This window comes from Dysgonomonas sp. Shenzhen-Wh21 (assembly GCF_043392705.1).
Lineage (GTDB): Bacteria > Bacteroidota > Bacteroidia > Bacteroidales > Dysgonomonadaceae > Dysgonomonas.
The window spans coordinates 1-57,671 of the sequence record NZ_JAIXHZ010000077.1 but is presented as its reverse complement, the minus strand read 5'-3'; the positions used below and the strand labels follow the sequence as shown (position 1 = coordinate 57,671).

Sequence of the window (57,671 nt, the reverse complement as noted above, 5' to 3'; positions counted from 1 at the left end):
TGAGGCTGTGCAACATTGCTTGAGTGCGGGTGTCGGGGTAAAAATTGTTACAGGCGACACGTATGGTACGGCTAAAGAAATAGGGCGTCAGATTGGTATTTGGAAGGATGATGAGGATACCGATCTGAATATTATTGGTGGTGTTGATTTCGAAAAGCTTTCCGATGAGGAAGCACTCGATAGAGTACAAGGTTTAAAGATAATGTGTCGTGCTCGTCCGACAGACAAGCAGCGGCTTGTGCATCTCCTGAAACAGAAAGGGGAGATCGTTGCTGTTACCGGTGACGGGACAAACGATGCTCCTGCTCTCAATTATGCGGATGTAGGTTTGTCGATGGGCTCGGGGACATCGGTCGCTAAAGAAGCGAGTGATATTACTCTGCTTGACGATTCGTTCAGTAGTATTGCTACTGCTGTGATGTGGGGGCGTTCGCTCTATAAGAATATACAGCGCTTTATGTTGTTTCAGTTGACTATCAACGTGGCTGCACTTTTGATCGTATTTTTGGGTTCTGTGTTTGGGCAACAATTGCCGTTAACCGTAACGCAAATGCTTTGGGTAAACCTGATTATGGATACTTTTGCGGCCGGAGCATTAGCTTCATTACCTCCTGACCCGAATGTGATGAAAACTAAGCCGAGGAAAAACAGTGATTTTATTGTGACGCCTTCCATTGCTAAACATATTCTTTTTACAGGCGTAATGTTTGTTATATTACTTCTCGGAATGATGTATTATTTTTCAGATCCTGTTCACTTGAATTCATTCTTTAGCTATGTCGCCGAAGGAGATAGAGAGCGTTACTTCTTGTCGTATTTCTTTACAGTCTTCGTTCTACTACAATTCTGGAATATGTTTAATGCCAAAGCCTATGCAACAGGTAAATCCGCTTTTGCCGGATTAAATAAAAGCGCAGGCTTTGAGTTGGTAGCCTTAATAATTCTTGTAGGACAGATATTGATTGTTACTTTTGGTGGCGATGTATTTCGTACTATGCCGCTAACCATTCAAGACTGGGGCATTATTATAGGCGGCACATCTGTTGTTCTCTGGATTGGCGAATTGATTAGACTGATAAGAAAAAAATGATTTGATAAATAAAAATATATTTTCCTGACAATCTTTTCAGGTTATATTAAATAGGCTTATCTAATGTGGAAGTTAGATAAGCCTATTTCAATATTGAAACAGGCTCTTAAGTTAAAAAAGTATTATTTTTTGAAAGTTTGTTGCTTATAATTCATCAAAAATATGTATATTTGCGCGCAATAAATTTCAAAAGCTCTTTAATATATGTCGTTTATTGCAGATAAAGTTGTAATGGATGGATTGACATTCGATGATGTATTGTTGATCCCCGCTTATTCAGAAGTTCTCCCCCGCGAAGTCGATTTGTCGACAAATTTCTCACGCAATATCAAATTAAATATTCCGTTTGTTTCGGCTGCAATGGATACTGTTACCGAGGCTAAGCTTGCTATCGCAATAGCTCGTGAAGGTGGTATAGGCGTTATACACAAGAATATGTCTATAGAAGCTCAAGCGCAGCAGGTTCGATTTGTTAAACGTGCAGAAAACGGAATGATCTCAAATCCTGTAAGTATTCTTCGCGACAAAACAGTTGGTCATGCCTTGGCAATGATGGCTGAATACAAAATCGGGGGGATTCCTGTTGTGGACACAAACAACCGTTTGGTTGGTATTGTGACCAATCGTGACCTGCGCTTCAGACGTGATATGAATGAGTTGATCGATGATGTGATGACAAAAGAAAATATCATTACAACACGCCAGACTACAGACCTTGAAGCGGCAGCAGATATTCTTCAACAACACAAGATTGAAAAACTACCTGTAGTTGATGCCGATAATAAACTAATCGGACTAATCACATATAAAGATATTACAAAGGCAAAAGATAAACCGTTTGCGTGCAAAGATGAAAACGGACGTTTGCGTGTTGCTGCCGGTGTGGGTGTAACTTATGATACGCTGGAGCGTGTTGATGCTCTTGTTCAGGCCGGAGTAGATGCAATTGTTATTGATACAGCACATGGACACTCAAGAGGAGTGGTTGAAATGCTGAAAAAAGTAAAAGCTACTTATTCAAACATTGATATTGTTGTGGGTAATATAGCAACAGGCGATGCAGCAAAATATCTAGTTGATGCCGGAGCAGATGCCGTAAAGGTGGGAATCGGTCCGGGTTCGATCTGTACTACACGTGTAGTTGCAGGTATCGGAGTGCCTCAGTTATCGGCTATCTATGATGTTGCTAAAGCGCTGAAAGGAACAAATGTTCCGTTGATTGCGGATGGAGGTTTGCGCTATTCGGGAGATATTGTGAAAGCTCTTGCTGCAGGAGGTTACTCTGTTATGATGGGGTCGTTGCTTGCCGGAGTAGAAGAGTCTCCGGGCGAAACAATCATTTTCAATGGACGTAAGTTTAAGTCATATCGTGGTATGGGTTCTTTGGAAGCAATGGAAAAAGGCTCAAAAGACCGTTACTTCCAAGATATGGAAGCTGATATTAAAAAGCTTGTGCCGGAAGGTATTGCTGCCCGTGTTCCTTTCAAAGGATCGTTGTTTGAAGTCGTTTATCAGATGACCGGCGGTCTTCGTGCCGGAATGGGGTATTGCGGAGCAAAGAATATTGACGAACTGCACAATGCTAAGTTTACTCGTATCACGAATGCTGGTGTTGCAGAAAGTCATCCTCACGATGTTGCTATTACAAGCGAAGCTCCAAATTACAGCAGAGGAGAATAAAATTTGATTGGACAGAATTTATTATAATACGAATGGTTGCCAATCGGCAGCCATTCGTTTTTGTTAATATCTATCGGCTCGTTTGATGGTGTTACTTCTGCTAACTAATCTTCCCTCATATTAAAAAACTATTGGTATTCCTTTATTTTAGAATATTTTAAAACATTACAAGCCTTTATTTCTTGTATCTTTGCTTTTTATACAGTTTATCAGCTTGATATATGAATAAAAGACGACTTGTATTCTTTCTTATCACACTACATGCTACTTTCTATCTGCATGCACAGCAGGTAGACCCTGTCGCTATTCAGATTAATGGAAAACCTGTATTGAAATCAGAGTTGGAGAAAGCTTACAGAGAAAGTAATGTCTCAAGGTCTGATGGTGAAAAAGAATCTCTAGCTGACTTTGTTCAATCTTACATAGATTTTAGGTTGAATATTGCAGAGGCTAAAGCTCAGCGAGTGGATACAACCGGAAATTATATAAGAGATTTGTCTGCAGCAAGAGTTGGCATGTCTCGTAAATATATGCAAGATACGATTTACGAAAATGATTATTTGTTGAAGATATATAATAGGATGCAGCAAAACGTGGAAATAAATCACGTACTTGTTCCATTCGAAGAAAAAATAATATATCCTGCCGATACAGTTGTTCTATACCAAAAAGCGATAGACTTGCAAGGGAGATTATCTAAAAATGGGTTCGCAGCCGAAGGGTATAGTAAAGTATTGTCGTCTTCTACTGTTTTGGATTATAATCGACAAAACGGCTATATTGGCTGGGTTGCTCCTTTTATGTTTAATGCTAAAGTAGAGGAGGTGATTTACTCTCTTCCTGTTAACGAGGTCAGTATGCCGATAAGATGTTCGGATGGATATCATATTATACAGGTCTTAAATAAACGCCCAGCTGTAGGTTCGGTAGATATCGAGCAAGTGTTATTTAATTTTTCCCGTATTCCTGCCGGTCTCAATCAAATAGACAGCGTGGGGAAGGTTGCTTGGAGAGAATATCGGAATATCCGTACAGCTTCAGATTATCAATCGTTGTGTGATGAGTTTACTCGTGTAATGCAAATGGGTGAAAAAGGGTGCCATTTTGGAGTTCTAAATTTGGAATCTCGTTTGTCTCCAACGTTTATAGAAGCAGCTTTTAATCTCAAAAAAGAAGGAGATGTGAGCGAACCTGTACAATCTGAATATGGATTTCATATTATCCGGCTGCTGAAAAAAATTCCGGTTCTGTCTTATGCTGATATGAAGAGTTCGCTGAAAGCTCGCATACTGGAAAGTGACAAGTCGGAAGAAATGGCTATTGAGAAACGAAAAAGTATGTCACAAGAATTAGGTTTTAACTTGAATCGTGTGGCTTATGACAGACTGAATGAAATAGCAAATAAGATATCTCCTAAAGATTCTTCTTTTTTGAAAAAAGTTGATAATAGTAATGATATTTTATTTTCGTTTGGAGATAAGAAGATATATACTGTTGCTAACTTTGTTGAATATATTCGATTGAGGCAAAACTTGATGGATAATAAGCCGACCGATGCTCCTGAAACGGTAGTATACACAGAGGCTATCAATAATTCGTTATCCACAGATGTGCTGAAAGAATATTTTAATGCATATTATTCACGTTGCCTGACTGATTATTATTACTTATCTCTACCAGATAGAGAACCTGAATATAAGAAGCAATTAGATGAAGTCTCTAATGGACTTTTATCTTTTGGCGTAATGAATAAGAATATATGGGAACGTGCTGCTACCGACGAAAAAGGCTTGTCGGAATATTTCAAGAAAAATAAAAATAAATATTCCCTTGGCGGAACAAAGTATAGAGGACTGATTGTTTATGCAAAAGATGAAAAAGCACTAACTGTTGCTGCATCATTAGCTAAGAGTGAGAAGAACAGAGATATTCTTATTGAAAAAATAAGACATGCTCTGAATAAAGATTCTCTCAGGGTGCTGATGGAACCCGGAATATGGGCTAAGGGTGAAAACCCGTATGTAGATAATAAGGTCTTTGAGGGAAAAGAAGCGAAAGCAAAAATGGGCTATCCGTACTTTATCGTCTTGGGTGACTTTGTATCAAAGCCAATAGACTATAATGATGTGAGATATGCTGTTGAGTCTGATTATCAAACTCAGCTCGAACAACAATGGAAGGCTGATTTACGCAAGAAATATAAAGTGGAGATAAATAATTCTGTATTGAATACAATAAAATGAGAATCTATAATATTATTATAATATCTGCATCAATTTTGATATCTATGCTGTCATGCAGTAAAGGAAGTACTGATGCGCCTGATCTGAGCCAAGTTCCTGTAGTCACTGTCGGGGACAAAACCTTGTATATGGATGAGCTCAACAATACGGTTCCCCGTACACTGTCTGCGCAAGATAGTACTGCTGCGGCAGATACCTACATAAAAATGTGGATAAATGATCAGCTGTTGTATGACAAGGCGAAAAAAAATATAGTAAATAAAGAGGAGATAGAACGATTGATAGAAAACTATCGAAAAACTCTTATCTCGAATCTATATCAAGAGCAATTGTTGACGGAGCATCTGTCAAAATCCGTCTCCGATGCCGAATTGCAATCTTTTTACGAACAGAATAAAGATAAGTTGAAGCTTAAAGAAAATATAATAAAGGGACTATATCTGAAAGTTCCGATTGACTCAAAAGAACTCAATAATTTTCTGAAGTGGTATAAACAACCGACAGATGCAGCTGTAGAAAATATAGAGAAGAATACATTGAAGAATGCAGTTGGGTACGAATATTTCTACAATAGGTGGGTAAGCTTGAACGAGATTATAGATAATATGCCACTATCCGTGGATAACGGGGCGGACTTCTTGAAGATCAACAAAAATATAGAAGCCCGGGATTCTTCATTCGTATATCTTTTGAATGTGAAAGAGTACAGGACTGTGGGAAGTGAGGCTCCTTATGAGTATATAAAAAATCAATTGATGGAAATTTATACAGAACAGAGGAAAAGCGATTACCTCAATAAGGTGCAACAGGACTTGTATAATAAGGCCATTTCGGATAATGAAATTAAGTTTTATAATAAGTAGACTATAACTTCTTTTTTTACGTTAAGAAAAAGTGATACATTATCACTATATTTACGCCACTTTTTAATAAACAGACAAAAATGATGCAAAAGGCAAGAAAATTAATTTTATTAATAATACTATTGGGGTCGGGTATTTTATCCTATGCTCAGAATAATGTTATAGATGAAATAATATGGGTAGTAGGGGATGAAGCTATCCTGAAATCGGATGTTGAAAAAGTTCGCTTGGGGATGTTGTCTCGCGGAGAACGCATCGAGGGAGACCCTTATTGTTTGATTCCGGAGCAACTTGCTGTTCAAAAGCTGTTCCTCGATCAGGCAAAGATAGATAGTATAGAAGTGCCGGCATCAGCAGTTAACAGCCAGCTATCGAGATACGAGAATAATGTTATTGCCAATCTGGGTTCAAAAGAGAAAGCCGAAGAATACTTAGGCTCTACTATGTCACAGCTCAGGGACGAATGGCGCGAACAAATTCGTAATGAATATCTGGTTTCAGAAGTAAAGAAGAGCTTGGTGGGTAAAAAGACCAATCTGACACCTTCCGAAGTTCGAAAATATTATGCTCAGCTACCAAAAGATAGTTTGCCTTATATCCCGACAATGGTTGAAGTGCAGATTATTACGAATGAACCTGTGATTCCATTAAAAGATATTGATCAGGTAAAAGATCGGCTGAGAGATTATACAAACAGGATAAACTCCGGAACTGCCGACTTTGCTACTTTAGCAATCATGTATTCTGAAGATCCGGGTTCGGCACCCAATGGTGGTGAACTGGGTTTTATGGGACGTGCCGAGTTATTGCCGGAATTCTCAAGTGTAGGATTTTCTTTGTCTGATCCTAAAAAAGTATCAAATATTGTAGAGACTGAATACGGCTTCCATATCATTCAATTGATAGAAAGAAGAGGTGATAGGGCTAACTTCCGCCACATACTGCTTCGTCCGAAGGTATCGACAGAAGATATGAATAAAGCAAAATTCAGACTAGACTCTATTGCAAACGATATTAGGGCAAATAAGTTTACATTCGAAGATGCTACAGTATTATCTTTCGATAAAAATACAAGGAAGAATAACGGGCTGATGGTAAACTACAAAGAGAGTACAAACTACGGCACTCCTCGCTTTACAATGGAAGAACTACCTACCGAAATAGGTAAGATAGTAAACAATATGAAAGTAGGAGATATATCGCCTGCATTCACAATGAAGCAGAATAGCGGTAAAGAAGTTGTTGCTATTATAAAATTGAAAAGCAAGACTGAAGGACATGTCGCAAATGTTTCTGACGACTATCAGACATTGAAGGCGATTGTAGAAAACAAGAAGCATGAAGAGGTTCTGAAAAAGTGGCTCCAAACAAAAATAAAGAGTACTTATGTAAGAATAGATAAGGATTGGGAAAACTGTGATTTCCAATATCCCGACTGGATTAAAAAAGATCAGGCTAGCAAGTAAATATAACAGGTGTTTAAGAAATTTATTACATACATAACGCAAAGGCATAGAATATCTGCAATCAGTGTTTTATGCCTGATTGCTATTTATGCATCGGCACAGATGATGATTTCTCCGCATATGGATGTGGATATCCTTCAGGTGCCTCAAAAGCCTCAGAGTCAGCAAAAACCTCAACAGGCAAAAGGAAAACAGAAAGTAATAGACATTGTATTTAGTAAGGAACTGTTTACCCGAGCGGGTTCAGATGTTAAGATATTGAAAGATAGTGTTATATTCTTTCACGATGGGGCGTATCTGTATTGCGACAGTGCCTACTATGACGAAAAGATGAACTCTTTTAATGCATTCAGTAACGTACGGATGGAACAGGGCGATACCCTATTTCTCTACGGCAATTATATGCATTATGATGGAAATACAAGGGTTGTAATGTTCAGAGAGAACGTACGCCTCGAACATGGTAGCGGAACACTGTTTACCGACAGCTTAAATTATGACCGTATGATGAATATCGGTTATTACTTTGATGGTGGTATGCTCGTCGATTCGTTGAATGAGCTTACGTCCTACTGGGGGCAATATGAGCCTGCACTCAAGCTGGCAACATTCAAGGATAGTGTGATTCTTGTAAACAATAAGTTTAAGTTATATTCCGATCGTCTTAAATATAATACGGATACTAAGATTGCAACAATCTATACTCCTACCAAAATTGTTTCCGACAGTGGCATTATTTATTCCAGCAAAGGCTGGTACAATACTGCAACCGAGGAGTCCCTCTTGTTGGATCAATCTACAATTGTAAACAAGCAGGGTAATCGTATATTGAGAGGAGATTCCATATCGTACCATAAGGCAAAAGGATATGGAGAGGTATTTGGCAATATGTTTTTGCAAGATACGACTAAAAAAGTTATCCTAAGAGGACATTATGGTTTCTATAATGAGCTTACAGATTATGCGCTGGCTACCGATTCGGCTTACTGTGTTGAATATTCGCAAGGCGATACACTATATATCCATGCCGATACTCTTAAGCTGATTGCAATAGTAGATAGTATCAAACCCACCAATCAGAAGATACAAAAGCATACTAAAGTAGCTGCGGATTCCTTACATAGCGATTCTATAGGTAAGCTTCATTCCGATTCCTTACATACTCAGCCGGTAAATATATCTTCTTCGCTCGAACCTTTGCCATCGGCATTACCTCCCGGGAAAAAGGAAGAGCCTAAAGTGACTACTTTCAGAGAGATAAAGGCATATTACGGAGTCCGTTTCTATCGCTCCGACATGCAGGGTATTTGTGACTCTTTACAGTTCAACTCAAGAGATTCTATACTCCATATGTATAAAGACCCTATACTGTGGAATACAAACAGGCAGCTATATGGCGATACGATAGACATTTATATGAATGATAGCACAATCGATCATATGCATGTCAAACGATATAGTTTCTCGATAGAGCAGAAAGACTCGTTACATTACAATCAATTGAAATCGCGTTCTATGAAGCTTTTCTTCCAGAACAAACAGCTTGAAAGAGTATTAGCAGAAGGTAATGTGGAGACAATATCGTATCCCGAAGAGAAAAATAAGGAACTGTCAGGTATTCTCAATTGGCTTGAAAGCAGTTATCTACAGATATTCATGAAGGATGGTGCATTCGAGAAGCTTGTTACCTGGCCCAAATCTGTAGGGAAAACAACACCTTTCGACCTGATTACTCCAGAACAATTGCGTTTAACAGATTTCTATTGGTACGATTATTTACGACCTTTAGATAAAGATGATATATTCAGGAAAGTTTCTCGTAAAGCATCAGATGTAAAACCTCAACGGAGTAAAACCTCTGTCTTTAATCGGGAAGAATAACCATAGAATAATAATGAGTGATATAATACATCTTTTACCCGATTCTATAGCCAATCAAATCGCGGCAGGAGAGGTTATTCAACGGCCTTCGTCAGTGGTGAAGGAATTGGTTGAAAATGCCATCGATGCCGGAGCAGACAGTATACAGCTTATCATTAAGGATGCCGGGCGTACACTGATTCAGGTGATAGATAACGGAAAAGGAATGTCGGCAACAGATGCCCGCATGGCCTTTGAACGGCATGCTACATCTAAGATAAGAAAGGCGGATGATTTGTTTGATCTTCACACCATGGGGTTCAGGGGTGAGGCTTTGCCCTCTATTGCTGCTATTTCGCATGTGGAAGTTAAAACAAGAAGAGCTGAAGACGAACTGGGTACTTTGCTGCAAATAGCAGGGTCGAGAGTCGAAAACCAGGAGCCTGTGGCTTGCCCTGTAGGCAGTAATTTTTCTGTAAAGAATATATTCTATAATGTTCCTGCCCGTCGTAAATTCTTAAAATCGAACGATACCGAACGTAGAAATATTCTTACCGAACTGGAGCGTATTGTTCTGGTAAATCCTTCTATCGAATTTACTTTTATAGATAATGATGTAGAAGTATTGAGGTTCCCGGCCGGAGGTTTGCGGCAGCGTATCGTAAATGTTGTAGGTAAGAACTTCAATCAGCAGCTTATCTCTATTGATATAGATACTTCTCTGGCTAAGATAACCGGCTTTATAGGTAAGCCCGAATCGGCACGAAAAGCCAGAGCCCAGCAGTTCTTTTTTGTGAATAACAGGTATATGCGTCATGCATATTTTAATAAGGCTGTACAGTCTGCATTCGACCCTTTGATTCTGAACGGCGAGTATCCAAACTATTTTATTTATTTTCAAGTTGATCCTTCTACTATCGATGTAAATATACATCCGACAAAGACAGAGATAAAGTTTGAGAATGAACAGCCTATCTGGCAAATTCTTACCGCAGCCATCAAGGAGGCATTGGGTAAGTTTAATGAAGTACCTACAATCGATTTTGATACCGAAGGAGCTATAGATATACCGATACACGATCCTTCAAAAAATATATCCCAGCCTCGTGTAAATGTAGATCCGTCATATAATCCATTCAAGTCGCCTGCAAGGACAAACTATCAGCGTCCAAAGTTCGATTTGGATCAGTTATACAAAGGATTTGAAAGTGATAAAAGTACTGTTGATTTTTCTACTGAGCTTGCCCCCGATGTTGATATTTTTAGTCAGCAACAAACAGGCGATTCTGAAAAGATAGTTCCCGAAATGGTGGTACATTATCAATACAAGAACCGCTATATCCTTACCTCCGTTAAATCGGGACTAATGCTTATCGATCAGCATCGTGCCCATATTCGTATATTGTTCGATCAGTTTTTATCTCAGATAGAGCATAAAAGAGGCATCTCACAACGTGCACTATTCCCAGAGATTATCGAGCTGTCTCCATCAGAGGCTGCTATGATGCCTTATCTGACAGACGATCTTGAGGCCGTAGGCTTCGATTTGAGCCATTTAGGAAATAATTCTTATGCTATAAATGGTACGCCTGCCGAAATAACAAATATAGACTCTGTACAGCTTGTGCACAATATGATAAATAAGAGTATAGAGAGCGGCAGCGATGTAAAAGAGGAAATACGCGAAGCACTAGCACTTTCGATGGCTTATGCTGCATCAATCCCTTATGGGCATACTTTGTCTACAGAGGAGATGAATAAGATTGTCGATCAGCTTTTTGCTTCCTCTGCATATAAACATACTCCTGACGGAAAAACAATTATCTCTATGCTCGAAGATGATGCAATAGAGAAAATGTTCAAGTAAATCTTAAACTATTTATCTATGAGAAAGGCGAAAATTATCTCTCTCATCTTTACTATCTTTTTTATTTTAGGGCTATGTGCCTACTACTTTTATCCATCAACGACGGTCTCTACCGATAAGGCTAAAGCTACTCGGGAAGAACAGATAGAGGATGGCGATATAATCTTTCAGACTTCACTCTCGGCTCAGAGTGAGGCTATTCAGCAAGCTACAAACTCAAAGTACTCTCACTGTGGCATTATTTATAAGAATAATGGTAGATTCTATGTCTATGAGGCTGCTGAAACTGTAAAGCTGACTCCTTTAGATGAGTGGGTAGCAAAGGGAAAGGATGGTCATTATGTAATCAAACGGCTAAGGATTGCAAATCAGATATTAACCTTTAACACGCTGAAGAAAATGAAAGAGGAGGGGGCTAAACTCTTAGGAAAAAGTTATGACTCTGCATTTGACTGGTCGGACGAGAAAATATACTGTTCTGAGCTTGTCTGGAAAATTTATAAGCGAGGCGCAGAAGTTGAAGTTGGCAAGCTGCAGTACTTGAGAGACTTTGACTTGACAGGGGAAGAAGTCCAACAGAAACTAAAAGAACGATACGGAGATAAAATACCAAAAGATGAGATCGTAGTTTCTCCTGCATCTATTTTTAATAGTAGTATGCTGGAGACGGTCATTTCTCATACTCTATAAGATACAAAAAGCAGAATATTCGAATATTCTGCTTTTTGTATTTATAATAAAATTATACCAGTGTTATTTATTCAACAGCTTTTTTACTGTTTCAGAAATAGCTTTTCCGGCAGCAATACCTGCAAGAGCTTTTGTCGCTACACCCATCACTTTACCCATATCCGCAGGAGATGAAGCTCCTACTTGAGCTATAATTTCGGTGATTCTTGCATCCAGTTCTTCTTGTGATAATTGCTTTGGCAGATACGCTTCTATAACAGCAATCTGTGCTAATTCATCTCCGGCCAGATCGTCACGCCCCTGATTTTTATATATTTCTGCGCTATCTTTACGTTGCTTCACCATCTTTTGCAAGATAAGAGTTGCTGCTTCGTCAGATAATTCATCATTAGCACCTTTCGCTGTTTTTGCTTCAAGAAACTCCTTTTTTACTCCCCGCAATGCTTCCAGTCTTATTTTGTCCTTTGCGCGCATTGCGTCTTTGATATCTTCGCTTACTTTATCAAATAAGTTCATTGTTGTATTTTTTATTATGATTTAGTCATTAAAAAGGCCACCTTGTTTCTTCATTTCCGGCTTGTATTCGCTTGGGTTGAATTTCTCATCACGTTTGAATACCGGAGTGTTTTCCAAAGCGTCAATAATCTTATCATTATCCAATTCTTCTGTAGATAGGATAATTGGCTTTTGTCCGAAAAACGAAGAACGAACAGCTACAGTTTGTACACCATCTTTTCCGTAATGTTTTTCAATCATTTCATTGATACGGCGTTTTTCTTCTTCTTCCTGTCTGATTCTTTCTTCCTCTTCTTCCTCATCAATTTCGATAAGATCACTTTCCATTCCGGGAATACTCGACATACCGAATCCTGTAGCCAGCAAGGTTATTTTTACCTGTTTGCCTAGATTCTTGTCTATAGCAGTACCCCAAATAACTTCTATCTCTGGGCCAAAGCGTTTCATAAAGTTGGCAACAGCTTCCATCTCTTCTACTATTAGCGGTTCTTCTTCGCTCGAATAGATATTGAATAGAATCTTCTTGGCATCAAATACATCATTGTTATTCAATAATGGAGAGTGAAGTGCGTTTACAATTGCATCTTCCACACGATTTTCTCCTTCGCCTCGTCCGCTACTCATAATGGCTACTCCACCATCTTTCAGAATGGTTTTCACATCGGCAAAGTCCAGATTTATATGTCCGTGTACTGTGATTATCTCCGCAATACCTTTAGCTGCTATTGTCAGCGTATCATCAGCTTTTGCAAAAGCATTGGGGATAGTCAGGTCGGCATAGATATCAATCAGTCTCTCATTGTTTATTACAAGCAGTGCATCAACGTTGCGTGCTATATTTTCTACACCTTTCAGTGCTTGTATAATCTTTTTACGGCCTTCGAATACAAATGGTATGGTAACGATACCAACTGTAAGTATTCCCATATCTTTAGCAATACGTGCTACTACAGGCGCTGCTCCTGTTCCGGTACCACCTCCCATTCCGGCAGTGATAAATACCATTTTGGTTCCGTCTCCTAATAGTTTTTCCAAATCTTCACGGCTCTCTTCTGCCGCTGCTTTTGCAACTTCAGGACGGTTTCCAGCTCCAAGTCCTTCCGTGGTTTTTCTTCCCAGTTGGACACGTGTTTCTACCGGAGATTCGCATAATGCTTGATTATCGGTATTGCACAATGCAAACGATACATCATGTATACCTTCATTAAACATGTGATTTACGGCGTTACCACCACCACCACCTACACCTATAACCTTTATGATTGTCTGAGTTTTTCTTGGGAATTGAAAATCCAGTATTTTTTCATCCATATCTTAGCGTATTTGTTTTGTTATAACTTAAGGGATTTACTTCGATTATTCTTCATCGTTGAATACTGTTCCTCCAAAGTTTTGTACTTTTTCGAAGAACCTAAAGAGCGATGTTTGCCCTTTGTTTTTATCTTTCTTTCCCTTCTTAGGCTTAGGAGCTTCTTCCTCATCCTCATCTTCCTCTATTTCGGGAGCAGGCGGGGTAGGAGTTGTTTGTTGAACCGGTACAGGTTCCGGTCTGAATGCTTCCTTTCTTTCGCAATTTTCATTTGCAAAAAGCAGTAAGCTAAGAGCCTGTGTATATACCGGATTTTGCAGTAATTCGGCTGCATTATTAATATATACACGTTTTGGTGTTGCCCGTTTTACCGGAAGTTGTGCTTTGTCTGCAAAATATTCTTCCAGCCCTGTCATTTGCGATGCTCCACCTATTATAATAATTCCGGCATCCAGTTTATCTCCAAATCCTGATTCTTTTATCTGATGAATAACGTTCAAGATAATCTCGTCCTGACGTAGTTGTATCACTTTGTTCAACTCTCTAAGGTCTATATCGGCTGAAGTATCGCTGGTTGGTCTTGCTTTTTCTTTACCTAATTTGGCATAACGTATTTTGTATGTTTCGGCAGATTCGAAAACAAAGCCTAATCCCTGAACATCTTTCGTAATCGTACGTCCTCCGAACGGAATAACTGCCATATAGCGAAGCAATCCGCCCTTATATATGGATAATGTAGTAGTGCCTGCGCCAAAATCGACCAGAGCACATCCAGCTTGTCTGTCTTGTTCTTCCAGAACGAGAGCACCTGCGGCTACAGGGCCTACAATAAATCCGGCAATTTCAATCTGAGCCTTCTCTGTACTTTTTGCAAGATTACTTTTTATATTAGGACGTCCGATAACCAAACGATAATGACCTTCAATTACAGAAGCAACCTTATCAATCGGGTCTTCTTCGTATTGTCCGTCAAGGTAATATTCGGGAGCAAGGACGCTATAGTTGGCAAAGAAATCGGGCTTGTTCAGCTTCGCTTGCTGTTCCATCCCGTCGAGTATAGCAAATGTGATAGGGGTAGTACCATCGAGCAATTTAGTCTCTTTGTGTTCTATTGCCCGAAGTGATTTTCCGGCAACAGAAACATAAGCTTTTCCTATTTTCTTACCTGTCTTGTTTTCTAACAGGTGGATAAGTCCTTTGATTTTGCCTGCGGCATCATCTATATTATATATTGTCCCATATTTTACACATGAATCGGCAGGTATACATTCCGATGCCAAGATGGAAATAACGCCTTGTTCATTCTTACGTCCCAGTACACCAACAATTTTTGATGTGCCAAGGTCAATACCTACAATAAATCCTGATTGTTCCATATATCTTCTTCTCCTTTACAGTCCAATTCGAAAGAATTGTCCAGATCTTGTTCTTTATTCAACGTTTTGTACAAACAACTTGTTTGTTAAACTTCAGATTTATGACTGAATATTTATTCCACCCGGTCTCGTTAAGCCCGTTTTGATAAAAGGTGAGCAATTTGGCAAGCTTCTCTTTACATCCGTCCACACTGCCTAGTATGACCTGATGATCACCGACACGGGGTATTAATTTAATATCCTGGTTAGGTAGTACGACTATTTGTTCAATTTGTGCATTCCAAAACTCATCATTATGCAAAAATAATGCAAATTTATATAAGTCGGTCTTTGCAAACTCTTCTTTTATTGCTCCTGTTGCTATAGGGAGGTATGCCGTAGAGCGATTAGAAAGAGGCATTTTATTGCCCGCATTATCTATATAATAGTTTCCTCCGAGGCTGCTTATAACACGTAGAATCGGCTTCCGCTCTTCAATTACGACTTTTACAGCTCTATTGTTTGTAACAAATACGTTGGCTTCTTTTATCAGCTGATTGGCCATTATGGCCTCTTCTATCTTGTTTGTATTAATGTTTTTTAATTGTTTGCCTGTAGGATCAAGTCCTTTATCTTTGATATAACTTACAATATCTTTTGTTTCGATAAACTTATTGCCCTCGGCGCTATTTTTTATTTCTACTTCAAAACTTGTGCAAAAGTCATCCTGCGGCTTTTTTTCGAAATAAAAAGCCGAGAAAATAAGATAGCCTGCAAGAAGGCATATTCCTCCGATGACTAATATTTTTTTTATCATTTCTCTTCTAAAACTTCTTTTATTGCTTCCAACAATTGATCGATATCTCCTGCTCCGACTGTTAATAGAACCTCAACATCATTTTTATTTTCCAATAAAGGTAATAATTCTTGCTTGTTACACAATGTTTTAGGACAGGTAACCTTGTCGAAAATTATTTTTGAAGTCACACCTTCTATCGGTTTTTCCCTTGCAGGATATATATCCAGTAAAATGAGTTCGTCAAGCAAAGAAAGACTCTTTGCAAACTCATCGGCAAAATCTTTTGTCCGGCTATAGAGGTGAGGCTGAAAAACGCCTGTAACCTTACGGTCAGGATATAATTCCTTTACAGATGTAATGCTCGCTGCCAGCTCTTGAGGGTGGTGTGCATAGTCGTCTATCATCACGATCTTATCTGTTTTAAGGATAAAATCGAAACGACGCTTCGCCCCCTGAAATGTAAACATAGCATGTCGCAGTTCGTCAGGTGTAGCACCATTGAGCCATGCCAGAGCCATTGCTCCGATGCTATTCTCTATATTGATTCTAACAGGAACGCCAAGCTGTATGTTGTCTATTACTTCCTTTGGAGTAACAAAGTCGAAACGAATTTCACCGTTCCCTATTTTTATATTCTTTGCATGGAAGTCTCCTTTATCTTCAGAGTAGGTATATACCTTAACATCTTCTCCAACTTTGGGCGAAAGTTTTATATTGTGTTTCATCACCAACACTCCTCCTTGTTGAATGAGGGTGGTGAATTTCTCAAAGCTTTTGAGATACTCTTCTTCCGTTCCATAGATATCCAGATGGTCTGGGTCTACAGAAGTAATAAGAGCCATATACGGATGCAACCAGTGGAAAGAGCGGTCATACTCATCAGCTTCGATAACGGTAAACTCACTCTTATCTGAAAGCATAAGATTGCTGCTATAGTTTTTCAGGATACCCCCTAAGAAAGCATTACAATCGAGGTGCGATTGTTTAAGGATGTGAGCCAGCATACTTGATGTTGTTGTCTTTCCGTGTGTTCCTGCACAACAGAGAGCTTTGCTCGATTTGGTGATAGTTCCTAAAACCTGAGCACGCTTCTGTATCGTAAAATTCTGCTCGTGGAAATATATAACTTCTTCGTTTTCGGATGGAACAGCCGGAGTATATACCACTAATGTCGTATCTTTGTCTTTGCAGTATTCGGGTATCAGGCTTACACTGTCCGAATAGTGAATTTCTGCGCCTTCTTTTACCAGTTCTTTTGTCAATGGTGTTTCGGTACGATCATAGCCTGCTACTTTTTTGCCTTTCGACATAAAGTAGCGAGCCAGATTGCTCATTCCGATGCCACCGATTCCGATGAAGTATACTGCTTTTATATTATTCATGTTTTATTTTCGCTTTATTAGTCTTATTGCTTCGTCTACAATTCGGTTTGCCGAATCATGTTGCGCCAATTTTAAAATATTTTCCGATAGAGTTTTTAATTTGTCCTTATCCTTTATTGTCTCCAAAGCTGTTTTAATCAGCAAATCATTTGCTTCAATATCCTTTATGAGGATAGCGGCATCTTTATTTACCAGTGCCATTGCATTTTTGGTTTGATGATCTTCCGATACATTTGGAGAAGGAACAAGAATAACCGGTTTGCCCAACAAGCATAGTTCGGAGATAGAGCTTGCACCTGCTCTTGAAATGACCAAATCGGCTGCTTTATATGCTAAATCCATTCGGGAAATGAATTCATGGATATGAATATTCTGCGGATTTCCTTTCGATGCCAGATCCATATTCAGTTCGAAAAAGTATAGTTTCCCACATTGCCAAATGATTTGTATGTCTGACTCAGACAAAGCTTCTATTCCGCTAAATATACTTTTGTTTATTGTTCTCGAACCAAGGCTGCCACCTACAACCAGAATTGTTTTTTTATTCGGGTCGAGGTTAAACTCTGTATAGCCATCTTCTTTCGTTATATTCGATGATAATAATTCTTCACGACAAGGGTTGCCGGTCATCACTATTTTATCTTTCGGAAAGAATCTTTCCATATTTTCGTAGGCGACACATATACTGGAAGCCTTCTTGCCTAAGAACTTGTTTGTAATTCCGGCATACGAATTCTGCTCTTGGATGAGGGTAGGGATACCTAGTTTACTTGCCTTATACAACGTTGGGCCACTGGCATATCCTCCCACGCCAATCACGATATCGGGATTAAATTCTTTTATGATTTTGCTAGCCCGATTGAGGCTTTTCTGAAATTTCCAGATTGTAGAAAATATCTTGATCGGATTTTTTCTGCTAATCCCGACTACATTTAACCCTTCTATTTTGTATCCTGCGTTTGGAACTTTTTCCATTTCCATGCGTCCTTCGGCTCCCACAAAAAGTATTTCGGAGTCAGCGTAACGTTTTTTGATGGTGTTGGCAATAGCTATTGCCGGAAATATATGACCTCCTGTTCCACCTCCGCTAATAATAACTCTCAGATTTTTCATTGTTCTTCTGTATCTTTTACATAGGGTTCAAAATCTATATTGGCAATGCTTTCGTCCACATCTTCATGATCTGAGTCATTGAGTCGGGATGAGCATGCCAGAATAATGCCAAAATAGGCACATGTGATAATGGTAGACGTTCCACCCCGGCTTACCAGAGGCAGAGGTTGTCCTGTAACAGGAATCAAATTGACGGCTACGGCCATATTAGCCAAAGCCTGTATTGTGAGTATAAGTGCAGACCCGAGTATAAGATATCTCGGGAACTTCTTTTCGCATTTTGAAGCCAGAACGCCACACCTGAACATCAGAGCGACATATAAGAGCAAGACGAATAGCCCCCCAAGCAGTCCTGTTTCTTCAAGGATGATGGCAAAGATAAAGTCGGAGTAGGCCTGTGGAAGAAAGTCTCGTTCCACACCGCTTCCTGGCAAGCCGATTATACCACCGTTGGCTATAGCAATCTTGGCATGTGATACCTGATAATTGTCGTCAGTTATTTTATAAGCAATAGTTCCGTCGGCGTTCCTCATCTCTTTATCTTCTTCCGAGTGCCTTTCTATACGGTTTTTCCATGTAGCCAAACGTCCCGGTAAATACTCTTTTGCAAAAGAGTCGGGTAGGAGCGTAAGGCTGCCTAGCAAAATAGCTACAGCAGCAAGCCCAACAAAAGCAATCAATCCTAACTTCCTGAGGCTGACCTGTCCGATAAACATAAGCATAAAGCAGACGCCAAAAAGGAGACATGCCGTAGATAAGTTTTCGGGTGCAATAAGCAAGCATAAGGCTCCGATACCAATAATGAGGGTTTTGAATATCCAACCTTCATTATCAGGCTTCATCTTACTTAAAAAGAAGGAGACAAAACCGATTGCCGAAATTTTAGCAAACTCGGAAGGTTGTATCGTAAATGCTCCGATTCCAAGCCAGCGTTGTGCCCCATTCACATCTTGCCCCATAAACATGGTGATAACAAGGAGAACAGCAGATAGCGGTATTCCCAATAGCAATACTGAAAAATATTTGCTGGGAACCCTCTGCAAAAACATCACGAGGGCAAAACCAATAAGCAGGAATGCCGCATGTCGCAGAATCGGTGCCCAGTGGCTATGTTGACGGTAGGCAATTGTACTTGTAGCACTAAATACTTCAAGCAAAGAGATAATACACAGTGCGATAAATATGCACCATATAACTTTATCTCCTTTGAATGCCCGCCCTAAAAAATTGAATTCCATTTTTGATTACAGTTTTCTGACGTATTCTTTAAACTGATCACCTCTATCCTCATAATTTTGGAAGAGGTCGAAACTGGCGCAGCAAGGCGATAGCAAAACCGTATCTCCTTCTTGAGCCAATGCGTAAGATTTTTCTACTGCATCCTTCATTGATGAGGTATCTACAATATTGTCTATTTTACCATCAAAGAATTTATGCAGCTTACTGTTGTCAACTCCGAGGAAAACCAAAGCGCGAACTTTATCTTTAACCAATTGTTCGATCTCTGTATAGTCATTTCCCTTATCTGTTCCTCCTAAAATAAGGACAACCTTCGTTTTCATGCTTTGTAAAGCATACCAGCACGAATTAACATTAGTCGCCTTGGAGTCGTTTATAAACTGTATACCTCTCACTCTGGCTACTTTTTCAAGGCGATGTTCTACTCCTTGGAAGTCACTAAGCGAGTGACGCAGGTTTTCATCGGTTATATCCAGCAACTTTGCCGTGATGCCTGATGCAAGTGAGTTATACAGGTTATGTGTTCCTTCGAGTGCTAGTAAATCTTCTTTCATAATGAAAACCGATTTAGGAGTATCTATTTTTATTTCATTGTTTTCAGGGTATGCAATAGCATTACCCACTTTGTGGTCGGCAAATGTATATTGCTTGCCTTTCGATACCAGCTTTTGTATTTCTTTGCTTACAATCGGGTCTTCTTCCCAAAATATAAAAGCATCTTCTTCTGTTTGGTTTTGTACAATACGCATTTTGGCATCAACATACTTTTGCATATCATGATCGTATCTGTCGAGATGATCGGGGGTTATATTTAAAAGAATGGCGATATCTGCTTTAAACGAGTACATGTTTTCCAGCTGGAAACTACTTAGTTCCAATACATAATAGTCGAAATTATCTTCTGCTACCTGACGTGCAAAACTTCTTCCGATGTTACCTCCAAGACCTACATTTAGTCCTGCCGATTTCAGTATATGATAGATGAGGCTGGTAGTGGTTGTCTTCCCATTACTGCCTGTAATACAGATCATTTTTGCCGATGTGTAGCGTTTGGCAAATTCCATCTCCGATAGGATAGGAATACCTTTCTCTGCTGCTTTGTGAACAAGAGGTGCATAATTAGGAATGCCCGGGCTCTTGATGATCTCGGATGCAGCCAGTATGAGGTCTTCGGTATGTCCTTTTTCCTCGTAAGGGATGCCATACTGATCGAGTTCGGCTTTGTACTGGTCTTTTAACGGCCCGCTGTCAGACAAAAAAACATCAAATCCTTTTGCTTGTGCCAGTATCGCTGAGCCTACGCCACTCTCTCCTCCTCCTAATATGATAATCTTGTTCATCATTTATTTTTATCGCATTTTTAATGTTGCCAATGTAAGTACTGCCAGAATAATTCCAATAATCCAAAAACGCACTACAATCTTCGACTCGGGTATAGGCCCTATTGGTTTTTGAAACAAGGCTTGTATTCCCGAATTTCCTGCTTTCTGAAAATGATGGTGCAAAGGAGTCATTTTGAAAACACGTCTGCCTTCTCCGTATTTTTTCTTTGTGAATTTAAAGAATGCCACTTGCATCATTACCGAAATACTCTCAACAAAGAATATTCCGCAAAGTATAGGGAGTAGCAATTCTTTGTGAATAACAACGGCAAAAACACCGATAATTCCCCCTAATGTCAGACTACCCGTATCTCCCATGAAGACCTGCGCAGGGAAGGCGTTATACCAAAGGAAACCAATCGTAGCTCCTATAAATGCAGCGGCAAATATTACGAGTTCCTGGCTACCGGGTATAAACATAATGTTGAGATAAGACGCAAACTCCATGTGCCCGGAAACATACGCGAGTATCCCGAGTGTTACCCCGATAATGGCAGAGCTTCCGGCTGCCAATCCATCGAGTCCGTCGGTAAGGTTGGCACCATTGGACACGGCAGTTACAATAAAAATAACAATGAAAACAAACAGTATCCATGCTGCCGGTTCGGCATATTCTCCCATAAAGCCAACAAGATCCTCGTAGTCGAGGTTGTTATTTTTCATAAATGGGATTGTTGTCTGAGTGGATTTTACTCCTTCAGCTACATAGCTTACACGCTCTATTACATTGTCCTGATTACGGTATTCTATATTCTCCCGGATAATTATATCGGGGCTCAGGTATATTGTCAGACCCACTATCAATCCCAGTCCGACCTGTGCCACTATTTTAAATTTACCTTGTAACCCTTCTTTATCTTTTTTGAAAACTTTTATATAGTCGTCCAGAAAGCCCAGTGCACCAAGCCATATTGTTGTGATCAACATGAGAATGATATATACATTGTCTATTCGGGCAAAAAGTAGTACAGGTGTTAGTATTGCTATAATAATGATAACACCACCCATGGTAGGGGTTCCTTTTTTACTTAGTTGTCCTTCAAGACCAAGATTACGGACTGTTTCACCGATTTGCAGCTTTTGCAATTTGTCGATGATCCGTCTTCCTATAATTGTAGAAATCAGCAAGGAGAATATCACAGCCATCGCTGCCCTGAATGAGACATAGCGAAACATCCCTGCACCAGGGAAATCTAATTTGTCTAAGTAATCGAATAAATAATATAGCATTTTGTCTTTCTGATTTTTCTAGTTATTCTCCAAAAATGTTCTTAACTATTTCTTTATCATCAAAATGATGTTTTACACCTTTCACATCTTGATAATCTTCGTGCCCTTTCCCTGCAATAAGGATTACATCTCCCGTTTTAGCCAGTGCGCATGCTGTTTTTATTGCCTGTTCACGTTCTACAATCAGAAGTGCTTTTTTCAATTGTTCGCTGTTGAGCCCGTCTGCCATATCGTTGATTATAGCTTGCGGCTCTTCGTAGCGAGGGTTGTCGGACGTGAGTATAACCTGATCGCTCAAACGAACAGCTTCGCGTGCCATGATCGGACGTTTTGTCTTATCTCTGTTTCCTCCGCAACCTACAACTGTTATTACACGACCGTTTCCTTCCAATACCTCGTGTATTGCTTCCAATACATTGGTAAGAGCATCGGGCGTATGGGCATAATCTACAATAGCTGTAAAGCCTTCAGTTGAACGGATTGTCTCGAATCGACCTGATACCGGTTTCAACGTGCTAAGTACAAGCAAGGCTTCTTCCGGACTTTGTCCTAGTAATATGGTTGCCCCGTAAACAGCAAGCAGGTTGTATACATTAAATACTCCCACAAACTGTACTTGCAGTTCTTTGCCATTGATCTCTATTGCAGTACCATCAAAGTGTTTTTCGATGATTCGTGCTTTGAAATCAGCTAAAGAATGAACAGAATAAGTACTTGTTTTAGCCTTTGTATTTTGTAACATTACCAATCCGTTTTTATCATCGATATTGGTAAGAGCGAATGCTGTTTCGGGTAGTTGGTCAAAGAAAGCTTTCTTCGCTTTTAGGTATTCGCCCATTGTTTTATGGTAGTCCAAATGGTCTTGGGTAAGGTTGGTAAATATTCCCCCTTCGAATTTTAGACCACTTATACGTTTTTGATGAATGGCGTGCGAGCTTACTTCCATAAAGGCATATTCGCACCCTGCATCTACCATGTTTTTGAGCATTTCGTTCAACGAAATAGGGTCGGGGGTAGTATGTGTGGCATGATATACTTTGCCATCTATATAATTGGCTACAGTAGATAACAAACCTACTTTATATCCCAGCTTGCGGAACATCTCATAAAGGAGTGTGGCTGTTGTTGTTTTTCCGTTTGTGCCTGTTACGCCTACTAGTTTCAGATTGTTTGACGGATCGCCATACCAATGTGTAGCTATTTTTCCGGCAGCATCGGCACTGTCTTTTACTTTTATATATGTGATTCCTTCGTTAGAAGTATCTATTTTGCTTTCGTGAAGAATAACTTTAGCTCCTAGTTCCAAAGCGTTTTTTATATATAGATGACCATCCACCTGAACGCCTTTGAGGGCAATGAAAACCGATCCGGGAGTTGCCTTGCGGGAGTCTGTAAAAACTCCGGTTACATTTATATCCTGTTCTCCCTTTATTTCTATTACATCTATGTTTTTAAGTAAATCCTGCAACTTCATATCTGTATTTGTTTTTTCGTTAATTTAATTCTATGGTTATGGTTGCTCCTTTCGTTGTTCTTGTTCCCGGAGCTATAGATTGCTGTTTCACTTTTCCTGCACCTATAAGGTTTACTTTCAGTCCTTCAAGCTCTAATAAATATATGGCATCACGTGCTCCCATTCCTATGACGTTAGGGACTAATCCTTGCTTGATAGAAGAATTGCTTTGAAGAAGAATACCATTGATCGAAGAGTCTGTATTTATCCAGTCTACTTTATCTCCCGAATAGTTGTAATCTTGTTTTAATTTTTTCAAAACAATCTCTGTATTTTTGAATGAACCGCTTTTAACGACAGGTATAAGTGAGTTTACTGTATCTTTCTGAGCAAGTATAGGAGTTGCTACAGTATTTCGTGTATATATCCCCTCGGCAATGGTTTTGAATACTGCTCCCGGCATAAGTCCCCCCGATGGAATTCCCTGTGGTCTGCGTATGCCTACAAAGCAAGTATATTTGGGATTGTCGGATGGGAAATATCCACAAAATGATACATAATATCCTTCGTATCCACCTCTGGCTGCAATCATTGCCGTTCCTGTTTTTCCTGATATAGGGAACATTTCAGATTCAATCGTTTTTCCTGTACCGTCGGTTACAACACCTCTTAGAATATCTTGCACCTCTTTGAGGGTCTTTTCTGAACATAATGAAGGATTTATAATCTCGGTTTCAAATTCTTCTTCTATTTTTCCGTCTCTCATGAAGGCTTTGGTGAGAAACGGCTTGATCATCTTCCCTTTATTTGCGATACCATTATAGAACATTAGCATGTAAATAGGTGGTACTTGTGTCTCATAACCGAATGACATCCATGGCAATGTCGTTTTAGACCATGGATTTGACTTATCATCAGGGAAGCGAATGACAGAAGTTCCTTCTTTTCCTTGTAGTGGAACATCCCATTCTATTTTTTTTGTAAGTCCCAGATCATGGATACGCTGTACATATTTTTGAGGATTATTTTCATAACCTTTTAATATCATTTTTGCGATAGCAACGTTCAGCGAAGAGTACATTCCTCTCGCTACTGTTACATAGCCTTTGTCTTGTCCTTTGCGCCAGTCATGGTCTTTTACGATGCGTCCCTTATATTCGAACAAACCGTTGCCGACAAAAATTTCTTCATCGGGGGTAACTACTCCGTCTTCAAGGGCAATCATCAGTGACACTGTCTTGAAGGTAGACCCCGGCTCGGACATGTACGAAAAAGCATTTGGATTACCTTCGGCATAAACACCGGGCGACATGCGGTCGAGATTGGTTATGGCTTTTATCTCCCCTGTAGCCACTTCCATTACAATAGCACATCCGGATTCGGCATTGGTCTCTACCAGTTTGTTGTAGAGCGCTTTCTCTGCTAAGTCTTGGACATCTACATTCAAAGTGGTTTTTATATCCCATCCATCGGTTGGCTCGTTCAATACGACGTCTATCCAACGGCCTTGCACACGTTGGCGTGTTTTCAGACCCGGAATTCCTTTTAGTATAGAGTCGTATTTTAGTTCCAGACCACTGGCTCCTCCTGCGTCAAAGTCTTTGTATATAGATCCTACGGTTCTTCCGGCAAGGCGACCAAAAGGTTTTAAACGCATTGTTTTTTCTTCTGTAAACAAGCCGCTCCTATTGCTTCTCTGGCTAAAGAATGGGTATGTGAGAACTTCTTTCAGGTCTATATAGTTTATATCAGGGCGAATAATGCGCACATAGCGGCTGCGAACCTTTACCTTTTGGTTTGAACCGCTCTCCCTATTCCTTTCTATTTGGGCGAGCTCTTTACGGCTTAAATCCCATCCGTCTAGTATTACTCTTTTGTACTGGGCTGCACTTCTGTCGGGAAACTTCTTCGCCAGTGCTTGTGACAGAGGTGTAACGTATTTCATTAATGTATCTTTCTTTATGCCATCGGCCATAAAGTCGACATATACTCCGTAGAGGGGTTCGCTTGTTGCCAATAGGCGTCCGTCGTCGGCATAAATATTACCTCTGTTGGGGCGTATTTCTCTATCTTTCTTTACGGTTTCCTGTATGCCAAGTTCGCGCCACATGGGGCCTTCTACATACTTTATATTGAATATACATATTAGAATTGCAATAAATATCAGGGACATAATAAGTGCAATCCACCCATATCGGCTGATCGCTATATTCTTTGATGTTCCTTCAGATTTTTTCGCCATCTTCTATTCTTTCTTGCTATTTATTTCTTTCTTTCCCAGTTTATATATTGGGTCTTTTGTTTGTTTCAGATCAACACCGTTTTTCTGAACCATATCTTCTACTTTCGATTCGCGGCTTACACCCATCAGCTCTGCCGATATGGTGAGAGACTCATACTTCGCATCTTTTAGTTCGCGCTGAAGAGATTCTATTTTCGCCATTTTCTCGATACAGCTATACCTGTTGCTGATGTACAGCACAATGATAACGAAGACCGTGATGATAAAACGTGCGTTTTTCCAAAAGAAATCCTCGGTGAGGACAGTCCCCCCAAGAATATACATGATCTTCTTTTTTATATCTTTTACTGTCATATCAAACTTTTTCTGCAACTCTTAGTTTAGCACTCCTTGATCGGGGGTTGCGTTCTTCTTCTTCCTTTGATGGAGTGATTACTTTATTGTTTATCAGCTTGAACGGAGTTTCGAAGTTTCCGAAGAAGTCTTTTTCTACTTTGCCTTCAAAATTTCCTGTCTTAAAGAAGTTTTTGACAATACGGTCTTCGAGCGAATGATATGTAATGACAGACAATCGCCCACCCGGTTTTAGTATGTCAAGAGCCTGCTCCAACATCTCCTTCAACACCTCCATCTCTTCATTTACTTCTATGCGAAGAGCCTGAAATGCCTGAGCCAGTATCTTTTTCTCTTTTTCTCCTCTTCCTACAAATGAATTGAGTGTTGCAAGCAAATCACTTGTTTTCTTGTAAGGTTTTTCTTTTCTTGTTTTCACAATCACGGAAGCAATCCGCCGCGATTGTTTCAGTTCACCATACAGGTAGAAAACATCTGCCAGTTTTTCCTCTGTGTATGTATTTAGTATCTGCGCAGCCGTTTTTCCTCCCTTGCGATTCATGCGCATATCCAAGTCGCTATCTTCGAAACGGAAAGAGAACCCTCTGTCTTCGGCATCGAAGTGATGCGACGAAACGCCCAAATCGGCCAGTATAGCATCTACACCGTCTACTTTATGATACTTGATGAAATTTTTAAGATATCGGAAATTGCTGCGTATGAAAGTGAACTTACTGCTAGCTTCAATGTTGTTTATCGCATCTTCATCCTGATCGAAGGCATAGAGATGCCCTTTGTCTCCGAGACGTGACAGTATTTCTCTTGAGTGTCCGCCACCGCCAAATGTAACATCGACGCAAATACTATCAGGGTGAATATTCATCCCGTCAATACTCTCGTGAAGCAAAACCGGTATGTGATATGCATCGGCCATGATTAGTCGTTTTGTGAGCTGTTATTCATTAATGCCTGAATGCGAGCACTGAATTTCTCGGCAGGTATCAGTGTTTTGTCCAGAGCATCGTTTGTCCAAATTTCGATTGTATTGTCTACTCCTAAGAATCTTACATCTGTAGTAATTCCGACCATCTGACAGTATCGTTTTGGTATAAGGATACGCCCGTTGGTGTCCATCTCGAGGCGTTCGGCGTCAACAACAAATTGACGGAACAACGCTTGCTGCTCCATATCCCACCTGTTGAGGCGTGAACGTAATTTTGCAACTTCCTCTTCCCAGACTACCAGAGGGTAGAGGACGAGACAGTTCTGAAATAGGTCTTTCCTGAGTATCAATGTGTTCTGGTCGCAAGATTGCAATATCTTACGAAAAGAAGCAGGTACAAAAAGACGTGCTTTTGCGTCTATTTTTGCTTCGATATTTCCCAAAAACTGTAACATTAATACTTTGAATTTTAACAATATACAATATTCGACGTAAAGGTATAAAATTTATACACTTTTCCCCACCTTTCCCCACTTAAAATGTATGAAAAAGTTTTCAACATGAGATGAACAGGTTATAAACACAATATTAACAATGGGAGATAGGATTATGTTTATTGATTATTAGGTGTTTATATACAAATAAGTCCTGCCTTGTTAATAACTAAGGCAGGACTTATTAATATGTCTGTTAATAAATTAGCTAAGGATGGATATGCATTCTTCGAGGGTCAATGATTTCTGTTCGCCCGATGTCATATCTTTCAGTGTGATTTTGTTTTCATTTATCTCATTTTCACCAACTATAGCTACATAAGGAATCTTATTGGAGTCGGCATACGACATTTGCTTTTTCATCTTTGCCGCTTCGGGGAATATCTCTGTAGAGATTCCTGCCTGACGCATTTTTAAGATCAGAGGCAATATGTGAGCTTCTTCTTTTTCGCCGAAGTTGACAAACAAAACCTGTGTATTCTGTATCGAATCTTTTGGGTATAAATCGAGCTGGTTTAATACATCGAATATGCGGTCTGCCCCGAAGGAAATCCCTACGCCCGATACGCCCGACAATCCGAAAATACCAGTCAGGTTATCATAGCGTCCACCTCCGGTAATACTGCCTATTTGCACATCAAGAGCTTTTACTTCGATGATAGCACCTGTGTAGTAATTCAATCCTCTGGCAAGAGTAAGGTCGAGCTCAAGTTCGCAACGGATTCCTACAATTTTTAGTTTGTTGAGTATATATTCGAGTTCGTTAACACCCTGTATTCCGGTTTCAGAATCTTTGAGAACTGTTTTCAAGGTGTTTAATTTCTCTTCGTTTGTCCCTTGTAAAAGGATAATCGGTTGAAGTTGCTCGATCGCTTTTTGTGGGATGCCCTTCGAAGCAAGTTCTTCGTTTACCTTTTCCAGACCTATTTTATCCAGTTTGTCGATAGCAACAGTAATGTCTGTAATTTTTTCGGCCTCTCCAATAATCTCAGCAATACCTGAAAGTATCTTGCGGTTGTTGAGTTTGATACTCACCCGAATGCCGAAGCGGCTGAATACTTCATCTGCTATTTGAATCAACTCTACTTCGTTGATAAGGGAATCGGAGCCAACGATGTCAGCATCGCACTGGAAGAATTCGCGGTAACGTCCTTTTTGTGGTCGGTCGGCACGCCAAACGGGTTGTATCTGATAACGTTTGAAAGGGAATGTTATTTCGTTTCGGTGCATTACAACATAGCGTGCAAATGGTACAGTGAGGTCGTAACGAAGTCCTTTCTCGCTTATTTTAGTTGCAAGGCGGGTAGAGTTTTTCTCCAACAATTCTTCATTGGATAAATCTTTCAAGTAATCGCCCGAATTGAGTATCTTGAATAGAAGCTTATCGCCCTCTTCTCCGTATTTTCCCATCAGTGTTGATAGGTTTTCCATTGCCGGAGTTTCTATCTGACGAAAGCCATAGAGTTTGAAAACTTCACGGATAGTGTCGAAAATATAGTTACGCTTCGCCATTTCTTCCGGCGAAAAATCTCTTGTTCCTTTAGGAATTGAAGGTTGTGACATTACTTATCGATTAAAAATATTCAGGATGCAAAGGTAAAAAGAAGTTGTGAGTAAAAGGTCAGGGGCATGAGATATTTAATGTCAGGGGGTAATTTTCAGCGTTATGATAATTGTCGTATTATTTATTAATGATATAATTGTCTTATACATGATAGCTCTTAGTCGTTGTTTGGTCACGATGAAAAGTGACAATATAAAAAGTGCTGAAAACTGTCACCTTTGTCACCTTTTAACAATTTGGAGTTGGATATATGAGAGAGTCTGTGTTGCTTCTTTGTGGTTGTTCTGCTAATTTTATTGATTTATTTCCCTTATTTTTGTAATCACATATTATTTTATTTATACAAATTATGAAACATATTATATTTTCAATTCTATCTATCAGTTTATTGTTAAGCGCTTGTTCCGGTAAAAAACAAGAAAGTGCAGAAGTGCAAACGCTTACGGTGGGGGTAATGTCGTCAATGGATTATCTTCCTCTTGCAGTAGCTCAGCGTGAAGGTTACTTTGCAAAACATGGTGTAGATGTAAAAATTCAAAAATTTATGTCTGCCAATGAACGAGATATGGCTTTTCAGAGTGGAACTGTAGACGGAGGAGTAACCGACTATACCAGTGCGGCATTGCTGGCTTCGGGTGGGTTTGATATGAAGCTTACTTCTAAATGTCAAGCACCTTTTTATATTGTAGCCGGTGCGCAGTCGGGGATAAATAACTTGTCGGAGCTGAAAGGCAAGAAGATAGCCGTTTCTCAAAATACAGTGATCGACTTCTGTATAGATATGGCTTTGGCTAGTGTAGGCCTTACTCCTAACGATGTAAAGAAAGTGGAAATAAATAAAATTCCGACTCGCTTCGAGATGTTGCGGAATAATAAAATAGATGCTACGGGCTTACCTAATCCGTTTGCCCTGATCGCTGCAAGCGAAGGTTGCAAGCTGCTTGTATCTATGGATAGCCTGAAATATACTGTTACAGGTATTGTCTTTTCCCAGAAGGTGATAGACACGAAGAGTGAGGCTATTAAGAAAATGTATGCCGCATACAATGATGGTGTGGCTTATCTGAACTCACATACTGTAGCAGATATAAAAGATATATTGGTAAAAGAGCTTCAGTTTCCTGAACCTGTTGCTGAGAAGGTCACTCTACCTGCCTATACCGATGCTCAGCCTGTAACTGTTGCAGACAAAGATATACAACAAGTGATAAGCTGGCTCGGAGGCAAAAATCTGCTTAAAGCTGATTTCAAAGTTGAGAATCTTATAAATGATCAACTGACTAAATGATAGAGATGCTGTCGATAGAAAACCTGGAGGTAAAATACGGAAATACTGTAGCTTTGAATGATTTCTCCCTGACTATAAAAAAAGGGGAAATATATTCGCTTATAGGCCCTTCGGGATGTGGCAAGTCTACTTTATTAAAAGTCCTTTGCGGGATTATAAGAAATTATAACGGGCAGATTGTTTTTAATGGAAAAGCGTTTACACCCAGAGAAGTATCTATAGGATATGTACCTCAACACTATGGCTTGCTGGAATGGAAAACAGTGAAAGAAAATATCTTCCTTTCTTATAAGCTCAATAGCACTAAGGTGTTGAGAGAGTCGGAAGTTTCAGAGATTATCGACTCGTTAGAGATTGATGATATTCAAAACCGCTATCCTTCGCAATTGAGTGGGGGACAGAAACAACGTGTGGCTCTGGCTCGTGCCTTCATCTCTCAACCTGATATTCTGTTGATGGACGAACCGTTTTCATCATTAGATACATTTACTTCCGAAGCATCGCAACGGCTTTTCCTCCGTCTATGGGAAAAATACAAAGTAACCACTCTGTTTATCACACACAATATACATGAGGCTGTATCTATTGGTGAGCATATTATTGTAATGAGCAAATCGCCGGGAAGGATTATTCATCAGGTAGAAAACCCCTTGTTCAACGTATCTGAGTACCAAGAGGAAAAGTTGAGGTTTGTGGCATCTATTATCAATAAAATAGGGTACTGATGACAAAACGTAGAAAACATATTTTCAATTATTTCGGTTACATAATAGGCGGCTTTATCCTGTTCAATGTTATATGGTATATTCTTGCTGCCAGTCTTAGCCTGAAGGCACTGCCTTTCCCTACAGAGGTTTATAGTGGATACTCCAAAGCTTTTGAGAATGAGATATTAGACCATACATTCGCCAGCTTGCGGCGTATAGCATATAGTATAGGTATATCTTTGGGAATAGCTTTAGTGCTAGGCGTATGGATGGGATATAGTAAGAAGGTAAATAGTCTGTTGGGTCCTATGATTTATTTTTCTTATCCTATTCCTAAATTAGCTCTTTTGCCTATCATCATGGTATTATTTGATCTGGGCGAAACTTCAAAGATTGTTATTGTTATATTGATTGTCGTTTTTCAGTTGATCATAACGATACGTGATGCTGTAAAAAATATATCGAAAGAAAATTACTATGTTCTTATTTCATTTGGGGCAACGAGCTTACAAAAAATGAGACATATTACCTTGCCTGCTATTTTGCCCGAAGTCTTTTCTTCGCTTCGTGTGGCATTGGGTATTGCAACATCGGCTTTGTTCTTTATTGAAACATTCGGAACGGATAAAGGATTGGGATTTTACATTACCGATTCACAAATGCGAGTAGATTATATCCAAATGTATTTTGGTATAATTGTTCTTTCTCTGATCGGTTTTATTTTATTTCTGATCGTCGATCTGCTCGATAATATATTGTGTAAGTGGAAGAATATATGATTGTTATCTTCTCCAGAATGCAGGCATAAATAAAGAGAGTACAGTAAATAGCTCTAAACGTCCTGTCAGCATAAGGAAGCTGAGATACCATTTCGACTCGGTTGGTACTTCCGAGAAACTACCTGTATTACCTATCTCTGCCAATCCGCCCCCCACGTTTCCGAGGCATGAAACTGCTGCTCCGAGAGCATTCTCGAATTGCATTCCCGATAAGGACAAAAGTAAACAGCTGAAAATAAGGATGGCAAGGTATAAGAAGATAAAAGCCAAGACCTTGGTTACTACGTCTATCGAAATTACATGGTTATTCAATCGGATAGGGAGTATCGCATTGGGGTGTACCTGACGTTTAAACTCATTGATTGAATTCTTAAACAAGATAATGATCCTCACTATCTTGATACCTCCGGCTGTAGATCCGGCACATGCCCCGAAGACCATAAAGATGACAACTAAGAACTGATAGAAAGAACCCCAACTTATTATATTGTCAGTAGAGAAGCAGGTGGTGGTAAGCATCGATACTACTTGAAACAATGATGTGCGGAAGGCTTTTTCTACTCCTTCTATCTTGCCCGAACTGTAAAGCCCGATGGCAATAATGACAACAAAGAGAATGATAATAGATACATACCATTTAAACTCTTCATTCTGATACAACTTTTTGGCACTACCTTTCATAAAGAAGTAGATCAGCGTAAAGTTTATTCCTCCGATGAACATAAAGAGGGTAATGACATATTCTATATAGGCTGAATTCCAATGGGCGATACTATCTTGCTTTGTCGAAAATCCGGCAGTGGATATCGTTGTAAAAGCATGGCAAACAGCGTCAAAGAGACTCATTGGGCCTATCCAAAGCAGTACGACAAGAATTCCTGTGAGGAATATATAAACCAGCCATAGCCGTTTAGCTATTTGTGATATACGGGGGCGAAAACGATCGTAGCCTATCCCTGTGACTTCGGCATCGTACATTACAGATGCATTACCTCCCATGGGTAGGATTGTGGCCACGAACAATACGATTCCTAATCCTCCCATCCATTGGGTTATACTGCGCCAGAAGAGAAGTCCCTTGGGCATACTCTCTATGTCGTTTAGGATGGTTGCACCGGTTGCGGTTAGTCCCGAGATGGTTTCGAAGTAGGCATTACTGACGCTAGGTATCGAGTTGCTCAGATAATAAGGAAGCATACCGAAGGCAGATAATACGATCCACGAAACAGCCACCATAAAGAAGCTCTCTCGTTTTCCGATCGGTTTTGGGAAATCTTCGGTTCCTACCAATCGGATAAAAGCTCCTGCAAAGAATGTTATTGTAGAGCTTATGAGCATTGCATCACCCGCCGCTTCGTGTAAGTAAAAAGAAACAATGGTAGCACTCATCATGAATAGCGATTCTATGACAAGCAAAAATCCAATTGTTTTTAGTACAAACCGGTAATTAAAATTGCTCATGAACTTTCTATCCTGTTAATGGAACATTTTCTCGGCATCACGTAGGGTGTCATCCAAGCAGAAAACGACCACATGATCGTAAGGCTCTATCAAAGTATCACCATCGATCATCATCGGTTCTCCGTTGCGTATCAATCCGCCCAGCGTAACATTCTTGGGGAGCGTTAGCTTTTTTACCTCCTTCTTGGTTACATAAGAGTTTGGTCGAGCTATAATCTCCGCTACGTCTGCATTGGCGATTGTTAATGACTTTACGTTAGATACGTCTGCACTGAGCAGAAATCTGTATATGTTGCTTACTGTTATTAGTTTCTTATTTATAATAGAGCCGATATCCAGATTCTCAGCCATCGACATATAGTCCATATTTTCTACTTCGGCTACAGTCTTGCGTACTCCAAAGCGTTTGGCTGCCATACAAGCCAGAATGTTAGCTTCCGAATTTCCGGTTACAGCCACAAATGCGTCTATATCCTTGATTCCCTCTTGCAAAAGGAACTCAGCATTACGGCCGTCATTATGAAACACGGTTACATTCTTTGGTAGCTTTTCTAAAAGTTGGTAGCTCTTCTCTTTATCGGATTCTAATAGTTTGATGTTTGTATTGTCGGGTAAGTACTGACAGGTACGGATGGCAATACGGCTTCCGCCCATTATCATAATGTTTTTAACCTCAAAACTGGCTTTGCCTGCTATTACGGGCAGTTCGTTCACGTTTTCTTTTGTCGCGGTAAAGAATACGATGTCGCCCGCTAAAACCATATCCTTTCCTGTAGGAATGATAGTTACATTCTTTCGTTTAATGGCAACGATGTGGAATTTTTTGTCTTTGCTGCTTAAGTCGAAGAGGTATTTATTTACCAACTCCGAGTTTTCTCTTATCTTGATTCCGGCGAGTAATATATTGCCATCGCAAAGTTCTATCCATTGGCGTACCCACGGACGTTTTAAGGCTGATACTATTTCTTTTGCCGCCAGCATTTCGGGATAAACCATAGAGTTGATCCCTAGCTTTTCAAAAAACTCTTTATTCTTGGGTAAGAGGTATTCGTAATTATCGATGCGAGCAAAGGTTTTTTTTGCTCCCATATTCGCAGCCAATAAGCAGGCTGTTATGTTTGTAGATTCGTCAGGGGTGACACCAATAAAGAAATCCGCTTCTTTTATATCCACCTCCATCAAATCTTTTAGGGAAGTACAAGACCCGGTCATCGTCATTATTTCAAGATTAGAGCCAAGGAAGTTGAGCTTCTCTTTATCAGCGTCCATGAGTACAACGTCTTGGTTTTCTGCTGATAATAGTTTTGCTAAATGTGTTCCTACAGCACCTGCACCTGTAATTACAATTCTCATCGACTCTTACTTATATATTTTTTCTTCTATATTATTAGGGCTTATTTGTTTATGCAAGATAGACTGCATTCGTTTTACCAATCCTTGTATGTCAAGCTCGCATAGTTTTTTCAGGTCAGCAACCGAACCGTGTGTTACAAATTTATCTTGTATGCCTGCACGCACTACATTTATGTTCAGATAGTTATTGTCAGAAAAGTATTCTAAAACAACACTACCGAATCCTCCGTTGATAACACCGTTTTCGATCGTCAGTACATGGGTAAAATTCTCTGCCACCTCTTTTAAGATTGCAGTATCCAGTGGTTTAAGGAATATCATGTCGTAATGTGCGATAGAATAGCCTTCGTCTTCAACGATGTGGATAGCTTCACGTGCAGTATTTCCTATTGCGCCTATTGATAAAACGGCAAGATCTTTACCATCTTTCAACTTGCGTCCTTTTCCTATTTCCAGCTTTTGCATTTCGCATTCCCAATCTTTCAATATACCCTGTCCTCTTGGGTATCGGATCACAAATGGTCCTTCGTTACCGTAAGCGGCGGTATACATCAAGTGGCGCAAATAATGCTCGTCGAAAGGAGCGGCGATAGTCAGGTTCGGGACACAGCGCATATAAGCAAGATCGAATGCCCCATGGTGTGTTGGCCCGTCTTCTCCTACCAATCCTGCTCGGTCGAGACACATAATTACATGCAGTTTTTGAAGTGCTACATCATGTATGACCTGATCGTAAGCTCGTTGCATAAATGATGAGTAGATATTACAGAACGGTAATAGTCCTTCTTTTGCCAATCCGGCCGAATAGGTGACAGCATGTGCTTCGGCAATACCTACATCGAATGCCCTGTCCGGGAATTCTTTCATCATATAGGTCATAGACGATCCGGTTGGCATAGCAGGAGTAATACCTACAACGCGTTTATCTTTCTTAGCCAGTTCTACAAGCGTATGTCCAAAAACGTCCTGAAAGAGTTGTGGCTGATCTTTAGACTTTGTCACAATACGTTCTCCGGTTTCTTTGTCAAACTTACCCGGAGCATGCCATACTGTAGCCGAAACTTCTGCCGGCTTAAATCCTTTTCCTTTAATAGTGTGGATATGTAGAATCTTAGGGCCTTTCATATCCTTTATATTTTGTAGTATCCGAATCAGGTTTGGTAAATCGTGTCCATCGATAGGGCCAAAATATCGTATATTAAAGCCTTCAAACATGTTCTGTTGTTTGGTCAACAGTGATTTCAAACTATTGTTGAAACGAAGGATAAGATTTTTACCTTGTTCGGTGATAAGGTTTCCTTTCTTGAACTTTTGATAAACATCATTCCTTACCCTGTTATAGGTGGGTGAGGTAGTCATTTTTACCAAATAATCGCGCATACCCCCAACATTGTCATCTATAGCCATATCATTATCATTGAGTATGATAAGGATGTCATTTGGTTGAGAGCTTGCATTGTTGAGAGCTTCATAAGCTAACCCTCCGGTCATTGATCCATCACCTATTACGGCTACCACATGCCTCTTCTCATGTTTGAGAGAGGAAGCGACAGCCATACCTAGTGCTGCCGAAATTGAATTTGAAGCATGTCCTGCAATAAAGGCATCATATTCGCTTTCTTTTGGATTTGGAAACCCTGAAAGACCACCGAATTTACGATTTGTATGAAACAGGTCTCTTCTGCCTGTCAGTATCTTGTGGCTATATGCTTGGTGACCCACATCCCATACAATGCGGTCGTAAGGTGTGTTGTATATGTAATGCAGAGCCACAGTAAGCTCTACTGTACCGAGACTGGAGCCAAAATGTCCGGGATTTTTGCTTAGTTGATCAATAAGAAAACTTCTAAGTTCAGTACATAGAGACTCAAGCTCCTCGATGCTTAGATTTTTAAGGTCAGAGGGAGAGTTTATTGTCTGTAATACTGATATATTGTTGTTTTGTTCGTCCATAAAAATTCTATTGGAATGAAGAAAAATCTTTATTACTATTGTAATAAACAAGCAAATATATAAAACAAAAGCTATTTAGTATAAGATATTCTCTTAAAAATAAGACAGGATTAGACCTAGTTATAATAATATAAACAAAAGAGATTGATTAATGTTCTTTGTAAACATTATGTAAACAAGCTTGTAGTCCGTATTTGTTACTATTTATTAGGAGGATATGTATAGTTAAAAAGTTTCAGTTTTTGACCAAAATTTGATTTTGGGACTTTTTCAGAAAATGAATCATTATTAATTTTCCAATTTTTTCTTTATAAGATTTATTTTTTCGCTGATGAAGTTTATATCGGTTTTATTTTTGGTGCAATTCAGCGACAATTCATAATTATGAATGGCCAAATTCCATTCCTCCATTTTTGCATAAAAGTGAGCCTTGGTGCTGAGATAGATAAATTCTGTTTCTTCGTTCATCATGTTTTCTATTGTAATTAGCTCAGGTAGCAGATCGTGCAGACTCTTAAAGTTACTTTCAGCAATAATTCTGTTTAGCTTTACTGGAATCGAATATGGTTCCATTTTTTCGAGTTGTTTATATAGATAAGCAATCGTTTTCCAGTCTGTTTTTTCATACGATTCGGAAGTGCAGTGCATGGATGAAATCAAAGCTTCTAAATAATATTTATCTAAAGTCTGCTGGTGCTGCTTTGCTATTTCCAAGTAATAGAAACCTTCTTTTATTAAATCATTATTCCAAAGCATTCTGTTTTGATTCTCCAACGATATCCACGTATCGTTCTCGGTTCGTGCAGGAAATCTTGAGGAGTTGAAAAACATACCTGCCAGCAGAGAATTAATTTCAGGGTTTTCGGGATGATACTGGTGTAATAATTTTCCTAACCTGATGGCTTCAAAGCACAAGTCTAAATTTATGGTTCCGGCTCTTTGCGAACTTTTATATCCTTCATTGTAGAGCAGGTATATAATCTTAAGCAGATGGCTTAATTCCTCAATGGTCTGAATCTGAAAATCATCGTAAATTTCTGAAAATTCTTTGATCGTTTCTTTACTCCTTAAAACAACTTTCTTGACGGTTTCTGTTTTAATGATCAGCGCATTGGCAATTTCCGAATAGTTGAATCCGCAAAGGAAATAAAGTGAAATGATTAGTTTATTCCTTTCAGTGAAAGGCGCTTTTGAAAAGAAAATCAGTAATTTAAGTAAGCTGTCCTCTACTTCCTTTTCGGAGTATTCGTCACTGTCTCTTTCTGTGGATGCAAGGTAATTGACGTGTGTTTGTGCGATGTTTGATTGCCGGATCTTATTCACTAGCTTGTTGTTTGCAACCCGATGAAGCCACGCAAAGGGATTCTCGGGAACTTCTCCAAACCTCCATGTATTTAGAGCTGTTTCGAAAGATTCTTGAACTGCGTCTAGTATATCCTCAATCTTATGATAGCCATACTTTTGAGATAAATAGGAAACCATCTTTCCATAATGTTCTCTGAAAAGATGGCTCGTAAGTGTTTTTATATTTTCGTCAATGTTGTTCTTCATCAGTGTTGATGATTCTACGGATTTCTAGGGTTGCTCCACGTTTCAAATCAGGACAGCCTTTTGCCAGTTCTTTTGCGTCGTCTAAGGAATTAGCAAGGAGAAAATAATAGCCGCTGACACACTCTTTGGTTTCAACATAAGGACCGTCTGTAGCAATACCATCTTTCAAGGTAACACCAGCAGAATCGAGGGGATTTCCATCTTTAAAGTTCCCGTTTTCGACTAGCGTTTCTACCCATTTGATGTGTTCCTGAATGTCTGCTTGCATATCTTCTACGGACAGATCTCCATAATCTGCATTTTCCCGAATGAGTAATAAAAATTCTTTCATTATTTTTTATTCTAAGTTAATAATTCTGTTATGTACTTATAAGACAATCGGGTGTTTAATTTCGGGACAAAGTATTTAGATTTTTTTCTGAGATTCCCTTTTTTATTATCTATTGTTACTGATAGGTGTAAATATAGAATGTTTTTTAATAAAAAAAGCACCGAATTTTAAAATTCGGTGCTTTTCGTATAAATGGATATTTAAGAATATTTTGGTTTTCGCCCACTCCGTCCTTTATTCTTATCAGAGTGTTTTGGTGAATTATAATCAGAGCTTTTTCGTGTTCCGATATCTGAACGAGTGCTGAAGTTTTTACGGCCTCTATCTCCGCCACGGTCTTTAGCGTTTCCGCCTCCTCCACCTTGAGCTACCTCTACAGAAATACGTCGTCCGTTCTGTTCTTGTTTGCTCATGGATTTTATAACCTTCTGGGCATCTTTTTCAGGCACTTCGAAGAAAGAGAAGTTTTGCATTATGTCAATCCGTCCGATATTTACCTTTTCCGGAACATAGTCGTTAACAAGTCCCATCAGCGTTGCCGGATTTACATTGTCGGTACGTCCTACATTAATAAACAAACGAGAGTACCCTCTTTCGGCAGAGCGTCCGCCGGATGAACGATCCGAGCGGTCTGAGCGATCGGAACGGTCTCTGTCTTTACGTTTAGGGAATGACTTATCATCGCGAGACGAACGTTCGGATGGTGATTCTATTTCTTGTGCATCGCGGTAGTAATCGATAAGACGATTAAACTCAAGTGCTACTACACGTTTGATAATATCTTCTTTTTCGAGCCAATCTAGTTTTCTGTAAACAGAAGGAAGTATGTTTGAGATTTCATCTTCATTTACTTTTACTTTCTCTATTCTGTCTACCAGACTGAACAACTGTTTTTCGCAAATAGCTTCGCCCGAAGGGATAGCTCCCTGCTCAAACTTTTTGTTGATTATTTTTTCAATCTCTCTTACTTTTCCTTTTTCTTTTACGTGGATAATTGCGATAGAAGTACCTGTTTTTCCGGCACGACCGGTACGTCCACTTCTATGAGTATATGATTCTATATCATCCGGCAAACCATAATTGATAACGTGTGTCAAGCTATCTACGTCCAGCCCTCTTGCTGCCACGTCTGTAGCTACAAGTAACTGTATGTTTTTTATGCGAAATTTTTGCATCACATAGTCACGCTGAGCTTGAGACAGGTCGCCGTGCAGAGAGTCTGCATTATAACCATCTTGTATCAGTTTGTCAGCAATTTCTTGTGTCTCGCGACGGGTACGGCAAAATATAATTCCGTATATATTCGGATAATAGTCTGCAATACGTTTCAATGCCAGATATTTATCTTTAGCATGAACAAGGTAGTATACATGCTTCACGCTGTTCGAACCTTCGTTCTTTCTTCCGATAGTAATTTCTTTCGGGTTCTGCATGTATTTTTTTGTGATCTTAGCTATTTCTTTAGGCATAGTAGCCGAAAATAACAGCATCAATCTCTCATCCGGCACTTTAGACAATATCTCGTCGATACTTTCCATGAATCCCATGTTGAGCATTTCGTCCGACTCATCGAGTACTACATATTTTACATTCGACAACTCTACTGTTCTACGATTGATAAGGTCAATCAGTCGTCCCGGAGTAGCAACAATAATCTGTACGCCTCTCTTTAGTGATTTTATCTGACTCTCGATGCTTGATCCTCCATATACAGGAAGAACTCTTAGGTTATCTATATATTTTGAATAATCGGATAAGTCTCCTGCTATTTGCAGACATAGTTCACGTGTAGGACAAAGGATAAGTGCCTGAGGAACGTTCTGGTTTGTATCTATTTTTTGTAATATAGGAAGACCAAAAGCTGCGGTCTTTCCTGTTCCGGTTTGCGCGAGCGCAATTACATCATTAGTTTCGCCAAGCAAATATGGAATCACTTCTTCTTGCACAGGCATTGGGTTCTCATAACCCATTTCTTCGATTGCTTTGCGAATATTCGCGGCAACTCCTAACTCTTCAAATGTTTTCATTAAAAATTTTCAAATATCTTTTGTGGTAAAAAGCCCTTCATTTTTTTGACTTACTCCCACCCCAAAATTATTCGACATAAGAGAGCCTGTCAAAAGGACGCGCAAAGGTAGTAATTAGTTTTCAAGTTTTTACAATAATTGGGTAATAACTTTGTTTTAACTGTCTTATAAAGGCTAGATAGTGATATAAATAGAAGGTCTAAATTCGATATAATTTTGTAGTATAGCTCTCTTTTTGTTGGTTCGGATACGCCTGTGCATAAATATTTAACAAAACTAAAGCGGTTGTCAAATTAAAGAATAAAAATGCTATTTTTGTAGCTTGATGTAAAAAACACATTTTCAGAAACTATAAAATCGCATATCTATTAAATTTGAAATAATATGAAGAAATTTTTACTTTTCTCTTTTGCTTCTTGTGTCATGCTAAGTCCAATGGCTTTGTCGGCACAGAAAAAAACTTCGGCACAAAAGCAGCCTCTAAAAGCAGGTGTTGCAGCGGCGAAGCCTGTTCTTAAAACAGAGATGGACTCATTGTCTTATATGTTTGGCGCCAGTCTTTACGAGCAAGGATTGTCTATGTATCTACGCCAACTTGGTGTGGTTGCCGATACTACAGGAGTGGAGTCTGCAATGAAGCGTGATTCTATTTTAAACGCTAATAAGAATAACAGATCTGAGTTTATTGCAGGGCTAAAAGCAGGATTGGATGCTCCTGAGGAAAAAAATGCATACAACACAGGGCTTTCGGTAGGGGGGCAAATCCTGAAACAAATGATGCCGGGGCTTTTGCAGCAGATGTATGGTGAAGGGTATACAGAAAAGTTTAACAATGATGCTTTTGTGTCAGCGATGTATACTGCTATGAGTGGCGGTACTTTTGATATAGAAAATCCGGCAGAAGCATTCAACGAAAAAATGCAGGATGCTCAAGCTAAGATGCAGGCAAAACAAGAAGAGGCACAGAAAGCTCAGTATGCCGATCAGATAGCTGAGGGCGATAAATTTATGGAAGAAAATAAGGCGAAAGATGGGGTTGTGACTTTACCTAGCGGCTTGCAATATAAGGTTATCACAAATGGTACAGGAGAAAAGCCAACCGCTACGGATCGTGTGAAAGTTCATTATCACGGTACATTGATGGATGGAACTGTGTTCGATAGTAGTGTGGAACGTGGGGAACCGACTGTTTTTGGCGTTGGTCAGGTGATAAAAGGATGGACAGAGGCTTTGGAATTGATGCCGGTTGGTTCGAAATGGATTCTGTATATCCCTTACGATCTTGCTTACGGAGGAAGAGATGCAGGCAAAATCAAACCATTCTCTAATCTTATATTTGAAGTAGAGCTTCTTGAGATAGAAAAATAATTTCTGAGAAATTAAGATATAGAAGGTCGCTTTGTTTAGAAGGCGACCTTTTTACATCCTATTCTTTTTGATGTATTTAAAGAACTCTCAGACTCAAAATATTGTTTAATCTATTATAAGTATTAATGATAATAACGAAACAAAACTATTAAAGATGAAAAAACTGATTTCGTTTTTGATTATATCTGTTGTATTCATCTCTTGTGGGATGTTTAAGACTCTTGATTTAAGTAAATTGAGAACGGGTATGACAAAAGAGCAGGTGGTGCAAGCTGTTGGTGACCCTAGCCGAATATTAGCTGTGAATAATACACAGAATGGATATCAGGAGGTTTTGGAATACAGAACCCCAAGAAATGAGGTTTATGCTTTGGAATTTATTGATGACTATCTTGTAGGGTATGAATTCTTATACGAGGATGTTGAATATATAGCTCCGGCTCCTCCGATGATATTACCGGACTATGGCAGACCTATCTATATCGATCGTCCTAGTCGTCCAAGCAGACCTAGTCGCCCTAGCCGTCCTGAGATAGATCGTCCCGGAAACTCAAGCTCCGGTCGTCCTAGTCGTCCGGGAGAAGCAACTCGTCCCGGAAATTCCAGTTCGGGTAGACCTACTACGCCTAATGAGCCAACAAGACCTGAGCGTCCATCGAACGAACGTCCGGCAGCAAGACCAAACGAAAGTACTCGTCCATCTGCATCTAGTAGCGGAAGACCAACCAACACGAACGATAAGAGTAGTGGAAGAAGTGCAGAGAAAAAAACAGAAGAAAGTAGCTCTTCAAGAGCAACAAGAGAAAGATAATCTAAAGATTCCGGATACAAATAAAAGAGACTGATTCTGTATAGGAATCAGTCTCTTTTTATTTAGTGACGTTTATATTATCTTTTCTTCTTTGTACTGTTCGATTTGTTTCTTTCGTTCAGCTGTTGCTGTTGTATACGTTGAGCTTCTGCCAGACGTGCCATAAAGCCAGATTTCTTCTTTGGCTTAGCTTTGTTTGCTTCCAACTTAGCTAATACTTTTTCTTCGTTGATAATGTAACGGAAAGCAATAGTAAGCAATATTGTAATCAATAATGAAAGGAAGTAATAGTATGTAAGTCCTGACGGATAGTCATTCAACATAAACAAGAAGATAAGCGGCATCAGATACATCATCCATTTCATACCCGGCATCTGCTGTTGTCCGGTGTTGGTCATCTCCATATTGAATTTTGTATAGACAATATTTGTAATGGTCATCAGAATACAGAATAAACTGATATGAGTTCCAATCAATGGGATATGATTTTTCCATTCAAAGATGGCATCATAAGTCGATAAGTCGGTAGCCCACAAGAAGCTTTGTTGACGCAGCTCTATCGCATTAGGGAAGAACGAGAACAAGGCGATCAATATAGGCATCTGAAGCAGCATCGGTACACAGCCACTCATCGGATTGACCCCCGCCTTACTATAGAGAGCCATTGTAGCCTGTTGTTTTTCCATTGCCTGCTCCTGCTTCGGATATTTCTCGTTTATTTCTTCTACCTGAGGGCGTAAGACACGCATTTTGGCAGAAGACATAAATGACTTGTATGTCAGAGGGGAAATTACTAATTTAACAATGATTGTTAGTAGTAAGATTACAATACCCATAGATAGTCCGGTATTGCTCAATAAATTAAATATAGGAACTATAAAGTATTGATTAACCCAACGGAATAAAGTCCAACCCAGTGGAACCAGTTTGTCTAAATCCAGTTCTTTGTTTGCGTCTTTAACATTACTGTCATAGTTCTTCAACAAAGAGTAAGACATTGGTCCTAGGTAGTAAGAGAATCCTGCCGTGATGCTCTCTGGTGTTGCTCCCGGTTTTGCAGGTACATATAGTGTTGCTTCAAAGCTTTTCAGGTACTCGCTGTTTTCGTCCGTTTGCAAAACTTTCGAATTAAGGAGAGCTGTCTCTATTTTGTCGTCAGCAATTAGGATTGGAGCAAAGAACTGATTTTTGAAGGCGATCCATTTTGCAGGCTCTTTAACTTCTATTTCTTCATTTTTATCACTGCTCATTTCCTTTACATCACCACCCACATATTTGTAAGTGAGGTGAGAATAACGCTGTTCGTTCTTTACGCTTTTCTCTTGTCTGCGCATTCTCTGTGACCACTTCATCTCGAATATATCGCTATAAGTACGAGCTAGCATCGGCTGCATGCCTACCATATTGATGTCGTATTTCATCATGTAGTCGTCATCAGCCAGTTTGTACACAAAATCGATATACTGGCTGTCTGAATATGCATAGCGCATGATCAGCGAGTTGTCACCTTCTTTTTGTATAGGAGTAAATATCAATTTGCCTGTACTCAAAACCTTCTGTTGCTTGTTGGTCAGCAATAAGGTAAAGTCGGCATCATTGTTGAACAGGTAAAGAGAGTCGGTATTCTTCTTGTCGTCTCTGTTGTAGCTCATGTAGTCCTTGAGCTGAACACGAACCATTCTTCCCCCTTTGGTAGAAAATGTAGCTTTTAGTTTGCTGTTTTCAAGGGTTATGAATTGTTCTTGTTTTTGTTCTGCTGATGGAAGCGAGTCTGTAACTGCTACAGTAGAGTCGCTTTGCTGAGCCGAAGCACTGAAGAAATCATCAATCTTCTCGGTCTTTTTTTCAACTACAGAGGTGTCTATTTTATTTTCTTGCTCACGTTGCAGAGTTTGAGCATATTCGATAGAATCTTTTATGCGCTGTTGCTTCTGGCGTTCGATGTCTTCCGACGAAGGCCTACTCAATAATGTGAATCCAATAATTACGGCTGCGATCAGGATAAACCCGGTAATCGTATTCTTGTCCATTTATAATTATATGTTTTATTCCTTTCTTATTTTTTTTCTTTATTCTCTACGACGGCTTTTATAAAGCTTAAAAACAATGGATTGGGTGAAACGACCGTGCTGTTGTATTCCGGATGGAATTGTACGCCTAAGTACCATTTTTTTCCGGGAATTTCTACCACTTCCACAAGATCCATTTCCGGATTGATTCCTGTGCACTTCATTCCATTCTTTTCAAAGTCTTCTCTGAAATCGTTATTGAATTCAAAGCGATGGCGATGACGTTCTTCTATCATCTTTTTGCCATAAGCTTTGTATACAAGAGAACCTTTTTCCAATTCGCATTTATATGCTCCAAGACGCATTGTGCCACCCATATTGGTGATATTCTTTTGCTCTTCCATCAGGTCTATCACCTTAAATGGAGTATGATTATTCATCTCGGTAGAATTGGCTTCTTCCAGACCCAGCACGTTGCGAGCGAATTCAACAACCATGCATTGCATACCCAGACAAACTCCAAATGTAGGAACGTCATGTTCGCGGGCATATTTTAATGCATGGATTTTACCTTCCATTCCTCTTTGTCCAAATCCCGGAGCAATAAGTATGCCATCCATTGATGACAGTGTTTTCTCTATATTCTCTTCGGTCAGTTTGTCAGATAGTATAAAGTGGAGGTCGAGCTTATGCTCGTTATATGTTGCCGCTTGCAGCAACGATTCGTTGATAGATTTGTATGCATCGGGTAGCTCAACATACTTACCTACCAGTCCTATTTTAATTGTACTTTTGGCATGTTTTTTCTTACTTAAGAAGTCACGCCAAGGTTGCATTTCAGGTTTTTCTCCTATTGGCATTCCTAATTTACGGAGAACTATCTCGTCCATATTCTGTTCCTGCATCTTGAGTGGAACTTCATAAATAGTAGATACATCGACAGACTGTACCACAGCGTCTACTTCTACATTACAAAATAGAGCAACCTTACGCAATATATCTTTATTCAACGGATGTTCGGTACGCAGAACAAGCATGTCAGGCTGTACCCCTTCCGATTGTAATTGCTTTACGGAGTGCTGTGTCGGTTTTGTTTTCACCTCTTTTGCTGCTGCAATATAAGGAACATAAGTAAGGTGTACACACAGGCAGTTTTTGCCTAGTTCCCAACGCAACTGGCGTACGCTTTCGATAAAAGGAAGTGACTCTATGTCACCTACTGTACCACCAATTTCTGTAATAACAAAATCATAGTTGTATTTTGTGCCCAACATTTTGATGTTGCGCTTAATCTCATCTGTGATATGAGGTACGATCTGAACAGTTTTACCCAGATAATCACCTTTTCTTTCTTTGTTGATCACATTCTGATAGATACGTCCTGTGGTGATGTTGTTATCTTTATGTGTAGGCTGATTCAGAAATCTTTCATAGTGTCCCAAATCGAGATCGGCTTCATGTCCGTCAACGGTTACATAGCATTCGCCATGCTCGTAAGGGTTTAGTGTACCGGGGTCGATGTTGATGTAGGGGTCTAATTTCTGGATAGTTACTTTATAACCTCTGGCTTGTAGTAGTTTACCTAGTGAGGATGCTATAATACCTTTACCTAAGGAAGATATGACTCCTCCTGTAACAAATATATACTTCGTATTAGCCACGACTTTACGTTTTATTTTTTTAGACTCTAAAAAGAAAGGACAAAAGTAAGAAAAATATTTGGATACTCATTGCAAAATAAGAGTAGTCGAATCCTTAAAATGAAAATAATTATTAAAGAATTTATCTCTTTGGTTTTGACTTGCAGTCTATTAGCTGAGATGAAAAATGCCTAAAGTATAAACAGGTAATATTGAATAGCTTTTTTGAGGGTATGGTTAGAATGTAAAATATCTTTATTTCATACATTCCTTGTATATTTGTATAGAGTAAAAAAAATGAAGAGCATGAGCCAAAAAGTATATGATTGTATCGTTGTAGGAGGAGGCATAAGTGGGGTTACTTTTGCACACTATCTGAAAAAAGAAGGTAAAGCCGTATTGGTCTTGGAGAAAAATAAGAATACCGGAGGGCAATTGCAGACAGGACATCTTTCTGTTCAACCAGACTTCTGGTACGAGCTTGGGTCTCATACTTGCTACAATTCATATACCAGCCTGTTATCTATCGTGAAAGAAATACGAAGAACAGACATAATAGTTCCTCTCGGAAAATTCAGTTATGTGCTCTATACTTCGGGTAAGATAAAAAGTATTATGTCTGAAGTATCCAAGCTATCATGTCTACTTCACTTTCCGAAGTATTTCTTTTCAGACAAAGCAGGAAAAACTACCCGCGAATATTTTCGTCCTATCGTAGGGGCTTCTAATTATGACCGGCTCTTTACGAATGCCTTCAAAGCTGTGATCTGTCAACCGGCGGATGATTATCCTGCGGAAATATTTCTTAAGAAGAGAGACAAAAGAGAAAAGGAAATTTCACGACGTTTTACATTCAAAGGTGGCTTATCGTCCTTTATCAATGCAGTAGTAGAGAGCGGAGATCTTGAAGTCAATACTTTAAGTGAAGTGATTGATATAAAGAAAGAAGGCGATGTCTTTTTGCTTTCAACAGCAAGCGGGCAAATCTTTTATGCACGAAATATTGCTATGGCGGCAAATCCGAAAGTGAGCTCTAGTATGCTTAAGAATATAGAACCCGAGTTAGCCAGATTGTTATCCTCCATCCCGATATTTGCTTCCGAATCTTTGAACATTACTATAAAGAAAGATAAAATAGAGCTGAAACAAATAGCAGGTATTATTCCTTTGTCAGACGACTTCCTTTCGGCAGTATCCAGAGATCTGATAGAGAATGACGAGTATAGAAGCTTTACTTTTCACTTTGAGAAAGGCAAAAAATCAGAGAAAGAAAAGCTGGAGCTAATATGCAATGTATTGAATATTCACCAATCTGATATAATAGAGATTTCATCCATAGAGCATAGTTTGCCTGCAATGCGATTGGAGCATTTGCATATGGATGAGAAAGTACAAGCTATGCGAAAGAACAATAGTGTTTATCTGTTGGGCAATTACTACTACGGTTTGTCTTTGGAAGATTGTGTGAACAGGTCTAAGAATGAGTTCGAGAGATTTAAGAGCAACTTATAATTCTTTATAAATCTAAAGGGAGTGAAGAATATCCTTCTTCACTCCCTTAGAATGATATTGTATCTTATTTACTTGGTTTCAGTATATAGGTAATTTCTTTAGCTCCTGTCAACGCTTCATGAGATAGAGCATATCCATTCAATGTTTTGCCGTCAACTCTCACTTCTTTTATATAATTTGCCGCTACATCCTGAGGTTTAATCACATTAATAACAACCTTATCCGACTTATAGTACTTCGGATCAAGTTTGATTGTTATTTTGCTGAATGTAGGAGTCGTCAGTGTATAGTCAGGTTTTCCCGGACATTCGGGATACATTCCCATCATGCTGAATACAGCCCAGCCCGATATAGTACCTGTGTCATCATTGCCCGGAAGTCCTCCCGGTGTATTTGTGAAATGCTTGGCTAGTATCTCTGTCACAAGCTTTTGTGTACGCCATTCTTCTCCTTTGATCTGGCTAAACAGGTACGGATAGTGTATGTCAGGCTCATTTGTTACATCGAAATAACCATTATCGAATACAGCTTGTAGCTTATCTACAAAGCTTTTCTTGCCTCCCATCAGCTTGATAAGTCCCTGTATATCGTGCGGAACAGCAAATGTATAATTCCACGCATTCCCTTCGTGGAAACCCGGATTAGGTTCGAAATTCGCACCTTGTAATGGGCTGAAAGGAGTTAAGAATTCTCCGTTAGGCAAGATTGGTCTGAATGTACCATATTCTTTGCTGTAGTAATGCTTATAGCCTAGCGAACGTTTATAAAACTTTTCTGCATCTTCTTTTTTGCCCAAAGAGTTTGCCAATTCGGCTAATGTCCAGTCTGCCATATAATACTCTAAGGCATGAGAAACTGAATTGTCATATTTTTCTCTTAGTGGCACATAGCCCAGTTTCATATAATCATCATTATCGGGACGAAGTAAGTTTTGAGGTCCCGGAGTAGTTGCAGACTTTATGAACGCCTCGTATGCTGTATTGATATCAAAGTCTCTTAATCCTTTCATCCATGTGTCTGTAATTACAGGGATGGCAGGGTCTCCTTCCATTGTTAGCGATTCGCGAGAATATAATTCCCACTTTGGCATCCAGCCCGACTCTTTATACATATCTATCATGGTGCGTACCATCTGCAACTGACGATCGGGATACAAGAGGGTCATCATCTGGTGCAGGTTGCGATAGGTGTCCCACAATGAATATACGGTATAGCGGTTTTCTTTCGTTGTTTTTATCTCCGAGCTTTCCATTGCCGGGTATTGTCCGTTTACATCCTGTAAGATATTCGGGTGGATAAGCATGTGGTAAAGCCCTGTGTAGAATACTACCTTTTGGTCTTCCGAGCCTCCTTCTACAAGGATGCGTGAGAGGTCGTCGTTCCACATTTTGCGTGCTGCAAGACGGATAGCATCGAAGTCGGGTTTTGGTTGTTCCTTTTCGAGGTTCTGGCGTGCGTTTTCCATGCTTACAAAAGAAACTCCCATTTGCACTTCTACCGTTTCTCCTTCTGTGCAGTCGAAAGTGAAGTAAGCTCCTACATCATCGCCGGCTATTTCCTTTTCGTATTTTGTATAAATCTTATATGTTCCTGCATCTTTGTTCCAATCTTTTTCCCAGTCTCCTCCGGGGCGTTGGAATTTCCAGTAACCCGATTTTTGTGGGGCTTTGCTTACACGCATCACAAAGTAAATAGGAAATACAGCTTGATTTTGAGTATAGCAGAATGTTCCAAGTAGTTTCGTTCCCTCTATCTCAGTATCGTTTACTTTACGAACCATTGCGCCTGTTTCGTTTGTGAGACCTTCTCCTAAATTGAGCAAAATGTGATTCTGACCTTTAGGGAATGTGAAACGAGCTATACCTACTCGAGGTGTTGCACTAACTTCAGTTTTGATATTGTACTTGGTCAAGAAATTAGTATAATATCCCGGTGTTGCTTTTTCATCTTTGTACTTACTCCCGTATTTTTTATAATCTACTTCCAGTTCGCCGCTTATAGGCATCAAGAGTAGACTACTCATATCGGGGCATCCCACACCACTGAGGTTGACATGCGCATAACCCGTAAATACGCTATTGTCGTACGAATAGGGAGTAGACCACCATCCGGTGTCTTTGTCCCTTTTGTTTTCGGGCGAACCCATCACGTTGAACGGTGTTACCGACATAAATCCTTGAGGACACATCGCTCCGGGGTTCGTTGTTCCGTAGTTTGTTGTTCCTATAAATGGATTTACATAGTCAACAGGATCTGTTTGAGCAGACAGGCTGGCTGTTACTAGTGCTATGCTTATTGTTAATAGTATTCTTTTCATTTGTATGTTTTTTTGTTACACTGGGTGACAGGGTATTATCTAAAAAAGGTGACAAAAGTAACAGGTTTTCACTCATTCTTATTTGTCACCTTTTGTGTTACATTTATTATCTGATAATAGATAAATTACTATTTACTTTTTGTATTGTAACCTTCGGCTACGATGCTGTAGTTGGTGATACTTTTAGGTATATCCAATTCTATTAATCTTTTTTCGCCACCTAGCAGGTTGATATATCCATCAGAGAAGTAAGCAGGGAGTAATATCTCTTTAGAGTTTTTGTCTACTACATTTAGTTTTACCGCAACTGCTAATGTTTTTGATGGATTTGATACCTCTACCCATGTTTTACCTTTGTTGCTGATGGTTTTAATAGTTACAGTTGTTGACGGTAACGTATTTATGGCTTCGTATGATTTTTTATCTCCATTTGTCATCCAGTAATCATTGATTGATAGCACTTTCCCTTTTGCATCTTTTAGTTCAAGGCGTGCCAGATACAACTGAGGTAAGTTATTTCCTTTTTCGGGAACAAAACATTTAGTTGCTGAGTTTGCTTTTGCGTCTAATTTTATATTCTTCTTATATAATTCTTTTCCTTGAAAATCGATGAAGCGCAGGCCTGCTGTTACAGATTTATAATCATTCAATGTTGTATTAATAATCATAACATCATTTTCCGGTAAATTCATTTGTATGTGAATAGGCTCGCATGCTTTTTTTGCTCCGAAATAAGATCCCGGTGTTTCGTAATCGTAAGTATATGTTTGCCATATCATACTTGGCCATGCCGGATGGCTCATCCAAAGAATAAGTCCTGTGGTATTGTTCCACATCTTGCTGTTCCAAGCTTCGAGCATATTGCGCCACGCATCGTAGGTTACAAATTGCGATTTGCGTGAAAAATCTTCCATGCTTTCTGCTTTTCCATAGCGGTCGACTGCATTGATAAAGTCTCCAAAATTCTGAGTTGTATGATGCAGATCATGATAAGCCCATACATCATTGATAGGCCACTGGTCTTCCGGTGCAATAAATTTACGGATTGTATTTGCCGTAGGGATTGCATAGCTTCCCATTTCGGTATTAAATCCTTTCGCATTCTCGGTGTAATATTTAGATGGGTCTTTGAAGTATCCCCAAGGGCCGCTTGTTCCCATATTCAAGAAACGGGATTGTCCGTGATAATGGCGGGTAGGATCTTCTTTTGCCATCATTATAGAGATGCTCTCTTCTAATTGCTTAGGAGCAAAGCCTTCGTTGCGAGGACACCACACTGCTATAGATGGGTGGTTGCGGAAGCGGCGAACTGCATCTGTCGCATTTTTTACAAAGAGGGGGAAGTCGCTAGGTTCTACCGTGTCGTCTGTTGTAATCCAGAAGTCATTCCATACAAGCATGCCGTATTCGTCGCACAATGCGTAGAAATCCTCTTCGGTTGTTTCTCCTGTCCAGTTGCGAATAATGTTGAAGTTTGCATCTTTGTGCAGTCTGATATATGGTTCAAGACGTTCTCTTGATACACGTTTCATGCCATCGTCCATACCCCAGTTGCCACCACGGCAGAAAATTCTTACTCCGTTTACTCTTATCGTAAAGAATGGCCCTACAGGATCATCGCTCGATAGCGGTTGCAACCCGGAGGTGTCTGCATCCTTAGCAATAGTAGGTAGGTTGTTGTCTTTGGTGAATGGAGTGCGATTGATGTAATCGAATACCGGCTTTCCTTTATTTACTGTTTCATTCGGAGTATAAAGAACACGCTTGTTTTGGCTGTTGTCGTTTACCATCAGTTCGTACGACATTTCTCTTATCCCAAATTTCAGGGATTTTGTGTCTGACACTTTATTGTTTGCCTGTACGGTTAATTCCAGATTATATAACTCGGGTCTTCCGTAACCGTTTGGCCACCACAAACGTGGATTTTTTATATTCAGTTCTTTAAACTGCTCTGGGGTAAATGTTATCTCTTTTTCTTCGTTCGCAGCCAACGTAAAAGGTAGCGATATGTTTATATTTTCAATTTTTGCAATTAGTGTACCATTTACAGTTTTAGAGGTAATATTTTTTACAATATTCTTTATTGATATTTTAGCCTGTGTAGTATCGGGAAGTAAAATATCTGTGGTTACAAGAGGATCACCGATAATGATATCGCCCCCGGCTTTTAGTCTTACATCTTGCCATATCCCTGTGTTGCGGTCACGTATTCCGGGAATCCAGTCCCATCCTATCGAAGAGATAAATGTTGGTCCGTCTGTGCTGAGTACTCCTCCGTTTAGTCCCTGTCCGGCAATCATAGATTGTTCGTGAGGGATACCCGGATTGTGTGGAGGAAAAACATGAACAGCAAGGATGTTTTCTCCATTTTTATTTACAAGGTCAGTTATATTAAACTCACTCCGGATAAAAGCACCTTTCATATCTCCCAGGCTTTTTCCGTTGAGGTATATATCCGCTTTGTAGTTGATACCATTGAAAAGTAAACGTAGTTGGTTGCCGTCAATATCTTTTGGCACTGTAAACTTACATCTGTACCACCAGTCGGTGCGACTTAGCGATTCCGGTATATTCATATTATTCAGCCCGAAGTAAGGGTCTGGATACACTCCTTGATTGACTAGAGTGGTAAGCACTGTACCCGGAACAGTTGCATTATACCATGCAGAAGTGCTGTATTGAGGGTCGAAAATAGATTTGTTCGACGCCATTGCTGTTTTTCCGTCTGTCATTTCCCATCCGTCCGAGATAATCCATTCTCCGCTTTGTACAGGGACAAGGGTTGTTGGTATATTCCTTTTTGCGACTCTTTCCGATGTTTGAAAGGGAGCTTTTCCTTTAGGTAATTCAGATTGGGGTTGTGGTTGCTTCAAGCCTGTCCAGAGTTGCCCCGGAATAAAATCTTGAGCGTTGATTTGTACCAATGACATTAGCATTAATATCATCAAACTTACATAGAATTTCGAATGTCTTTTATTGAACATAAGTAAGGTATTAATAGGTTATAAATTATATTTCATCATTATTTTAGAGGATAAGATCCCTCAATAAAGCAATGCAATATCTCTAGTGTGTCGGAATAATGCTATTCTAAATAATAACAATTAGAAGTGCTCTTGCCCTAGTGTACAAAGGTAATATTTTTTGGTGATGTGTAGATCAGTCATTTATATAATAATAGTAAAATGGATGAAGAGTGAAACAAAAAAGGGAGTAATTCATATTACTCCCTTGTCGAAATTATGCAATTAAGCGATTTTTATTTCTTTTCGTTTCCGTACCGTTTTTTTGTTTTTTCTTTTCACAAAAAAGATGTAGTAACCTGTGAGTGGAAGGCTTGCCCCGATAAGGGCGAATATGCAGGTGAATATTTTTGACCATATTCCCCAATAGTTTCCTACATGGAGTGAATACACCCAAGCCCATATTTTGGTGGTGCCTTCCTGATCCTTAAATAAGGTTGTAGCGGTGATCTCTCCTGTTTTCTTATCAAACTTGTATTGGTCTGTAGCTCGTGATGTAACAGATGATTTCAGGTGAACGGCGGCAGAGCCGTCTTGCACCCGTATATACTCATAATCAGGATTTGATGTCTGTAAAGAATTGAATACCGTTTGCCAATTAGCTACATTCAATTCTTTCTTTTCTTCTTGTTGTCCGCCACGACCACCGCCACGTGCACCTCTTCCGCCTCCATGTCCTCCGGATTCGGCAACTTCCACGCCAAAGAGCCTGAACAATCCATTCCGATACCATTCGAACGACCAAACCATACCTGTGAGTGCACAGATGAGTAACACCAAACAAGCATATACTCCGAGTACATTGTGCATATCGTAGAAGAGGCGTTTACGCCCTTTTCTTAATTGAATTTTGAAGCGGCTTCTATTCCATCTTTTTGGCATCCAGATAATAACTCCCGAGATGAGAATGAATACGAAAATGAGCGTAGAGATTCCTACCGTATATTTACCCCATGTGCGGCTGCCATCCATTAACCAGCGGTGTAGTACCATGATGGTATAGAAAGAGCTTTCCTGAAATTTATACATTCCTGTCATTTCTCCTGTATACTGATTTACAAATGCGGTAATTCTGAATCCTTCGGCTAAGGTCATACGGTAAGTGCGCTTGGGGTCGTCCGATATCTGTACACTTGCTACAGAATTACTATCTAATTGAGCGTTTACTTTTGGGATGAGCTCTTCCAACGGCATAGGCTTTTCCTTTACCTCATCTACAAAGTAGTGAGAGGGATTGGATAGCTCTAATATTTCGTCCTGAAAAACAAGAATAGCTCCTGTTAGGCAAACGATTGTTATTATGATTCCTACAGGAAGAGAAAGCCATTTATGGAGTTTTTTTAAGAATGGTCTCATATACTATTATTAAGCGTTTATAAAGAAAAATTCCGGTGAGTTAGCACTGCTAAGACACCGGAATCAAACTATCATCAAAGTTAAGTAATTCTTTAAACTATCATCATTACAAAGGTCGGTGTTTTAATACTATCTTACAATCACAATAAATGATGATATTTGTGTCGTTCAATCACAACAAATAGTGATTAAAAGCGATAAGATACTACTCCGGCAAAGTTGCGAGGGTCGATCTGGTTGATGTAGCCTCCACGAAAATATGAATTGTATCCAAGCTCGTCAAATATATTATTGAAGAACACACGTGCCGTCACTTTCTTGTATGTATATGCTACCTGTGCATTTACTGTTGTATAGGCAGGCATATCAAATGGTTTTACACCAATCGGAGAGCCATGTCCATCAGGAGCAAGACTGTACTCATTAACAGGGCGTTTTCCTACATAGTATGTACCTACTCCGATGGATAAACCTTTAACTGCTCCTCTGTCAACTGTATAGTATATCCATCCGTTAGCTGTATGCTTTGGTGCATTCATCGGAGCTGAGCCGTTTACATACGAAGGGCTGTTTGCATATCTGGCATTCAGGTAAGCATATCCTAGCATTACTTGCAGGTTGTTTAATATTCGTCCGTTTAGTTCCACTTCTATACCTTCTCTTTTCAATGTTCCTGCTTTATAGTAATAGTTGGTTGGGGTATTCGTACCTTCTATATATGCAGCATTGGTCAGGTTTTCTGTTTTGATGTTGAAATATGTAAAATTGAAGCGCAATCTGTTGTCTAACCAGTCCGATTTGAATCCTACTTCCCATTGTTTTGTTGTCGATGGACCCGCCTGCGTTACGCTGTCGGTTAGGATTTGCGCTGCAGATCTCAGGCTGGTACTGGTGGTATAAGATCCAAATATGTTTACATTCTTGATAGGGGTAACCATCAAACCTAACATCGGATTCCATGCGTCGCCAGTTGTTGTTCCTGCAGTAGCGTTGATCGTAGAGATAGAGCTGTAACGAAGACCAAGTATAACTTTAAGGTATTCATTTATTGTCATCACCTCCTGTGCCATGATTCCGTACGTTGTATATTTAGCCTGTACGGGATCTCCGGCACCTTTCAATGCCAGTTTTGAGGGAACACTATTTGGTATTTTATTAGCCAATACATCAATTGTATCTACGAGCATTGAGCCCAGGTTTGTTGTAGTGGCATCCGCAATTCTGTAGTCGAAGCCGACCTGGAATGTATGTTTTATAGAACCTGTGTATACATCCTTTCCAACAAAATCTAATTGGAAGGTTGAATTTTTATCGTCACGCAAATTACGTGAAATAGTCCGTTGTTTGATGTTGTAATCTGTAGGGCGACTTTTAACGGCACTTAATCCGGTGGAGGTGTTATCCACATTATAAGATGAATTGAAATAAGCAGCCCTTAAACTGATTTTATCAGCTAGTTGACGAGTGATACGTGCAGCATAACTTAAAGTTTTGCTGTTGGTATTATCTTCACTAAATCCTAAAAACTTACTGTAAGGCATATCATACAGAGCTTCTTTGTCCGCTCCTGCAAGATTTACTGTACTTGTTACCGGAGTTCTGTTTTCATTCATATAATCCAGTTCCAATGTTACAGTTGTTTTGTCATCCGGTCGCCATTCTAACGATGGATTGATATATACCTTGTTTGAAGATACTATTGCTCTGTAATTATCATCACGCTCATAAGCTCCGTTCAGACGGAAAGCGATTGTGTTTTTACTATCTAGAACAGTTTGTACATCGAATGTAGGACGAACCTGTCCCCAGCTGCCTACACGTACTCCAACTTCACCTCCATTTACAAATTTAGGTGTTTTAGTAACTACGTTTATAACACCTCCGGCATTACCTAAGTCAGTTATAACTCCTTGGGTGATAGCTGCAGACCCTTTTATCACTTGTATGCTTTCCACACCCATCATGTCAGTCTGTATCGAAGCGGTTTGGAACTGAGAGTCTGTTCTTACACCGTTCTTCAGAACCGGAATTCCGCGAAACCCGCGAAGTGACATACTTTCTTTTACGCCACCGTAAGAACCAAACAGTGTTACACCCGGCACATTTCTTACCGCATCTGTAATGGTAAGGGCTCCTTGTTCAGCAATTACCTTATCGGAAATTACAGATATACTTTGTATCTGTTCGCTAGGGCGCAATGGCATACGTGTGATAGCATCCAGCTTTTCAGGTTGCTTGTATCGTTCGCCGAATACTTCAATCTCGCTTAGGTTTGCATTCGAAATCATATCAAACTGGATATGAACTTCTTCATTATTTTTTAGGTCTACTTTCTTTTCATTGTTATTGTATCCTACAAAGCTTACTACCAGAGTAAGTTCCCTTTTAGGGAGGTTTGTAAATCTAAATTTTCCTGATTCGTCAGTAGATACGCCTTTTTGTAATTCTTTGATCGCTACAGTAGCAGATGCTATAGGATCTCCATTTTCGTCGAGTACCCTTCCTTTTATAACTTGAGCACTAACAATTGTAATGCCTATGATTAGAAAAAGAAATAGAGTAATGATCTTCTTCATAGTTGATATATATATAGTTTATACGTTAATAGATAAAATTATTCGAGGGCAAAGGTCTTTATAATTGTACTCTCGCACAATCACAATATATAATGAAATTTTAACCTGTATATAACAATAAATAGGGATTGAAGGCTCTGGGGCTAGTTGGCAGTTCCAACACTATAGATACTTATTTTACTATTTGTGCATTTCAAGATCTCTTTAGCACATGACTCTAGGGTCGAGCCTGTTGTAATAATATCATCCACTAATAGGATGTGTTTGTTGGCGAAGGTTTCCGGGGTTACCACGTGGAAGATGTCTTCTACATTCTTCCAGCGGTCGAAGCGGGCATTTTTTGTTTGTGAAGGATTATTTACTTTTCGTAGCAGAGTATCACTATTAATAGGTATCCCGGTAATGAGTGAAATCCCTTCGCATATTTCAAGCGATTGATTGTAGCCTCTTTCTTTTTGGCGCTTCGACCGCTGGAAGAATGTAGAAGACATCTTCC

42 protein-coding genes (1 of these 42 running past the window's edge) are annotated in these 57,671 nt (G+C 39.5%); 14 read left to right on the top strand and 28 right to left on the bottom strand.

The window, feature by feature from the left end:
• From LDB17_RS04710 to LDB17_RS04675, 8 genes are all read left to right on the top strand, one after another.
• Positions 1–1,090 carry the final stretch of a calcium-translocating P-type ATPase, PMCA-type gene (locus tag LDB17_RS04710; protein ID WP_252637164.1) on the top strand. The gene continues 1,826 nt to the left of window position 1, outside the view, so 1,090 of the gene's 2,916 nt are visible here — the last part of the coding sequence; its start codon lies off the left edge, out of view; its stop codon occupies positions 1,088–1,090.
• A 204-nt stretch (positions 1,091–1,294) separates the two neighbouring features.
• Positions 1,295–2,770 carry an IMP dehydrogenase gene (gene guaB / locus LDB17_RS04705; protein WP_135106728.1) on the top strand — a complete coding sequence of 492 codons (1,476 nt, stop codon included), beginning with the start codon at positions 1,295–1,297 and terminating at the stop codon, positions 2,768–2,770.
• Between the two features lie 221 nt (positions 2,771–2,991).
• On the top strand, positions 2,992–5,013 hold the full coding sequence (locus LDB17_RS04700) for a peptidylprolyl isomerase (protein ID WP_252637166.1): 2,022 nt from the start codon (positions 2,992–2,994) through the stop codon (positions 5,011–5,013).
• Complete coding sequence (locus tag LDB17_RS04695) at positions 5,010–5,876, top strand: peptidyl-prolyl cis-trans isomerase (RefSeq protein WP_252637168.1); 867 nt, start codon at positions 5,010–5,012, stop codon at positions 5,874–5,876. The genes LDB17_RS04700 and LDB17_RS04695 overlap by 4 nt, the downstream gene beginning before the upstream one ends.
• 80 nt (positions 5,877–5,956) lie before the next feature.
• A complete protein-coding gene (locus tag LDB17_RS04690; RefSeq protein WP_252637170.1) occupies positions 5,957–7,342 on the top strand; it encodes a peptidylprolyl isomerase in 1,386 nt (461 codons plus the stop codon).
• A 105-nt stretch (positions 7,343–7,447) separates the two neighbouring features.
• Entirely contained in the window at positions 7,448–9,223 is a 1,776-nt protein-coding gene (locus tag LDB17_RS04685; RefSeq protein WP_393924916.1) for an OstA-like protein, read from the top strand.
• 13 nt (positions 9,224–9,236) lie between these two features.
• The gene (gene mutL, locus LDB17_RS04680; protein WP_252637173.1) at positions 9,237–11,069 is read left to right on the top strand and encodes a DNA mismatch repair endonuclease MutL; all 1,833 of its coding nucleotides are present in this window, start codon (positions 9,237–9,239) and stop codon (positions 11,067–11,069) included.
• 18 nt (positions 11,070–11,087) lie between these two features.
• Complete coding sequence (locus tag LDB17_RS04675; protein ID WP_252637175.1) at positions 11,088–11,759, top strand: YiiX family permuted papain-like enzyme; 672 nt, start codon at positions 11,088–11,090, stop codon at positions 11,757–11,759.
• A 63-nt stretch (positions 11,760–11,822) separates the two neighbouring features.
• Here LDB17_RS04675 and LDB17_RS04670 read toward each other — a convergent pair whose 3' ends face one another.
• The 15 genes from LDB17_RS04670 to hisS all read right to left on the bottom strand — a co-directional run bounded on the left by LDB17_RS04670 (position 11,823) and on the right by hisS (position 29,112).
• Positions 11,823–12,275: a GatB/YqeY domain-containing protein gene (locus LDB17_RS04670; RefSeq protein ID WP_252637177.1), complete on the bottom strand. Its 453-nt coding sequence runs from the start codon at positions 12,273–12,275 to the stop codon at positions 11,823–11,825.
• A 21-nt stretch (positions 12,276–12,296) separates the two neighbouring features.
• Positions 12,297–13,586: a cell division protein FtsZ gene (gene ftsZ, locus LDB17_RS04665; RefSeq protein ID WP_252637179.1), complete on the bottom strand. Its 1,290-nt coding sequence runs from the start codon at positions 13,584–13,586 to the stop codon at positions 12,297–12,299.
• A 45-nt stretch (positions 13,587–13,631) separates the two neighbouring features.
• Positions 13,632–14,960: a cell division protein FtsA gene (gene ftsA, locus LDB17_RS04660; RefSeq protein ID WP_252637180.1), complete on the bottom strand. Its 1,329-nt coding sequence runs from the start codon at positions 14,958–14,960 to the stop codon at positions 13,632–13,634.
• Between the two features lie 58 nt (positions 14,961–15,018).
• The gene (locus LDB17_RS04655) at positions 15,019–15,756 is read right to left on the bottom strand and encodes a cell division protein FtsQ/DivIB (RefSeq protein WP_252637182.1); all 738 of its coding nucleotides are present in this window, start codon (positions 15,754–15,756) and stop codon (positions 15,019–15,021) included.
• Positions 15,753–17,120 carry a UDP-N-acetylmuramate--L-alanine ligase gene (gene murC, locus LDB17_RS04650; RefSeq protein WP_252637184.1) on the bottom strand — a complete coding sequence of 456 codons (1,368 nt, stop codon included), beginning with the start codon at positions 17,118–17,120 and terminating at the stop codon, positions 15,753–15,755. Before murC ends, LDB17_RS04655 begins: the two co-directional genes overlap by 4 nt.
• Before the next feature lie 3 nt (positions 17,121–17,123).
• A complete protein-coding gene (gene murG, locus LDB17_RS04645) occupies positions 17,124–18,233 on the bottom strand; it encodes an undecaprenyldiphospho-muramoylpentapeptide beta-N-acetylglucosaminyltransferase (RefSeq protein WP_252637186.1) in 1,110 nt (369 codons plus the stop codon).
• Positions 18,230–19,471, bottom strand: a complete 1,242-nt coding sequence (locus LDB17_RS04640; RefSeq protein WP_252637188.1) for an FtsW/RodA/SpoVE family cell cycle protein — start codon at positions 19,469–19,471, stop codon at positions 18,230–18,232. Before LDB17_RS04640 ends, murG begins: the two co-directional genes overlap by 4 nt.
• Positions 19,472–19,477: 6 nt before the next feature.
• Complete coding sequence (murD, locus tag LDB17_RS04635; protein WP_252637189.1) at positions 19,478–20,815, bottom strand: UDP-N-acetylmuramoyl-L-alanine--D-glutamate ligase; 1,338 nt, start codon at positions 20,813–20,815, stop codon at positions 19,478–19,480.
• 6 nt (positions 20,816–20,821) lie between these two features.
• Complete coding sequence (mraY, locus tag LDB17_RS04630; RefSeq protein WP_135106750.1) at positions 20,822–22,084, bottom strand: phospho-N-acetylmuramoyl-pentapeptide-transferase; 1,263 nt, start codon at positions 22,082–22,084, stop codon at positions 20,822–20,824.
• A 22-nt stretch (positions 22,085–22,106) separates the two neighbouring features.
• Positions 22,107–23,558 (bottom strand): UDP-N-acetylmuramoyl-L-alanyl-D-glutamate--2,6-diaminopimelate ligase, encoded by a 1,452-nt coding sequence (locus LDB17_RS04625; RefSeq protein ID WP_252637191.1) that lies wholly within the window; start codon positions 23,556–23,558, stop codon positions 22,107–22,109.
• A 19-nt stretch (positions 23,559–23,577) separates the two neighbouring features.
• Positions 23,578–25,779, bottom strand: a complete 2,202-nt coding sequence (locus tag LDB17_RS04620; RefSeq protein WP_252637193.1) for a penicillin-binding protein — start codon at positions 25,777–25,779, stop codon at positions 23,578–23,580.
• A gap of 3 nt (positions 25,780–25,782) precedes the next feature.
• Entirely contained in the window at positions 25,783–26,133 is a 351-nt protein-coding gene (locus LDB17_RS04615; protein WP_252637194.1) for an FtsL-like putative cell division protein, read from the bottom strand.
• Between the two features lies 1 nt (position 26,134).
• Complete coding sequence (rsmH, locus tag LDB17_RS04610) at positions 26,135–27,046, bottom strand: 16S rRNA (cytosine(1402)-N(4))-methyltransferase RsmH (protein WP_252637196.1); 912 nt, start codon at positions 27,044–27,046, stop codon at positions 26,135–26,137.
• A 2-nt stretch (positions 27,047–27,048) separates the two neighbouring features.
• Positions 27,049–27,510: a division/cell wall cluster transcriptional repressor MraZ gene (locus LDB17_RS04605; RefSeq protein ID WP_252637198.1), complete on the bottom strand. Its 462-nt coding sequence runs from the start codon at positions 27,508–27,510 to the stop codon at positions 27,049–27,051.
• A 243-nt stretch (positions 27,511–27,753) separates the two neighbouring features.
• The gene (gene hisS / locus LDB17_RS04600) at positions 27,754–29,112 is read right to left on the bottom strand and encodes a histidine--tRNA ligase (RefSeq protein ID WP_252637200.1); all 1,359 of its coding nucleotides are present in this window, start codon (positions 29,110–29,112) and stop codon (positions 27,754–27,756) included.
• Between the two features lie 350 nt (positions 29,113–29,462).
• On the opposite strand from hisS, the gene LDB17_RS04595 reads away from it, so the two are divergent.
• Genes LDB17_RS04595 through LDB17_RS04585 form a run of 3 tightly spaced genes read left to right on the top strand, consistent with a single transcriptional unit; the run spans position 29,463 to position 31,887 of the window.
• Positions 29,463–30,401 (top strand): ABC transporter substrate-binding protein, encoded by a 939-nt coding sequence (locus LDB17_RS04595; protein ID WP_252637202.1) that lies wholly within the window; start codon positions 29,463–29,465, stop codon positions 30,399–30,401.
• The gene (locus LDB17_RS04590; protein WP_252637203.1) at positions 30,398–31,126 is read left to right on the top strand and encodes an ABC transporter ATP-binding protein; all 729 of its coding nucleotides are present in this window, start codon (positions 30,398–30,400) and stop codon (positions 31,124–31,126) included. Before LDB17_RS04595 ends, LDB17_RS04590 begins: the two co-directional genes overlap by 4 nt.
• Positions 31,126–31,887 (top strand): ABC transporter permease, encoded by a 762-nt coding sequence (locus LDB17_RS04585; RefSeq protein ID WP_252637204.1) that lies wholly within the window; start codon positions 31,126–31,128, stop codon positions 31,885–31,887. The genes LDB17_RS04590 and LDB17_RS04585 overlap by 1 nt, the downstream gene beginning before the upstream one ends.
• Before the next feature lie 3 nt (positions 31,888–31,890).
• Here LDB17_RS04585 and LDB17_RS04580 read toward each other — a convergent pair whose 3' ends face one another.
• From LDB17_RS04580 to LDB17_RS04555, 6 genes are all read right to left on the bottom strand, one after another.
• Complete coding sequence (locus tag LDB17_RS04580; RefSeq protein ID WP_252637205.1) at positions 31,891–33,348, bottom strand: TrkH family potassium uptake protein; 1,458 nt, start codon at positions 33,346–33,348, stop codon at positions 31,891–31,893.
• A gap of 15 nt (positions 33,349–33,363) precedes the next feature.
• A complete protein-coding gene (gene trkA, locus LDB17_RS04575) occupies positions 33,364–34,701 on the bottom strand; it encodes a Trk system potassium transporter TrkA (protein ID WP_252637207.1) in 1,338 nt (445 codons plus the stop codon).
• A gap of 6 nt (positions 34,702–34,707) precedes the next feature.
• Positions 34,708–36,654, bottom strand: coding sequence for a 1-deoxy-D-xylulose-5-phosphate synthase (gene dxs / locus LDB17_RS04570; RefSeq protein ID WP_252637208.1), 1,947 nt, complete (start codon positions 36,652–36,654; stop codon positions 34,708–34,710).
• Positions 36,655–36,942: 288 nt separating this feature from the next.
• The gene (locus LDB17_RS04565) at positions 36,943–38,205 is read right to left on the bottom strand and encodes an RNA polymerase sigma factor (protein ID WP_252637210.1); all 1,263 of its coding nucleotides are present in this window, start codon (positions 38,203–38,205) and stop codon (positions 36,943–36,945) included.
• Entirely contained in the window at positions 38,189–38,536 is a 348-nt protein-coding gene (locus tag LDB17_RS04560; RefSeq protein ID WP_252637212.1) for a YciI family protein, read from the bottom strand. Before LDB17_RS04560 ends, LDB17_RS04565 begins: the two co-directional genes overlap by 17 nt.
• A gap of 200 nt (positions 38,537–38,736) precedes the next feature.
• Positions 38,737–40,563, bottom strand: coding sequence for a DEAD/DEAH box helicase (locus tag LDB17_RS04555; RefSeq protein WP_135106777.1), 1,827 nt, complete (start codon positions 40,561–40,563; stop codon positions 38,737–38,739).
• A 384-nt stretch (positions 40,564–40,947) separates the two neighbouring features.
• Between LDB17_RS04555 and LDB17_RS04550 the strand changes: the two genes are divergently transcribed.
• Positions 40,948–41,931: an FKBP-type peptidyl-prolyl cis-trans isomerase gene (locus LDB17_RS04550; protein WP_252637214.1), complete on the top strand. Its 984-nt coding sequence runs from the start codon at positions 40,948–40,950 to the stop codon at positions 41,929–41,931.
• 154 nt (positions 41,932–42,085) lie between these two features.
• The gene (gene bamE / locus LDB17_RS04545; protein WP_252637215.1) at positions 42,086–42,742 is read left to right on the top strand and encodes an outer membrane protein assembly factor BamE; all 657 of its coding nucleotides are present in this window, start codon (positions 42,086–42,088) and stop codon (positions 42,740–42,742) included.
• A gap of 77 nt (positions 42,743–42,819) precedes the next feature.
• Here the strand turns inward: bamE and yidC are convergent, their stop codons facing one another.
• Together yidC and LDB17_RS04535 are read right to left on the bottom strand one after the other, a co-directional pair.
• Complete coding sequence (gene yidC, locus LDB17_RS04540; RefSeq protein ID WP_252637217.1) at positions 42,820–44,772, bottom strand: membrane protein insertase YidC; 1,953 nt, start codon at positions 44,770–44,772, stop codon at positions 42,820–42,822.
• A gap of 26 nt (positions 44,773–44,798) precedes the next feature.
• Positions 44,799–46,412, bottom strand: coding sequence for a CTP synthase (locus LDB17_RS04535; RefSeq protein WP_252637219.1), 1,614 nt, complete (start codon positions 46,410–46,412; stop codon positions 44,799–44,801).
• A 285-nt stretch (positions 46,413–46,697) separates the two neighbouring features.
• On the opposite strand from LDB17_RS04535, the gene LDB17_RS04530 reads away from it, so the two are divergent.
• A complete protein-coding gene (locus LDB17_RS04530) occupies positions 46,698–47,903 on the top strand; it encodes an FAD-dependent oxidoreductase (RefSeq protein ID WP_252637220.1) in 1,206 nt (401 codons plus the stop codon).
• Between the two features lie 64 nt (positions 47,904–47,967).
• Here the strand turns inward: LDB17_RS04530 and LDB17_RS04525 are convergent, their stop codons facing one another.
• The 5 genes from LDB17_RS04525 to LDB17_RS04505 form a co-directional block, all read right to left on the bottom strand.
• Complete coding sequence (locus LDB17_RS04525; protein ID WP_252637222.1) at positions 47,968–50,220, bottom strand: GH92 family glycosyl hydrolase; 2,253 nt, start codon at positions 50,218–50,220, stop codon at positions 47,968–47,970.
• A 128-nt stretch (positions 50,221–50,348) separates the two neighbouring features.
• Positions 50,349–53,204, bottom strand: a complete 2,856-nt coding sequence (locus tag LDB17_RS04520; RefSeq protein WP_252637223.1) for a sugar-binding domain-containing protein — start codon at positions 53,202–53,204, stop codon at positions 50,349–50,351.
• A 264-nt stretch (positions 53,205–53,468) separates the two neighbouring features.
• Complete coding sequence (locus LDB17_RS04515) at positions 53,469–54,599, bottom strand: PepSY domain-containing protein (RefSeq protein WP_252637224.1); 1,131 nt, start codon at positions 54,597–54,599, stop codon at positions 53,469–53,471.
• 188 nt (positions 54,600–54,787) lie between these two features.
• On the bottom strand, positions 54,788–57,175 hold the full coding sequence (locus tag LDB17_RS04510; protein ID WP_252637226.1) for a TonB-dependent receptor: 2,388 nt from the start codon (positions 57,173–57,175) through the stop codon (positions 54,788–54,790).
• Positions 57,176–57,318: 143 nt separating this feature from the next.
• Positions 57,319–57,671: ComF family protein (locus LDB17_RS04505; protein WP_393924911.1), on the bottom strand; the 353-nt coding region annotated here is incomplete at its 5' end.

What these genes read in the sequence shown, in the direction of transcription:
- mraY (WP_135106750.1), bottom strand. Translation starts at nt 22,084, where the DNA reads ATGCTATATTATTTATTCGATTACTTAGACAAATTAGATTTCCCTGGT.
- LDB17_RS04670 (WP_252637177.1), bottom strand. Translation starts at nt 12,275, where the DNA reads ATGAACTTATTTGATAAAGTAAGCGAAGATATCAAAGACGCAATGCGC.
- LDB17_RS04580 (WP_252637205.1), bottom strand. Translation starts at nt 33,348, where the DNA reads ATGAGCAATTTTAATTACCGGTTTGTACTAAAAACAATTGGATTTTTG.
- LDB17_RS04510 (WP_252637226.1), bottom strand. Translation starts at nt 57,175, where the DNA reads ATGAAGAAGATCATTACTCTATTTCTTTTTCTAATCATAGGCATTACA.
- LDB17_RS04550 (WP_252637214.1), top strand. Translation starts at nt 40,948, where the DNA reads ATGAAGAAATTTTTACTTTTCTCTTTTGCTTCTTGTGTCATGCTAAGT.
- LDB17_RS04555 (WP_135106777.1), bottom strand. Translation starts at nt 40,563, where the DNA reads ATGAAAACATTTGAAGAGTTAGGAGTTGCCGCGAATATTCGCAAAGCA.
- ftsZ (WP_252637179.1), bottom strand. Translation starts at nt 13,586, where the DNA reads ATGGATGAAAAAATACTGGATTTTCAATTCCCAAGAAAAACTCAGACA.
- LDB17_RS04585 (WP_252637204.1), top strand. Translation starts at nt 31,126, where the DNA reads ATGACAAAACGTAGAAAACATATTTTCAATTATTTCGGTTACATAATA.
- LDB17_RS04640 (WP_252637188.1), bottom strand. Translation starts at nt 19,471, where the DNA reads ATGGAATTCAATTTTTTAGGGCGGGCATTCAAAGGAGATAAAGTTATA.
- LDB17_RS04515 (WP_252637224.1), bottom strand. Translation starts at nt 54,599, where the DNA reads ATGAGACCATTCTTAAAAAAACTCCATAAATGGCTTTCTCTTCCTGTA.
- LDB17_RS04700 (WP_252637166.1), top strand. Translation starts at nt 2,992, where the DNA reads ATGAATAAAAGACGACTTGTATTCTTTCTTATCACACTACATGCTACT.
- dxs (WP_252637208.1), bottom strand. Translation starts at nt 36,654, where the DNA reads ATGGACGAACAAAACAACAATATATCAGTATTACAGACAATAAACTCT.
- hisS (WP_252637200.1), bottom strand. Translation starts at nt 29,112, where the DNA reads ATGTCACAACCTTCAATTCCTAAAGGAACAAGAGATTTTTCGCCGGAA.
- LDB17_RS04690 (WP_252637170.1), top strand. Translation starts at nt 5,957, where the DNA reads ATGATGCAAAAGGCAAGAAAATTAATTTTATTAATAATACTATTGGGG.
- LDB17_RS04530 (WP_252637220.1), top strand. Translation starts at nt 46,698, where the DNA reads ATGAGCCAAAAAGTATATGATTGTATCGTTGTAGGAGGAGGCATAAGT.
- LDB17_RS04565 (WP_252637210.1), bottom strand. Translation starts at nt 38,205, where the DNA reads ATGAAGAACAACATTGACGAAAATATAAAAACACTTACGAGCCATCTT.
- LDB17_RS04520 (WP_252637223.1), bottom strand. Translation starts at nt 53,204, where the DNA reads ATGTTCAATAAAAGACATTCGAAATTCTATGTAAGTTTGATGATATTA.
- ftsA (WP_252637180.1), bottom strand. Translation starts at nt 14,960, where the DNA reads ATGGAACAATCAGGATTTATTGTAGGTATTGACCTTGGCACATCAAAA.
- murC (WP_252637184.1), bottom strand. Translation starts at nt 17,120, where the DNA reads ATGAATAATATAAAAGCAGTATACTTCATCGGAATCGGTGGCATCGGA.
- LDB17_RS04595 (WP_252637202.1), top strand. Translation starts at nt 29,463, where the DNA reads ATGAAACATATTATATTTTCAATTCTATCTATCAGTTTATTGTTAAGC.
- LDB17_RS04605 (WP_252637198.1), bottom strand. Translation starts at nt 27,510, where the DNA reads ATGTTACAGTTTTTGGGAAATATCGAAGCAAAAATAGACGCAAAAGCA.
- LDB17_RS04685 (WP_393924916.1), top strand. Translation starts at nt 7,448, where the DNA reads ATGATTTCTCCGCATATGGATGTGGATATCCTTCAGGTGCCTCAAAAG.
- LDB17_RS04695 (WP_252637168.1), top strand. Translation starts at nt 5,010, where the DNA reads ATGAGAATCTATAATATTATTATAATATCTGCATCAATTTTGATATCT.
- guaB (WP_135106728.1), top strand. Translation starts at nt 1,295, where the DNA reads ATGTCGTTTATTGCAGATAAAGTTGTAATGGATGGATTGACATTCGAT.
- LDB17_RS04525 (WP_252637222.1), bottom strand. Translation starts at nt 50,220, where the DNA reads ATGAAAAGAATACTATTAACAATAAGCATAGCACTAGTAACAGCCAGC.
- LDB17_RS04625 (WP_252637191.1), bottom strand. Translation starts at nt 23,558, where the DNA reads ATGAAGTTGCAGGATTTACTTAAAAACATAGATGTAATAGAAATAAAG.
- rsmH (WP_252637196.1), bottom strand. Translation starts at nt 27,046, where the DNA reads ATGGCCGATGCATATCACATACCGGTTTTGCTTCACGAGAGTATTGAC.
- LDB17_RS04560 (WP_252637212.1), bottom strand. Translation starts at nt 38,536, where the DNA reads ATGAAAGAATTTTTATTACTCATTCGGGAAAATGCAGATTATGGAGAT.
- trkA (WP_252637207.1), bottom strand. Translation starts at nt 34,701, where the DNA reads ATGAGAATTGTAATTACAGGTGCAGGTGCTGTAGGAACACATTTAGCA.
- murD (WP_252637189.1), bottom strand. Translation starts at nt 20,815, where the DNA reads ATGATGAACAAGATTATCATATTAGGAGGAGGAGAGAGTGGCGTAGGC.
- LDB17_RS04590 (WP_252637203.1), top strand. Translation starts at nt 30,398, where the DNA reads ATGATAGAGATGCTGTCGATAGAAAACCTGGAGGTAAAATACGGAAAT.
- mutL (WP_252637173.1), top strand. Translation starts at nt 9,237, where the DNA reads ATGAGTGATATAATACATCTTTTACCCGATTCTATAGCCAATCAAATC.
- yidC (WP_252637217.1), bottom strand. Translation starts at nt 44,772, where the DNA reads ATGGACAAGAATACGATTACCGGGTTTATCCTGATCGCAGCCGTAATT.
- bamE (WP_252637215.1), top strand. Translation starts at nt 42,086, where the DNA reads ATGAAAAAACTGATTTCGTTTTTGATTATATCTGTTGTATTCATCTCT.
- LDB17_RS04675 (WP_252637175.1), top strand. Translation starts at nt 11,088, where the DNA reads ATGAGAAAGGCGAAAATTATCTCTCTCATCTTTACTATCTTTTTTATT.
- LDB17_RS04620 (WP_252637193.1), bottom strand. Translation starts at nt 25,779, where the DNA reads ATGGCGAAAAAATCTGAAGGAACATCAAAGAATATAGCGATCAGCCGA.
- LDB17_RS04655 (WP_252637182.1), bottom strand. Translation starts at nt 15,756, where the DNA reads ATGATAAAAAAAATATTAGTCATCGGAGGAATATGCCTTCTTGCAGGC.
- murG (WP_252637186.1), bottom strand. Translation starts at nt 18,233, where the DNA reads ATGAAAAATCTGAGAGTTATTATTAGCGGAGGTGGAACAGGAGGTCAT.
- LDB17_RS04615 (WP_252637194.1), bottom strand. Translation starts at nt 26,133, where the DNA reads ATGACAGTAAAAGATATAAAAAAGAAGATCATGTATATTCTTGGGGGG.